This window comes from Indolivaga capnocytophagoides DSM 22835, assembly GCF_000426485.1.
GTDB classification, from domain to species: Bacteria; Bacteroidota; Bacteroidia; order Bacteroidales; family Dysgonomonadaceae; genus Dysgonomonas_A; species Dysgonomonas_A capnocytophagoides.
In genome coordinates this window covers 1-57,671 of sequence record NZ_AUFL01000020.1, presented here as the reverse complement: position 1 = coordinate 57,671, position 57,671 = coordinate 1, and the positions used below count along the sequence as shown (strand labels likewise).

The 57,671-nt window shown below is 35.7% G+C and carries 44 protein-coding genes, 1 tRNA gene and 1 riboswitch; of the genes, 33 read left to right on the top strand and 12 right to left on the bottom strand.

Features of this window, described 5'->3' with window-relative positions:
* Positions 1 to 8 precede the first annotated feature (8 nt).
* Positions 9 to 1,322 carry a sigma-54-dependent transcriptional regulator gene (locus tag K322_RS0111770; RefSeq protein ID WP_026627076.1) on the top strand — a complete coding sequence of 438 codons (1,314 nt, stop codon included), beginning with the start codon at positions 9 to 11 and terminating at the stop codon, positions 1,320 to 1,322.
* Here K322_RS0111770 and K322_RS0111765 read toward each other — a convergent pair.
* Complete coding sequence (locus K322_RS0111765) at positions 1,319 to 3,691, bottom strand: ATP-binding response regulator (RefSeq protein ID WP_026627075.1); 2,373 nt, start codon at positions 3,689 to 3,691, stop codon at positions 1,319 to 1,321. The genes K322_RS0111770 and K322_RS0111765 overlap by 4 nt on opposite strands.
* Positions 3,692 to 3,956: 265 nt before the next feature.
* Between K322_RS0111765 and K322_RS0111760 the strand changes: the two genes are divergently transcribed.
* The 5 genes from K322_RS0111760 (at position 3,957) to K322_RS20960 (ending at position 6,957) form a co-directional block, all read left to right on the top strand.
* Positions 3,957 to 4,292: a hypothetical protein gene (locus K322_RS0111760; protein WP_026627074.1), complete on the top strand. Its 336-nt coding sequence runs from the start codon at positions 3,957 to 3,959 to the stop codon at positions 4,290 to 4,292.
* Positions 4,293 to 4,518: 226 nt separating this feature from the next.
* Entirely contained in the window at positions 4,519 to 5,493 is a 975-nt protein-coding gene (locus K322_RS0111755) for a hypothetical protein (protein ID WP_221407009.1), read from the top strand.
* A 6-nt stretch (positions 5,494 to 5,499) separates the two neighbouring features.
* On the top strand, positions 5,500 to 6,141 hold the full coding sequence (locus K322_RS0111750) for a hypothetical protein (RefSeq protein WP_026627072.1): 642 nt from the start codon (positions 5,500 to 5,502) through the stop codon (positions 6,139 to 6,141).
* A 120-nt stretch (positions 6,142 to 6,261) separates the two neighbouring features.
* Positions 6,262 to 6,693: a DUF2147 domain-containing protein gene (locus K322_RS0111745; protein ID WP_026627071.1), complete on the top strand. Its 432-nt coding sequence runs from the start codon at positions 6,262 to 6,264 to the stop codon at positions 6,691 to 6,693.
* A gap of 90 nt (positions 6,694 to 6,783) precedes the next feature.
* Positions 6,784 to 6,957 carry a hypothetical protein gene (locus tag K322_RS20960; protein WP_166786330.1) on the top strand — a complete coding sequence of 58 codons (174 nt, stop codon included), beginning with the start codon at positions 6,784 to 6,786 and terminating at the stop codon, positions 6,955 to 6,957.
* 308 nt (positions 6,958 to 7,265) lie between these two features.
* Here the strand turns inward: K322_RS20960 and K322_RS0111735 are convergent, their stop codons facing one another.
* Positions 7,266 to 8,060 (bottom strand): formate/nitrite transporter family protein, encoded by a 795-nt coding sequence (locus K322_RS0111735; RefSeq protein WP_026627070.1) that lies wholly within the window; start codon positions 8,058 to 8,060, stop codon positions 7,266 to 7,268.
* A gap of 167 nt (positions 8,061 to 8,227) precedes the next feature.
* Positions 8,228 to 8,420: riboswitch (cobalamin riboswitch) on the bottom strand.
* A gap of 397 nt (positions 8,421 to 8,817) precedes the next feature.
* On the opposite strand from K322_RS0111735, the gene K322_RS0111730 reads away from it, so the two are divergent.
* Positions 8,818 to 9,801 carry a ketoacyl-ACP synthase III gene (locus K322_RS0111730; protein WP_026627069.1) on the top strand — a complete coding sequence of 328 codons (984 nt, stop codon included), beginning with the start codon at positions 8,818 to 8,820 and terminating at the stop codon, positions 9,799 to 9,801.
* Between the two features lie 103 nt (positions 9,802 to 9,904).
* Here the strand turns inward: K322_RS0111730 and K322_RS0111725 are convergent, their stop codons facing one another.
* Positions 9,905 to 10,249: a hypothetical protein gene (locus K322_RS0111725; RefSeq protein WP_026627068.1), complete on the bottom strand. Its 345-nt coding sequence runs from the start codon at positions 10,247 to 10,249 to the stop codon at positions 9,905 to 9,907.
* A gap of 251 nt (positions 10,250 to 10,500) precedes the next feature.
* On the opposite strand from K322_RS0111725, the gene K322_RS0111720 reads away from it, so the two are divergent.
* From K322_RS0111720 to K322_RS0111675, 10 genes are all read left to right on the top strand, one after another.
* Positions 10,501 to 11,826, top strand: coding sequence for a TolC family protein (locus K322_RS0111720; RefSeq protein WP_026627067.1), 1,326 nt, complete (start codon positions 10,501 to 10,503; stop codon positions 11,824 to 11,826).
* A 101-nt stretch (positions 11,827 to 11,927) separates the two neighbouring features.
* Entirely contained in the window at positions 11,928 to 13,178 is a 1,251-nt protein-coding gene (locus tag K322_RS0111715) for an efflux RND transporter periplasmic adaptor subunit (protein WP_026627066.1), read from the top strand.
* Between the two features lie 128 nt (positions 13,179 to 13,306).
* Positions 13,307 to 15,643: an ABC transporter permease gene (locus tag K322_RS0111710; RefSeq protein ID WP_026627065.1), complete on the top strand. Its 2,337-nt coding sequence runs from the start codon at positions 13,307 to 13,309 to the stop codon at positions 15,641 to 15,643.
* 11 nt (positions 15,644 to 15,654) lie between these two features.
* Positions 15,655 to 17,997, top strand: coding sequence for an ABC transporter permease (locus tag K322_RS0111705; protein ID WP_026627064.1), 2,343 nt, complete (start codon positions 15,655 to 15,657; stop codon positions 17,995 to 17,997).
* Positions 17,998 to 18,049: 52 nt separating this feature from the next.
* On the top strand, positions 18,050 to 18,730 hold the full coding sequence (locus K322_RS0111700) for an ABC transporter ATP-binding protein (protein WP_026627063.1): 681 nt from the start codon (positions 18,050 to 18,052) through the stop codon (positions 18,728 to 18,730).
* Between the two features lie 102 nt (positions 18,731 to 18,832).
* On the top strand, positions 18,833 to 21,184 hold the full coding sequence (locus K322_RS0111695) for an ABC transporter permease (protein ID WP_260203796.1): 2,352 nt from the start codon (positions 18,833 to 18,835) through the stop codon (positions 21,182 to 21,184).
* Between the two features lie 102 nt (positions 21,185 to 21,286).
* Positions 21,287 to 23,623 (top strand): ABC transporter permease, encoded by a 2,337-nt coding sequence (locus tag K322_RS0111690; RefSeq protein WP_026627061.1) that lies wholly within the window; start codon positions 21,287 to 21,289, stop codon positions 23,621 to 23,623.
* Position 23,624: 1 nt separating this feature from the next.
* Positions 23,625 to 26,009 carry an ABC transporter permease gene (locus tag K322_RS0111685; RefSeq protein WP_026627060.1) on the top strand — a complete coding sequence of 795 codons (2,385 nt, stop codon included), beginning with the start codon at positions 23,625 to 23,627 and terminating at the stop codon, positions 26,007 to 26,009.
* Positions 26,010 to 26,118: 109 nt separating this feature from the next.
* Entirely contained in the window at positions 26,119 to 28,137 is a 2,019-nt protein-coding gene (locus K322_RS0111680) for a DUF2264 domain-containing protein (protein ID WP_026627059.1), read from the top strand.
* A 61-nt stretch (positions 28,138 to 28,198) separates the two neighbouring features.
* Positions 28,199 to 29,674: a glycoside hydrolase family 30 protein gene (locus K322_RS0111675; RefSeq protein WP_026627058.1), complete on the top strand. Its 1,476-nt coding sequence runs from the start codon at positions 28,199 to 28,201 to the stop codon at positions 29,672 to 29,674.
* Between the two features lie 89 nt (positions 29,675 to 29,763).
* Here K322_RS0111675 and K322_RS0111670 read toward each other — a convergent pair whose 3' ends face one another.
* Together K322_RS0111670 and K322_RS0111665 are read right to left on the bottom strand one after the other, a co-directional pair.
* A complete protein-coding gene (locus tag K322_RS0111670) occupies positions 29,764 to 31,101 on the bottom strand; it encodes a sensor histidine kinase (RefSeq protein WP_026627057.1) in 1,338 nt (445 codons plus the stop codon).
* 2 nt (positions 31,102 to 31,103) lie between these two features.
* On the bottom strand, positions 31,104 to 32,471 hold the full coding sequence (locus K322_RS0111665; protein WP_026627056.1) for a sigma-54-dependent transcriptional regulator: 1,368 nt from the start codon (positions 32,469 to 32,471) through the stop codon (positions 31,104 to 31,106).
* Positions 32,472 to 32,648: 177 nt separating this feature from the next.
* On the opposite strand from K322_RS0111665, the gene K322_RS0111660 reads away from it, so the two are divergent.
* Positions 32,649 to 33,533, top strand: a complete 885-nt coding sequence (locus tag K322_RS0111660; protein WP_026627055.1) for a D-isomer specific 2-hydroxyacid dehydrogenase family protein — start codon at positions 32,649 to 32,651, stop codon at positions 33,531 to 33,533.
* Here the strand turns inward: K322_RS0111660 and K322_RS0111655 are convergent.
* Entirely contained in the window at positions 33,516 to 34,304 is a 789-nt protein-coding gene (locus K322_RS0111655; RefSeq protein ID WP_026627054.1) for an aspartate dehydrogenase domain-containing protein, read from the bottom strand. The genes K322_RS0111660 and K322_RS0111655 overlap by 18 nt on opposite strands.
* Before the next feature lie 238 nt (positions 34,305 to 34,542).
* Here K322_RS0111655 and K322_RS20855 point away from each other — a divergent pair, with 238 nt between their 5' ends.
* From K322_RS20855 to K322_RS0111590, 12 genes are all read left to right on the top strand, one after another.
* Entirely contained in the window at positions 34,543 to 34,860 is a 318-nt protein-coding gene (locus K322_RS20855) for a hypothetical protein (protein WP_157279440.1), read from the top strand.
* 200 nt (positions 34,861 to 35,060) lie between these two features.
* Complete coding sequence (locus K322_RS0111645; RefSeq protein ID WP_026627052.1) at positions 35,061 to 38,105, top strand: efflux RND transporter permease subunit; 3,045 nt, start codon at positions 35,061 to 35,063, stop codon at positions 38,103 to 38,105.
* Between the two features lies 1 nt (position 38,106).
* A complete protein-coding gene (locus K322_RS20955) occupies positions 38,107 to 39,372 on the top strand; it encodes a TolC family protein (RefSeq protein WP_087880863.1) in 1,266 nt (421 codons plus the stop codon).
* A complete protein-coding gene (locus K322_RS0111635) occupies positions 39,369 to 40,565 on the top strand; it encodes an efflux RND transporter periplasmic adaptor subunit (RefSeq protein ID WP_026627050.1) in 1,197 nt (398 codons plus the stop codon). Before K322_RS20955 ends, K322_RS0111635 begins: the two co-directional genes overlap by 4 nt.
* 308 nt (positions 40,566 to 40,873) lie before the next feature.
* Complete coding sequence (gene hisG, locus K322_RS0111630; protein ID WP_026627049.1) at positions 40,874 to 41,725, top strand: ATP phosphoribosyltransferase; 852 nt, start codon at positions 40,874 to 40,876, stop codon at positions 41,723 to 41,725.
* 94 nt (positions 41,726 to 41,819) lie between these two features.
* Positions 41,820 to 42,290, top strand: a complete 471-nt coding sequence (locus tag K322_RS0111625; protein ID WP_026627048.1) for a hypothetical protein — start codon at positions 41,820 to 41,822, stop codon at positions 42,288 to 42,290.
* Entirely contained in the window at positions 42,287 to 42,817 is a 531-nt protein-coding gene (locus tag K322_RS0111620; protein ID WP_026627047.1) for a GNAT family N-acetyltransferase, read from the top strand. The genes K322_RS0111625 and K322_RS0111620 overlap by 4 nt, the downstream gene beginning before the upstream one ends.
* Positions 42,817 to 44,094, top strand: coding sequence for a histidinol dehydrogenase (gene hisD, locus K322_RS0111615; RefSeq protein ID WP_026627046.1), 1,278 nt, complete (start codon positions 42,817 to 42,819; stop codon positions 44,092 to 44,094). The genes K322_RS0111620 and hisD overlap by 1 nt, the downstream gene beginning before the upstream one ends.
* Positions 44,091 to 45,011: a GNAT family N-acetyltransferase gene (locus K322_RS21215; RefSeq protein WP_260203795.1), complete on the top strand. Its 921-nt coding sequence runs from the start codon at positions 44,091 to 44,093 to the stop codon at positions 45,009 to 45,011. The genes hisD and K322_RS21215 overlap by 4 nt, the downstream gene beginning before the upstream one ends.
* Before the next feature lie 321 nt (positions 45,012 to 45,332).
* A complete protein-coding gene (gene hisC, locus K322_RS0111600) occupies positions 45,333 to 46,361 on the top strand; it encodes a histidinol-phosphate transaminase (RefSeq protein ID WP_026627045.1) in 1,029 nt (342 codons plus the stop codon).
* A gap of 3 nt (positions 46,362 to 46,364) precedes the next feature.
* Complete coding sequence (gene hisB / locus K322_RS0111595; RefSeq protein WP_026627044.1) at positions 46,365 to 47,480, top strand: bifunctional histidinol-phosphatase/imidazoleglycerol-phosphate dehydratase HisB; 1,116 nt, start codon at positions 46,365 to 46,367, stop codon at positions 47,478 to 47,480.
* A 66-nt stretch (positions 47,481 to 47,546) separates the two neighbouring features.
* Positions 47,547 to 47,617 (top strand) — tRNA-Cys (locus K322_RS0111590).
* An 88-nt stretch (positions 47,618 to 47,705) separates the two neighbouring features.
* Here K322_RS0111590 and K322_RS0111585 read toward each other — a convergent pair.
* The 6 genes from K322_RS0111585 to K322_RS0111560 form a co-directional block, all read right to left on the bottom strand.
* Complete coding sequence (locus K322_RS0111585) at positions 47,706 to 48,113, bottom strand: hypothetical protein (protein ID WP_035331976.1); 408 nt, start codon at positions 48,111 to 48,113, stop codon at positions 47,706 to 47,708.
* A 13-nt stretch (positions 48,114 to 48,126) separates the two neighbouring features.
* On the bottom strand, positions 48,127 to 49,146 hold the full coding sequence (locus K322_RS0111580; RefSeq protein ID WP_026627042.1) for a DUF2971 domain-containing protein: 1,020 nt from the start codon (positions 49,144 to 49,146) through the stop codon (positions 48,127 to 48,129).
* A 614-nt stretch (positions 49,147 to 49,760) separates the two neighbouring features.
* Positions 49,761 to 50,789, bottom strand: coding sequence for a hypothetical protein (locus K322_RS0111575; protein WP_026627041.1), 1,029 nt, complete (start codon positions 50,787 to 50,789; stop codon positions 49,761 to 49,763).
* Positions 50,786 to 51,133: a helix-turn-helix transcriptional regulator gene (locus K322_RS0111570; protein ID WP_026627040.1), complete on the bottom strand. Its 348-nt coding sequence runs from the start codon at positions 51,131 to 51,133 to the stop codon at positions 50,786 to 50,788. Before K322_RS0111570 ends, K322_RS0111575 begins: the two co-directional genes overlap by 4 nt.
* A 107-nt stretch (positions 51,134 to 51,240) precedes the next feature.
* Complete coding sequence (locus K322_RS0111565; protein ID WP_026627039.1) at positions 51,241 to 52,350, bottom strand: hypothetical protein; 1,110 nt, start codon at positions 52,348 to 52,350, stop codon at positions 51,241 to 51,243.
* Between the two features lie 300 nt (positions 52,351 to 52,650).
* Complete coding sequence (locus K322_RS0111560) at positions 52,651 to 53,826, bottom strand: site-specific integrase (RefSeq protein ID WP_026627038.1); 1,176 nt, start codon at positions 53,824 to 53,826, stop codon at positions 52,651 to 52,653.
* Positions 53,827 to 54,009: 183 nt separating this feature from the next.
* Here K322_RS0111560 and K322_RS0111555 point away from each other — a divergent pair, with 183 nt between their 5' ends.
* The 3 genes from K322_RS0111555 to K322_RS0111545 all read left to right on the top strand — a co-directional run bounded on the left by K322_RS0111555 (position 54,010) and on the right by K322_RS0111545 (position 57,618).
* Positions 54,010 to 55,188, top strand: a complete 1,179-nt coding sequence (locus K322_RS0111555; RefSeq protein WP_026627037.1) for a hypothetical protein — start codon at positions 54,010 to 54,012, stop codon at positions 55,186 to 55,188.
* A gap of 69 nt (positions 55,189 to 55,257) precedes the next feature.
* Positions 55,258 to 56,217: a hypothetical protein gene (locus tag K322_RS0111550; RefSeq protein WP_026627036.1), complete on the top strand. Its 960-nt coding sequence runs from the start codon at positions 55,258 to 55,260 to the stop codon at positions 56,215 to 56,217.
* 300 nt (positions 56,218 to 56,517) lie between these two features.
* Positions 56,518 to 57,618 carry a site-specific integrase gene (locus K322_RS0111545; RefSeq protein WP_035331974.1) on the top strand — a complete coding sequence of 367 codons (1,101 nt, stop codon included), beginning with the start codon at positions 56,518 to 56,520 and terminating at the stop codon, positions 57,616 to 57,618.
* Positions 57,619 to 57,671: the final 53 nt, after the last annotated feature.

The following is a 57,671-nucleotide window of genomic DNA, read 5'->3' as shown; positions in this document are numbered from 1 at the left end:
AATATCTAATGGGGTTCAAAGTTTTAATTGTAGAGGATGATAGTACGTTTGGCATAATTCTTAAAAAATGGTTTAGTAAGAATGGGTTCGATGTGCTAGTCTGTCCGACTATATATGAAGCGAAAAAAGAGCTTTCGTCAGCTGATTTTAAACTGATTATTACAGATTTAAAACTTCCTGATGGAGATGGTATAATGTTGCTGACCTGGATAAAAGAAAAGGGAATTAATGCTCCAGTGATTATCATTACAGGATACGGGGACGTTCAGAGTGCTGTGGCTGCAATAAAACTGGGAGCCTATGATTATATCGAAAAGCCCCTGAATCCCGAGATATTTAAATCTAAGATAGACGATGCTTTAAAGCAAAAAACTCCGACTTTACCTAAAAAAGACTTTACCACAACAAATATAGTATACGGAACAAGTGAACGGTCTAAGCAAATGTATGACCATATAAAACTGGTTGCACCAACACATCTTTCGGTATTGATAAGAGGCGAAAGTGGAACAGGTAAGGAATCTGCTGCAAAATTGATCCACGATCACAGCCGAAGAAAGAATGCTCCGTTTATAGCTGTCGATTGCGGTAGTTTATCAAAAGATTTGGCTCCAAGTGAATTATTCGGCCATCTAAAAGGGGCTTTCACATCTGCCATTGCTGATAAAAAAGGAGTTTTTGAGCAAGCAGAAGGAGGTACTGTTTTTTTAGATGAAGTTGGAAACTTATCTTACGATGTGCAAGTACAATTATTACGGGCAATACAAGAGCTGAAAGTTCGCCCTGTTGGATCGGCTACAGATATAAAAGTCGATGTGAGAATGATTGTTGCTACTAATGAAAATTTAGAGGCTGCGATTCTGGATGGACGTTTTCGTGAAGATTTGTATCACCGGTTAAATGAATTTACACTTCAAATCCCCCCTTTACGGGAACGAAGTGATGATATCTTACTTTTCGTAAATAGTTTTCTGGCCGATGCCAATAACGAATTAGAACGAAATGTAGAACGCTTCTCACCTGAAAGTATATCTATTCTGAAAGAGTATCATTGGCCGGGAAACTTACGTGAATTGAAGAATGTTATACGCCGGACAGTTCTCTTCACGAAAGGTACTGAAATTACACCTGATCTTTTGCCCGATTTTATGCGGGTTCCATTACAAATGGAAAAGGTATCATTAGACATTCCGGATGAACGGGAGCAAATAGAAAAAGCACTGAAAATAACTAAAGGTAATAAAAGCAAAGCTGCCATTTTGCTAAATATAGATCGTAAAACACTTTATAATAAGATGCACCAATATGGGATGAAGATCTAATTGGTTTTCAAATACATTTTTACCTGAGATATTATTTGTTCTGCGTATTCTATCACTTCCAGAACATCGTCTTCCCAATGAGCATATGACTTTATCTTCTGAAACCGTATTGAATCTATCTTCGTTAAAATATCAATTTTATCAGTTGCTCCGATTTGCTTAAACATCGTTAACATTTTATGTCCTGCAAACTGAGCTATTTCAAAGTTATCGTTAAAAACTGCGTTTCTAAGCTTTTCTATATTTTCGGTTGTAGAATCAATAAAGGATATCAAAACTTCATGCAGCGCATTCTTATCATCACTCAGCAAACTGTATAAGTTATCATAATTGAGGGGCAAGTTGTCTTTTCCTCCAAATAGATGTTTTAAATCATCTATTGATACCGGTTTTTTCAGATAGGAACTGAATCCTATTCTTTTTAGTTCTTGTTCCGAAATATCTTCTCGCGCTGTAATTATGGTCACCGGAATATCGGTTCCGCTTTGTAGAATATCCCGCAGAACATCTATACCCGTAAACTGTACCATTTCCATATCAGTAATCACGTTGTCATATTTATTAATGAATGGTATTATCGCCTCAAAATCTTTAATATTATTACAGCTGTCGGTTGTGTGTCCTAATTTGGATAACATATTACAGATAATCGTCAGATAAGGAATATCATCATCTATCACAAGTATATTAATAGGATGGAACTCCTTTTTGATCAGGGATTCTTGTGCCGGGATTATTATTTCTGTGCTGGTTCCTTTTCCCTGCTGGGAAGTAACTTTAATATTTCCTTTCAATAGATCAACTAAACCTTTTACTACAAATAATCCCAGACCTGACCCTTCGGATAAGTGAGAGTTTTCTTCAACTCTACTGAATGCTTTAAATATATTATCGGATTGGTCTTTAGTAAATCCTACGCCTGAATCCTGAATATTGCAGTATAATTTATTATTTGAATATTTAACTTCGAAACGAATTGATCCCTCAATAGTGTATTTTACTGAATTAGATAGAATATTTATTAGTATTTGCTTGATCTTTAGGGGATCGGAGTTTATTTCTAATGCCCTGTTTATATCGAAAGAATACAGTAATGCAAGATTCTTCTTTCGGGTAAGAGGTATGAACATTTCAACCGTTTCATTGCATAAGTCATACAGGTTAAAACTTCTGCTGGATATATTTGACTTACCTTGTTCTATACTCGAGAACTCCAGTAGATTATTAAGCAGACTAAGTATATGTTTTCCAGAGTCCTTTATTATACGTATCTCCTGTGATTGCAGTTCTTTTTCGGTCTCTTTAAGTTCGAGAACTCCAAGGATCGAATTAAGCGGGGTTTTTATATCATGAGAGACGGACAGTAATAATTTATGGCGGCTCTCCATAAGCTGCTTAATCTTTGTATTTGCCTGCTCGATATTCTTTCGGAGTTTGTAACCTTTATTGACATCACTTATAATGAGTAGAATAAAGATGAATATTAAGATTAGAGAAACAATACTGCTTACAATCGAGTAGGTATTATTCTGCCTGATTAGTTGCTCGCTTTGCTGTATTTCATCAAGTCTTTTCTGCACAGTCTGACTATATAATTCGATAAGTAAGGTTGTAATCTCCGATGATATAGCCTGATCTGAAACAACCAAACTATTCAGATTCTTTTCAATAGATATTATTCTCTGAACGTAATCTTCTTTTGCTTTTTCTGCGATTTCGCTGACTTCTGATACCATTTGAAGCGTATCGCTTTTGGGTATTGTAAGTGTATCTAATTTAGAGGTCGCAATTGTAGTGATCGTATCAGCTTCTTTTCCGGACGAAAACAATCCTGATAATTTTTTCCAGAATCCTTTTTTCTGGGCAGGATATATTATTGTATCCTGCATTGTTGATGTAACCAATACAGTGTCTCTCTTAATAACAGGATCTACATTTTCTAAAAAATCATTAATGGATTCTATCGGATTCTTATTACCGAATTGTTTGTTCAGATTTGCTACAACCTTACCTTTTTTTATTAAAAGAGCATTGATTTGTTGCAGTTTTTCATTTTGTGAAGGGTTTATATTTTTTAAAGAATCAATAAGTTGCTCCACTATAAGTATATTCTCTTTGAATCGATTATAATGTTTTGTTCTCTTTGTTGATATGTATAAGTTTACTTCAGACTGAGAAGTGTTTACTACCCTTATTAGCTTATTAGTATATGAAAGTTCCCTGTGGTACTGTTCTATGTTTTTTTTCTGATCATCTATATCATCTCTTAATCTATAGATGTAGATAATCATTCCTCCACAAATAATAGCGACTATTATATAGATTAATATGGCTTTTACCCGTATGTTTTTTTCGAGAGTTTCCGACATTATTATTCGTATTTCTTTTTTGAGTTGTATGATATAAGACAAACAAAGAAAACATTCATTTGGTTTTCTACAGTCACGACTGTGGAAAAATTCCACAACTCTACAACTGCAGAATAATAGACAATTGACATAAACAGTTTATTATAAAGCAATTGACAAACAACCATTATTTACATTTTCTTTTGGTATGACTATTGTGTATTCTTTTATGTGACAGAGTTTGTATACCATATTTTAGTTTGTAATAATTTAAAATTTAGAAACGATGAAAACAGTAAAAACAATGATGTTGGCCATTGCGATAGTTTGTGGAACATCAGCTTTTGGAAGTGTAAATAGTGTGTTAGGTGAGAATAATGCTGTTGTTGCTATTGGTCAGGCTACAGATGACGGATACACAGATGTGAAATTTGCAGATCTAAATGAAAAGGTGCAAACCACTATTAGGGGATATGTGGAGTCTTCTGACGTCACTGCTCTTGCATATAATGCAGAGAAGAAGTTGACGAAAGTGACTTTATCGTCAAAATCTGATCAAAGTACTAAGGTTGTTATCCTTGATGATGAAGGTAAGGAGTATGTAGAATCCTCTGCCGAATAAATAAATCTTTCATACATCAGACAACTTTAGAGGAGATAAGGAAATGCTGTGAAGTATTTCCTTATCTTTTTGTAGAGATAGCTTGAATCCTGCTATCTATCAGAACCTTTTTTATAAACTAATTGTTCAAGGTGTAAGTATTAATATTAGATCATTGAAATAGGAATAGCTCATATTAGCTACCTTTACCTTTGAATTTTAAAATCTTCATATATAAATTGAAATAATGAAAATTTTTAAATATTTCTGGATACTGCTTTTCTTCTATTTTATTTTTGTTCATCCAGCTATAATTTATTATGGTACAGATTTTCGCAATGTCAATTTAAGCAGAGTTGATCCGAAAGAATCATTCGTCTATCTGGCTCTAAGCGTTGCTCTGTGGTCTTTCATTTTTGGTTTTAGTTTTTATTTACTTATGAAATATTCTTTCATTAAACAAAAAAACATAAGTCAAATTATAAGAAACGGAGTGAGGCTGCCTGCCCGGATTATTGAAGTAAGACCTCTAAAATCGTTTAATAAAAAAATAGAGTTGAAGACAATCTCACTTGAATTTGATAATCTGGAAGGTGAAAGAGTCTGGCAAAAAATAGATATAAACGACTCCAGACCTCAAGAAAAGCGCTTTGAGATGGGAAAAACTCTGTATTTAAGAGTCGATGAAAATTTAAAAAGGTCACCGTTCTTTGTCCTCGAAGATATCCGAACAAAAATTAACCCTATTCCATATATTATTTGGATCGTTTTTCTTTCAGGTGTATTGTATTACTACGATTACTCTTATGATCTTGAAAATGCAGGTTATGGATGGCGTTTTCTTTCGTTTTCGCATCCTTTAATTAGTTCAGCAGGCTTTCTTATTTTCTTTTCAGGTATATTTTATCTAATATTCAGATTCTTGATTTTCAAAAAACTGAATATAGGAAAAGAATCTATCATTTTAAAATTCAGAGGTTTGAAAGCTTATGCAAAGATAATTCGGGCAGAACAGACCGGAACATATATAAATGAACAGCCTGAAATACAATTTGATATTGAATTTACAGATCATACAGGTAATATGCGTCGTACAAAGATTCGAAAAATAGTCTCTCTTGTAGACGTCGGCTCTGTTAAGCTTGAAACAGAAAAGGAAATATTTTATGATAAGAAAAACCCCGATTCTATTATGTTCGAAGAAGATATAAATTCTATTTAATATATAATGAAACAAAATACAATAACCTACATTTTATTGCTCGCTGCATCTATCGGCTTACTTTCGTGCCATAAACTTACGAGATCTATTCATGATACGTTGGATGGAAATTCAAAAGAAATAGCAGATAATAATAGTATTTCTCAAGTATCCGAAATATCCAGAAAGAATAAAGACCTGGACTTTATGGCTGACCGAGAATCACTCCAAGAAGCTGAAAATTTATTAAGAAACAGGCATGAGCTAAAAGGAAAAGAGATAAGGATATATCAGACTATTCACTTTTATACTGATTATCGTATCTCATTGAAGATTCAGAATCCGGATAATCCGAACTATGTTGACAGCTACTCTTATGATGATGGAATATGGAAAGATCCTGAGCCTGTTGTATTATCCAAATCCGATGACGTAACAGGTAATATTGTAAATCTGAGCCAAATCCCTTTTGTTAATGCAAATAATACATATAAGGCAATGGTTGCCAAGATGCAGGAGATAGGTAGCAAATCAACCAACCGGACTGTTTATGCAACTACTTATCGGAATAAAGTTACCTGGTATCCGAGAAGTTTATCGAATGAGCGTTCACGCTATTCTATCGAATTTAATGAAGACGGTACTTTACGATCTTTCGAACAAGACTGATACAAATTAGATTATTTAATTCCAATTACTGATTCTTTACTCAAAAAAGATGGTTATTGATATTTCTTATTGCTTTTTCATTACATTTGACCGATTTTAGTAATAAAAAAACATTCTAATATGAAAAAAAAGAAAATATTCATCTTTCTCGCTTCTTTGTTTTGTTTGATGACTGTTTCTGCACAAAGTGTTATCGGTAAATGGAAAACATTTGATGATAAAACTGGTGATGCCAAATCAGTCGTTGAAATTTACGAAAAAGACAGCAAAGTATATGGTAAAATAATAGAGATACTTAATCCTGAGAAAAAGAACGACAAATGCACCAAATGTTCTGGTCTGGATAAAGATAAACCTCTAAAGGGATTGACTATCATAAAAGGCTTAAAGAAAAATGGTAAAGAGTATTCTGATGGAGAAATACTTGATCCGTCTTCTGGTAAATTGTATAAATGTACTATTTCCCTTGAAAACAAGGATAAACTTAAAGTCCGGGGATATGTAGGTATCTCAGCTTTTGGACGATCCCAAATTTGGACCAGAATAGAATAAAAGAATCGGAAAGGGCTAAACTGTATCATTTAGCCCTTTTTCTTTAAATTATTGTATTTTTGTGCTTATAATAAAAAAATAGAAATAATTATGATGAAGCCCCGTCTTGGGATGACAGCCCGTACTGGAGAGAAATGTCCTAAAAGTGGTGTTTGGAAAGCTATGGGAACACCCGAAACTGTGACATTATCAGTCTCTAGAGGAAACAAAATGCCGATGCATGGAAACAAAAGTGTAAGTTGGAAATTGATTATAATGTTTTAACCTTAGTAGTATATTTCGTTTTCAGGGATTATGTTATTAATTGAGTTTATACAAAAAAAGAAAAGGTTGTCATCCCGACAACCAATCTTCATTGTTAACCTTAAATCTAATACCATGAAAAACACAGTACAAATATATAACAAAAATATGTTTTACAACATACTTATAAGAAAAATCAATAAATAAAAGATGTAAACTATAATCTTATATCAATAAATAAGATATTACTTTCTAAGGTAGACTGATCCTAAAATGGCATCTTCTCAGTAGATAAAAGATAATAAACCCCTATAATAATTGTGTTATCCTCATACCTTTTCAGGCCTTAAGTACAGATAAGTATATGCACAGCCGACAAATACAGCACCACCAATAAAATTACCTAAAGTAGCCGGAATAAGATTTTGAATAAAAAAATCGGTCCATGCAATATCAGCACCGGAATATATCGCAGCAGGAATAAAAAACATATTTGCAATAGAGTGCTCATATCCAAGAGTGACAAAAAGCATTACAGGAATCCATATCGCAATACATTTGCCTGTAATATCTTTTGCGGAATATCCCATGAACATACCCAGACACACCAGCCAATTTGCACCAATACCTTTTAGTAATATTTTTATAAAATCCTGATTGACTTTAGCTTCTGTATAATGAAATAAATAAGACTGCCAGGGCTCTTTATCCAGTAATCCTACTTCGAATGAAAGAAGAAACGCCACAATCTGCGTTCCTATAAAATTGAAGATATAAGACAACAACAAGTATTTGAAAAACACATGCAGTCTGATTTCTTTCCCTAGGTATTTATATGTAAACGCTGCGCAATTACTGGTAAATAGATCTGCACCTGTTATAGACACCATGATCAGACCAACAGGAAATAATGCTCCGGCAATAAATTTGACTAATCCGGGATTACCCGCCCCTATCCCCGGGATACCACCGGCAACCATAATTGAAAGCATACCGCCGAAAGCAATAAACGCCCCTCCCAATATTGCAATAGTAATAAAACGAGGTAATGATAAGCCTCGCTTATATGCGGCAGATGAAGCAAAATTGTGAGTTATCTCTTTCGGACTATAATAATTAGCCATAATGCTGTACGTTAATATATTTTATATTGTATATATGTTGTTTCATTTTTTCCTGTTCAATTTTAGACACATAACAAGCGATAGTTATAAAAAAAATATAACTGTCTATTAATATAGTCTTTAGTGATACAGATACGATAGCCTGATACTTTATTCACCCGAAAGCTTCAAACTTGGCTATTTTGGCAGGTCTTCTGACTTATTCTATCTCTAAAATCCTTCCCATAAGAACAGTGGCATTAGTACTTTCAGAGATACTAATAGAATTCACAGCAGCGGGTCTGTCAGGGATTTTCACCCAATTCCCTTTTCACCATTATCTATGAACATAGAAAATGACACCAAAATGCGATGCAAATGTAATAACTTTTACCAAAGTTGCTCTACATTGACTAATAATTTGTATAAACAGCTCTTCATTAAAGATATAATTCACTACTTATCGTGGATATATTATTGGGGGTTTCACTTTAAAACAGACAAGCATATATCACTATATACCAACCAATTATCACATAAAAATTCACAAACAAAGAGATATTTTTTGTTAAAAAATTATTTATTTTAGATAAAAGAAACATGAAATCGATAATAAATACACAAGCATACCAGTAAAAAATTATATTTGCATTTTTAATGACGGAGATTCTTCTTTTGTTAAAAGAGACATTAACTGATACAGCTGGTACTTAAATCAACACATAGAATTTTATTTTACTTAGTACCCTAACAAATCTTACAGTATAAAATTAAAGATATGAATGCAACTATAAATTCAATTGGAATTTATCATCCTGAAAAAGAAATAAGAAACTCATTCTTTGAAAAATATATACAAACCTCCGACCAATGGATCAGAGAAAGAACCGGTATCGAAAAACGTTACTTCGCCACAGATGATGAATACACCAGCGACATGTGTGTAAAAGCAGCTCAAAATCTTTCTCTAAATTATAACAAAGACCTTGCCGACATTGATTTTATTATTGTCGCAACCACAACTCCAGACCAACTAATACCCAGTGTAGCCAGTCAGGTGCAATCACGATTGAAAATAAAAAACGCAGGAACAATAGACATAGCCTCTGCTTGCGCAGGCTTTGTCAATGGTATAATCTTAGCAAAAGGGCTTATTGCTGCAAACACTCACAAAAAGGTATTGGTCATAGGTGCTGATATGTTGTCAAAGAAAATCGATATGGAAGACCGAACCACATGTGTTCTTTTCGGTGATGGAGCCGGAGCAGTATTGGTCGAAGCGTCAGAAGATAACCATCTGTTCGAGACTATTACGGGAACCAACGGCGATTATGGCAAAGACTTATACTTATCAAATCAAAACGCTCCCATAAACGGAATAGAAATTATAGCAAATGATAAATTCCATCAAAATGGACGTATTGTCTATAAATGGGCAGTACAAACTTTAACCGGCGGACTTAAAGAACTAAGCGAGAAAAATAATCTGACATTAGATCAAACAGACTATTATATTCCGCACAGTGCAAATTTCCGTATGCTAGAAGCTGTATTCAAAGAATTGAACGTTCCTATCGAAAAATGCCTTGATAGTGTAAGAAAATACGGAAACACTTCAGCTGGCTCTGTTCCTTTGGCTTGGTTTGAAGGTCTGAGAGAAGGAAAAGTTAAGAAGGGAGATAAACTGTCTCTTATTGGTTTTGGCGGTGGATTTACCTACGCAGGTATATATATTGAGAACAATATAGAACCGTTAAAATAAGGTAGAAGAAGCATATGCAACTTTACGATAAATGTCATAAGCTAAAAACTCCGGAGTATGTTACTTCGGAGTTTTTTTATAAAAGCTCAATGGACTTCCTTTTTTAATGATGTCTGTGAGGAGGCTGCACAATTATAGGCATACCAGCTTCTTCCTGATTCATTTCCACGAGTTTTCCATCTAAAAAATGGAAAAAATAGTATTCCGCCGGGACGGTTTTATCATTCTCCATACGTAATATTGTATAACGTATTATTTCAAGATTACCTTGATCTGTCTTAACCATCGAAACAACATCAAAATCATTTCCGACTTTACTTATAACTTCCTGCCTTGTCATATCCAGGTGTACCTGCTTTATGCCTGTTTGCAAAGAGCCACAAGAGATAAATAGAGTTAAAAGGAGTGCAGATAAAATAATACTTTTGAAGCTTTTACTTTTTATCATAATTAGTTTTATAGAAGTGTTACTTATAAGGTTCAGTCATTACATATATTGACTAGCAAAAATAGAACAAGTTTAATTTATATTCTACATAATAAATTGACATTTTCGGTTCAGTGTAAAGATACTTATCATTTCAGTGTAATAGTTTTTTACACCCCCTAAACCAGATCAAACCATAAAATTCTATTAATAAACAACTTACACCATTTGGCATAATTTTAGTTAAGTATATAGTAAAAGATAAATGTTGTATGAGAATTTTACTATCACTTTCCTTTTTCTGCTTAGCAACGATACTTTCGGCTCAGGACAAAGTTTGGAATCTGAATCAATGTATGCAATATGCAGTAGAGCATAGTACTAAAAGAGCAAAACAAAATGCTCAGAACAAAATATATAATCAGAATTATTCTGAGGCCATAGCCGGATTGCTGCCAAAGGTAAATGCAAATATCGGTACAACTTTCAGTTTCGGACGAGGTTTGGACTCAGAAACAAATACCTATGTAGACCGAAATTCTTTCAGTAACTCATATAATATATATGCTTCGGTTTTATTATTTGACGGTTTAACCCAGATATCAAAAATAAAAATGCAAAAGATAAACAGACTGATGGGTAAAGAACAGCTTCGACAGACCGAAGACATGCTGGCATTCGAAACAATGGAACTATTTTTCAATGTTTTGTATTATCAAGGAACAGTAAATCTGGCTCAACAACAACTTGAAGAAAGTCAGAGTTTTTTAAAGCAAGTAAACAGAATGGAAGAACTTGGATTAAAAGCCGCTCCGGATGTTCTCGAAATTAAAGCAAAAGCCGCTTCTGACAAATATAATGTGATAAAACAACAAAATCTTTTGGAAATAGAAACAATTAAACTAAAGGAAAAAATGAATTTTCCGATAGATTCAGTTTTAAGAATAGACACACTAACTAATATTGACTTTCTGCCTTTAACCGAGAGCGAAGACGCTTTGAGCATTTTTGGAAAGGCAATTAATTATTCTCCTAAAGTACAAACCTCAGAAAAAGCTTTTGAAGCACAGAAAGCTCAGTACAAATCCTCTAGAGGCAGTCTGTTCCCTTCTCTATACTTCGAGACAGGCTACTCTACAAGTTTTTCGAGATGGATGGACGGTAGTGACTATACTCCATTCAGAGATCAGATAAGAGACCGTCGAGGACATTACTTTGCATTCACACTCAGTATCCCTATTTTCGATGGTTTATCAAGTATCAGTACAGTAAAAAGGAGTAAGCAGAATATGATCATCGCCCAATATGAATACGAAGAAACCAAGCGTACTGTGTACAGTGAAATAGAACAGGCTGTAGCTGATATGAACGGACAAGCCGAAGAATACCAGCAAGCCCTTCAACAAGAGGACGCAATGGAAGCAGCCCATAAAGTAAATCAGAGAAAATATACCGAAGGGCTTATTAGCGCATTGGAACTAAATACCAGTGCTAACAGGTACTTAAATTCAAGGGTAGAAAAATTAAACGCCGGATTGAAATACAATCTGAAATCACGCTTGGTGAAATATTACAAAGGGGAACCTTTTATTCAATAACAAAAAGTCTCAGACCCTTTTATTGTTTTGGCTAGTATAATAGTCTGAGCCTCTCATAACTTGAAATGCATCATTAAATATTTTCATTTACTTATATATCAATGGATAGAATAATAGAAAAGAAAAAAGGAATACAAAAAAAGCATATTCCTTATATAATAGGAGGAGCAGTTGCGCTGCTTGTTATCCTTTGGCTGATTTTCGGGAACCACGCTTCAAAAATGAATGTTGAAACTAAGAAAATCAGCATTCAGGAAGTTATCAAAGGAGAGTTTAACGATTATGTCCGTGTCAACGGGCAGGTACAACCGATCAATACGATACAACTAAGTGCTGTAGAGGGTGGTATGGTCTCTGAAAAGCTGGTGGAAGAAGGCAGCAATGTACAACAAGGAGATATTATCGTAAGGCTGACAAATCCGATGTTAAATCTCAACATTCTGGATAGTGAAGCCCAATTAGCCGAAAAACAAAATTTTCTTAGAAACACTCAGGTATCTATGGAACAAGAACGTTTGAGTTTGAAGAAAGAGAAATTGCAGCTGGATCTTGATGTAGAGCGTAAAAAAAGGAAATACCTACAATACAAACAATTATATGCAGAAAATCTGACGTCTAAAGAAGAATATTTACAAGCTAAAGAAGATTATGAATATGCTGTTGACGGCCGTAAACTTGTTGTCGAACGCCAGAAACAGGATTCTATATACAGAGGTATACAAGTAAAGCAAATGGAAGAAAGCCTGCATAATATGCGTCAGAATCTTATATTGGTACGTCAAAGGGTCGATAACCTGAATATCAAGGCTCCAACAAACGGGCAGTTAGGCTTACTGGATGTGGAGATAGGACAGTCTGTTGCATCAGGTGGCAGAGTCGGACAAATAAGTGTTTTGTCTGATTACAAAATAGAAGCATCCATCGACGAACATTATATAGACAGAGTGAAGGCTGGATTGGAAGCGTCATTCGAACGCCAAGATAAGGATTTTGCACTGAGAGTTCGTAAAGTTTATCCCGAAGTGAGAGACAAACAGTTCAAAACAGATTTCGTTTTTGTCGGAGAACGCCCCGATAATATCCGCACCGGACAAACTTATTATATCAATTTGCAATTAGGACAACCCGTCGAAGCTATTATGATTCCCAGAGGTGCTTTTTACCAAACTACAGGAGGGCAATGGATATTTGTTGTAACTCCCGACGGAAAAAAAGCAATACGAAGAAAAGTCTCAATCGGCCGTCAAAATCCAACATATTATGAAGTTATCAGCGGATTAGATCCGGGCGAAAAGGTGATTACCTCATCATATGATACTTACGGAGAAGTGGAAGAACTAATCTTAGAATAACCCAATAAAAACAAGAGGTTTTAAGCCCCTAAGTAAAAGAAAGTATTTAATAATATACTTTTAGTTTATAACAGTCTTTGGTTGTTTACTTACCAAAATAATAAAGAGGTCTCAGACCTTAATATACAATGAATATACTTAAAACATACAAAAAGAACAGGTTGCTTGTGGGTATCAACCTTCTTGGGTTGGTTATAGGACTATCCGTTTCTATAATGCTCATTCTATTTATTGTCAATGAAATTAGTTACGACCAACATTTTAAGAATAAGGAACGAATTGTACGTTTGTATACTGTCATAAACGATAAAGGCTCTGTAACAAACAGCCCTATTACATTGCGTAAAGCCTATACCGAGTTACCATCTAATACACCCGAAGTAGAGGCAGCAGTACAGATTTTTGATTCCCGCTGCAATGAACTGTTATACAATAATAACTCTTATAGTGATCTCAAACAATATTATGTAGACTCTGAATTCTTCAAAGTATTCGATGTAAGTTTTATCGAAGGCTCTGCTCAGGATCCGTTTAATTCTCCTAAAAGCTTGATTATTACGAAAAAACTTTCTGATATGATCTTTTCGGGAACAGCCGAAGCAATTGGTAAAACAATTAATATCGGAGAGACCGATTTTATCGTTACGGGAGTTGTCAAAGAATTTCCTCAAAATACACATTTCAAGTTTGATGTATTGATGAATCTTAAAACAATGGATTATTTGGAATACTTGCAAGGGCTTGAATTTTATACTTATTATCTGATAAAAGAAAATATTCCATTTGAAAGAGCATCACAATCCATAGAAAAGCAATACACTAATATAACCATTCCCTGGAGTCAGCAATTTAATGTAAAAGCAACCGGAGGTGTTGAAAAAATTACCGATATATACATGCACTCCGATATATCTTCACCGGGTAAACAAAACAGCATAAAATTTATCCAACTTATAGCAGGAATTATTGCATTTATTCTTATTCTGGCAGTATCAAATTTTATCAACCTGTTTACGATACAAGGTGAAATGAGAATGCAGGAGATTGCGATACGCAAAACAAACGGTGCATATATAACTGATATTATCCGGCTATTTTTCTCCGAAGTGATACAAATCGTGTCCATCGGTTTTATTCTGGGAATCATACTCAGCATTATGCTTGTTCCTTATTTTTCAAATCTTATCGGTTATAACATCGATTTGAATCAACTATCCAACCCTGTATTCATCTGCTCGGTAATAATTCTCTATATATTTACGGTGATTCTTTCGGCAACTTATCCCGCATTTTATTTAAGTAAATTTTCACCATTGCAGATTTTCAGTGGTCAGATAAGTTTTTCAAAAAGAAAACTCACCCTTTGCATTATCATCTTCCAATCAGTTATAACAATTGTGCTGATGTCTGCCATATTTCTCATATACAAACAAACCAGCTACCTGAAAGAAATACCGCTATCTTATAATCCGGACAGAACCGTATGTATATCAACCACCAATAATATAGCAAAAAGCTATGAATCGGTAAAACAAGAGTTGCTAAAAAATACAGATATAGAACAAGTAAGTTGTGCTCAGCACATTATCGGTGGAGGATGGAGCGGGCAAGGAATCAGCACATACGAAAACAAGGATAAGCAAGAAATAATCAATGAATACAGAATAGCTCCGGGCATCTGTGAATTAATACAACTACAGCTTGAAGCCGGCAGTTTCTTTGAAGAAAATACACCTGACAGCGTATATGCTATAATTTTGAACGAATCTGCCATTAGAAAACTTGGTCTCGACAATTCTATTGTAGGTGATTATCTGAATTATAGCGATAGAAAATCGTTAGTTATGGGTATAGTCAAAGACTTTTATTACGGAAGCACTTCTGAGAAGATAGAGCCGTTAGCCCTCAAGCTGAATCGTTATCCAGAATACATTTATATCAAGCTTCGTAATAACAGAAATTCGCAGAGCTTAAAAACAATGAATTCGATATCGGAAACACTAAAAAAATTCGATCCTAATTTCTATATGAATACAAGCTGGCTAACCGATGTGTATACAAAGAAATTCGAAAAACTCGAAACTCAATTCAATCTGATATCTATCGGCTCACTGCTTTCTGTAATAATTGCGATACTGGGATTGACAGTAATACATCTTCATACAACTATGAGAAGAACACGGGAGATAGCTATCCGACGGATAAACGGTGCGACAACAGGAAATATATTCACTCTGTTATCCGGTAATATAATTATATGGATTGTAATAGCAGGCATTATCGCGGCTCCTATCTCGTTTTATTTTCTTAATTCCTGGCTGAGTAATTTCACAAATAAAGTATCTGTTGATATTTTCATATTTATTATACCCGTTCTCATCCAATGCGTCATTGCTATTGCGGCAACCTCAGGTATCAGCCTCAATATTATATCCAAAAATCCCGTAGACTCACTGAAAAGATAAAAAATAAACTTATGAAAGCAATATTTAAAAATTTTATTTTTATTCTGAAAAAATTCAAAACATCCAGCTTTTTGAATATACTGGGGCTATCTGTTGCTATGGCTGTATTTATCATTTGTATGATACAGGTATTCTCGGACTTCACATACAATCATAATTTTAAGAATATAAACAATACTTATCTTTTCACTCAGTACCGGACAATCTCACCCAATGATACCTATGCTCCCTGGATAAGTACTCCGAGAGCCAAAGAAATGTCCGAAAAATTTCCGGAAATAAGAAACTATTGTCTCTATATATCTAATGCCAATTCTAACTTCGATATTATACAAAAGAATGGCGAAAAAATATCCATAGAAGCAAATCTTATAAAAACGACAAAAGGGTTTATCGATATATTCTCGCCTCAAATAATCACAGGAAATCCGGCAGAGGTTTTCACCGGAGAAAAAACGAGTAAAGCAATGCTGACCGAAAGTATAGCTAAAACTCTTTTCGGGGATGAATCTGCAATCGGTAAATCGTTCTTTTTCCACAATTCGACAGAACCAATTACGGTTACAGCTATATGCAAAGACTTTCCTAAAAACTGCTTTGTTCCGAACGGAGTTTTCGTTTTATTACCTGATGATATACCTGAAAACTCAAACTATTTTGGGTATTTCGATATTGCTCCTGAAAATGTTGAGAAACTCGAAAAAAGACTAAACAGTGCCGAGTTTTACGGAGAAAATACAATGAAGCAATTCAAAGCTGATCCGGAGAATGCCTCTTCTGCCAGTCTTATCCCTTTAAACAGGATACATCTACATTTTCCGATGGTTGGCTCGGGGAATTTTAATTCAACGGTCTCACTCTTAGCTATTGGGATAGCTATATTAATAATGGCTTATATAAACTACATAAACTTTTCGATAGCGATAGCTCCGGCGAGGATCAAATCACTCAATATTCAAAAGATACTCGGAGCCAAGAATAAGACTTTAAGAAGTGTAATTATTTTCGAGGCCGTTTTGTTTTCGTTGATCGCTTACAGTCTCGCTCTTTTATGCGTTGAACTATTCAAGGATACAACCATTGTAAAATCATTATTTACAGATATAAGTGTCTCTTACAATAAGGTACTGCTTGTATGTACAGGCATCATAATTTTTTTTTGCGGGATACTGTTCGGTCTATATCCGGCATATTATGTTACCTCTTTTAGTCCAGCTATTGCAATCAAGAATTCTTTTGCAAGTTCAAAACGTAGTTTAAAGTTAAAGAATACGCTTATTTGCATACAGTTTATATCATCTGTAACATTAATAAGTATTGCGGCATTCATTTACATACAATACAATTATATCACAAATTATTCGTGGGGTATCCAAAAAGAAAACATTGTGTATATGCGGACTTATGGTTTGAAAACGGATATAGATACGTTCGGTAAAGAATTAATCCGTAATAAAGACATCTCTGATTACACTATAGCCGGGTTCTTGCCCGGAAGCGTGGGAATGGGATGGGATCGTGATTTCGAGGGCAAAATAATATCAGTAATGTCATGGCCTGTAGGACGCAATTTTCTTGAATTCTTCGGAGTACCGGTTGTACAAGGCCGTAATTTTACCGATACAGAAGAATCTGATATACCTTATATAATAGTCAATCAGGCATTCATGAATAAATACAGGTTTGAAGATATACTCGGCAAAAAGATATTTTGTTTCGATGGAGATGGCGAAATTATCGGAGTCGCAAAGAATGTCAATTTCGAATCACTGCATAACCCGATAAGACCTATGATCTTTGTCCGGCTGAACTCCGGATGGAATAATATCATCCTGCTAAAAATATCAGGTAATAATATCGATAATACCTTTAACTATATAAAACAATGCTGGAACAAATATAATGATGAAGTATTCGATTGTAAATTTCTTGATACCAGACTCGACAACCTGTATAAAAAAGAAAACAATCTGGCTCAGGTTATATTAATATGCAGCATCATAACTATAATGATCGCGATAATGGGTGTTTACGGGCTGATTGTATTTAACACAAAATACAGGTCTAAAGAAATAGCTATCAGAAAAGTAAACGGATCATCGGTATTTAGCATTGTTCTTTTACTAAACCGAAATATCTTCGGAATGCTTATCCTTGCTTTCTGCATAGCCACTCCCCTAGCCTACTATATAGTACAGCAGTGGTTAGATAGCTTTGCTTATAAAACACCTGTTTATTGGTGGGTGTTTGCGACAAGCGGAATACTTGTATTCCTGACAACAATAGCAACGACATGCTGGCAAAGTATAAAAGCCGCAAGAAAAAATCCTATAAATTACCTGAAAAGCGAGTAACATCTCAGAAAACTCTAAATATGTATTTACAAACAATTAAAATAGATCAATTATGCTAAAGATTAATAACTTAAAAAAAGTCTTCCGTACAGAGGAAATCGAAACTGTAGCACTCAACGATGTGTCCATGCACGTAACCGAAGGAGAATTTGTTGCTATCATGGGTCCTTCGGGATGCGGTAAATCGACACTTTTGAATATCCTCGGGCTATTAGATAATCCTACATCCGGAGAATATTATCTGGCTGATAAAGAAGTGGGACACCTGAAAGAAAAGGACCGTACGGAAACCCGAAAAGGCAATATCGGTTTTGTTTTCCAGAGTTTCAATCTAATAGAAGAGATGAATGTATACGAAAACGTTGAACTTCCTCTGATTTATATGAATGTGAAAGCATCGGAGCGTAAAGCGAGAGTAGAAGAAGCTCTCCGCAGAATGAATATAAGCCACCGTGCGAAGCATTTTCCCAATCAGTTATCAGGAGGTCAGCAACAACGTGTAGCCATAGCACGTGCAGTAGTTGCTAACCCTAAACTGATACTTGCCGATGAGCCGACAGGTAATCTGGATTCTAAAAACGGACAAGATGTAATGAATCTGCTCTCGGAACTAAATCAGGAAGGAACTACGATCATCATGGTGACTCACTCCCTACACGATTCGTCTTTTGCCCACAGGGTTATAAATTTATTTGACGGGCAAATTGTAACTGAGGTTGCCAACAAACTATAAGGTCACAGACCTCTTTATTACTTAGGTAAGTATACGTAAAAAAACAAATTACATCTTGATATTTGCCTCTATATAAAATCTTTTCATTAAAAAACCTGTGGTATGTTGAAGCAGTTTATCAGAAATTTTTCAAAACAGAAAACAGTCGGTATATTAAATATCTGCAGCCTTAGCCTGGGGATAATGGTATCTCTTATTATCGGGTTATGGACTGTCCAAAATCTTCAGTTTGATAACTTCCATAAGAATGGAGACCGTATATACCGCTCTATCCTCGACATTAAGTTTAATGATGTGGATAGACATCTGACTTCAACATTTAAACCTTTCGGAGAAGAAGCTATCGCCCAGTTACCAAATATCGAAGCGATGTGCAGGGTTGTTCACAACGAAGAATCCGAAATTTGGGTCGGTAACCAGGTATCCACTATTGGCAGAGTTCTAGTCGTAGATAATAACTTCTTCTCTTTTTTTACTTTTCCTCTTATCGAAGGTAATCCGGTAAATGTAATAGACACTCCCGATAAAGTAGTTATAAGTAAAACCACAGCTAATCTGCTTTTTCCGGGTAAAGACCCCATTGGGGAAACAATCAGATATAAGAATCAGGATTTCAAGGTGTCGGGTATGATGAAAGATTTTCCACGAAACTCTCATATACAGGCTGATATTGTTTTCCCGATGTTCGGGCATCTGGCTGAAAATAAATGGGGATGGTCTGATATATTCTGTACTTATTTTTTGCTTAGGGAAAACACCGATACCCTTCAATTAACCAAAGGCCTTACAACAATTATCCGCAACGGACTTGACTGGTTTAAACTAAACGAAGCTACAGTATCCCTGCAACCTCTCGAAGATATTCATTTGGGAGAAAAAGACAAATTTGAAAATGCTGTAACAGAAAGTAAATCTCTGATTATTGTATTTACCGCAACAGCATTTATAATTCTTATTCTTTCGTGCATCAATTTTGCAAACCTCTTTGTCTCCACTTCTTTTATAAGAGCCAGAAGTATAGGTATCAAAAAATCTCAAGGAGCTAATAAATCAAAACTTATTAAAGAGTTTTACACTGAAACTGCAGGTTACGTATTCATCGCAATATTTATCGGTATCATGCTCGCCCATCTGGTGCTCCCTGTTTTCAATCAGTTTACAACATCAAGTGTTGAGATTGATTTCAGCTCACCTCAACTCTATTTATATATAGTTCTGCTTTTTATTTTCACCACACTTCTTGCCGGATCTTTTCCTGCAATATATATGACTAAATTCAATATAATAGAAACGTTGTCGGGCAAATTCAGAGGAAAGCGGATATCATTACTACAAAAAACACTGATTGTAATACAGTTCACAGCATCAATCATACTATTGATGAGTGTTACTTTTATTTATAAACAAATAGATTTTCTGATTAATCACGATTTAGGATTTAATATAGAGCATATTATAACAGTCAACAGCAGGGACAAGTTTGGAAAGAACTTCAACTCATTCAGAAGTGAAATGATGCAGGAAACATCAATTACTGACATCACAATAAAGAATTCACTTCCTACAGACTGGGTACAGGGATGGACTTATTCTTTGCCAGAAAATCTCGAAAAACAATACAATGCAGAGGTATGCCGTATTGAGCCTAATTATTTCGATTTTTTCGGAATGAAAATAATTGAAGGAGAAAACCCTTTATATCTGGGAGCAGCCGACAGTCTCAATATTTGTGTTGTAAACGAAACTGCTGTAAAAATATTCGGCTTGACAGATCCTGTCGGTAAAATAATTCTCCCGAATGGACTCTCTAAAAGCCCAATAACTATAGCCGGAGTTGTAAAAGACGCACAAACCCGTTCTTTCCACTCACCTATTGATGCTCAGGTATATATCAGATTTACAGCTAAATCTAATAGCGGAGGAAAAGTTCTATTTTTTAAAATAAAAGGAGATCCAGAAAAAGCTCTAAAGAAGATTGAACAAAAATGGAAGGCAACAGTACCGCTTGTTCCCTTCGAGTATCATTATCTGGATAATATTTACAGAAACCTTTATAAATCGGATCTAAATTCGGGCAAAGTTTTACTGTTTGCCATGATCATCACTATTATTATAACTGTAGCCGGATTATTTGCCATGGCGTATTACTCGACACAAAGAAGAATAAAAGAAATAGGACTGCGCAAAGTAAATGGAGCTACAACATTGGATCTAATGAAATTACTAAACCGTGATTTTATTGTCTGGGTAATAATAGCTTTCATTATTGCATTGCCGATATCTTATTTTTCTTTACAAGAATGGCTGGATGACTATATCGTAAAAACCGACTTAGATTGGTGGGTATTCTCATTAATCGGCATCCTGATTATACTAATAGCGTTAGTAACGGTAAGTTACCAAACATGGAAAGTCGCAACAACCAACCCTGTTAAAGCACTGAAAAACGATTAAGGTTCCAAGCCTATTTATTACTTGGCATGTATAATAAATCGAGCTTATTATAACTTGAAGATATATGATTAATACTTTCTGTCACTAAAAAAACATCTGCATATGAAGCCTTTAAGCATAAAGTCCTATATAAAATTCTTATCACGAAACAAACTCTATAGTACAGTATCGATACTTGGTTTTGCAATATCACTGATGTTTGTGTTTCTGCTCTCTACTTATGTAATTCAGGAGCTCTCCGTTGATACTTTCCATAAGAACAAAGACCGTATTTTTCTTTTGGGACATGGACCGGAAAATGCTAATTATGCAAATCCTGTAGCTGATTTTGTGAAAGATAGATGTCCCGAAGTAGAAACATATACCAGGATAGTATCACGTGAGGTATTTATAAAAGACAAAAATGACAAGCAAAGGATCAAAGCACTTTTTGCAGATAAGGATTTCTTCAAAATGTTCTCTTTTAAACTGATACAGGGAAGCCCTTCAACAGTATTACAAACCGAAAGGACTGTTGTAATCACTCCTTCGCTGGCAAAAAGGATATTTGACAATGCTGATCCGATCGGTAAATATATCTATCTGAACGACAGTATTCCTTTAGAAGTAACCGGAATCATGGAAAAATTCCCCTCAAACACTCAATTTCCGGAAAATGAAATGGTAGTTAACTATCACATGATTAAAGAATATTGGGGTAAAGATGTTATGGAGAATTGGGGAAATAGTTCTTTCTGTGTTTACTTTCTCGAGAAAGAAGGTACAAATCTCTCTGCTAAAGCACCTATGCTACTAGATCTTTTCAAAAAAGATTACTGGTTATTCAAACAAAATTTCTGCTCAAGTGTCGAATTTATCCCATTAACTGATATCTATTTTAGCGGTATAGGTGCAGGAGCTGCAGGAATAAGGGGAAATAGTAAAACCGTTGTTTCCGTATATTTTGCAATAACCATACTCATATTATTGGTTGCCATACTAAACTATATCAATCTATCTGTTTCACAAGCGTCCAAGAGAGGAAAAGAGGCTGCATTAAAAAAGCTGTTAGGCTGCTCTCAAGCGGATATTATCAGGCAATTTGTCTTCGAGTCTATTGTTATGACATTTATAGCATTCGTCATCGGATTATTCTTTGCATTTGTCGCTGAACCTTTCTTTGATGAAGTCTTGAATACTAAATTAAACCTTACAGCCCAATTTACCGTTGCATACATTGTCATATTGATAATAGGAATTATTCTAATAGGAACTATCTCCGGAATTATTCCAGCTATAACTATTGCCCGATTCGACCCGATAGAAGTAGTTAAAGGAATGTATTCTCATAAAATAAAGACAGTATATTCTAAAGTACTCATCACTTTTCAGTATACGGTAGCGTTTACGTTATTGGTTTGCTGTCTTTTTATACTAAAACAGACTTATTTTATGATGAATTACGATATGGGCTTCAATCATTCCTCAATATTCATTATGGATAATATTGTTTTGGATAAACAAATTCCCGCTCTAAAAAACAAGCTACTATCTGTACCGGGTGTGGATGCTGCATCTTTTTCAGCAGGAACACCATTAGACGCAGGCAATAACTGGTCGTTTGAAAAAGATGGAGAATCTCATAGTTTCCAAGTATTCAGTATAGACAGCAGTTTCTTCGATGTGTATAATATACATGTAGAATACAATGGCTTCTCGGCTCCTGATAGCACATATATCCTTATCAACAAAATAGGCTTTGATAAGATACGTCCAGATAAGAAAACAATGAGATTAACCGGTATTTTCAATAATGATTTACAGCTATGCGGTATAATTGACAACTTTAATTTCAGACCGTTACACTCTGATGTGGGACCTATGCTATTTTGTAAACTAGGAAATAAATATATGGGAAATGCATGGACTATCAGTGCTAAAATTAATAAATCCGAGAATCCAGGAAAAGTAGCTGATAATCTAAAAAAAGCATATAGCGAATTTACAGGGAATAATGGATTCGAATCCCGATTTGCAGACTCTATGTTAAATCAGTGGTATGAAAAGGAACAAAAGACGTCTAAATTATTAGTTGCCTTTACCATACTTACTATTATCATTTTAGTAATGGGAATACTCGCTATGTCTTTATACTATGTACAACAGAAAGAAAAAGAAATAGGCGTACGGAAAGTAAACGGAGCAACCGAATTGAGTATTATAAAAATGCTGAACATGGACTTTATAAAGTGGATTGTTCTGGCTTTTATTATAGCTGTTCCCCTCTCCTATTATATTATGCAGAAATGGCTCGAAAACTATGCTTATAAAACAGATCTCAGCTGGTGGATATTTGTTTTTTCAGGATTATTTATTCTAGCTATATCAGCCATATCCATTACGATGCAAAGCTGGAAGGCTGCAACGGCAAACCCTATAAAAACTTTGAAAAACGAGTAATATGGTAAACTGGAGTGTTATACAACGGCGGATACTGAGAAACAAGGGACTCCGTCTCGTCAATTTGATGGGTATCTCTCTCATCTTCGGATGTATGGTGCTATCATACATATACATCAAAAGAGAAACCAGTTTCGATAGATTTAATAAAGATGCGGACCGAATAGCCCGATTGAGTGTACAGATTAATGACGAAGCCATAGACGGGCGTATTATCCGCGATTCGTATGACGAGATACTACGTCAGTCGGCCGAAGTCGAAGATATAGTTAAACTGGTAAATGTCAATGCCGGAGTACTTATTTACAACGAGAAATCTGTTATCATTAATAATTTTATATTCGCCAGTCCTAATTTCTTAAAAGTATTTAGCTACCCGTTGCTAGAAGGAGAAAGAAACACCGTCTTGTCTGAACCGGGAAGTGTAATAATCAGCGAAAAATTAGCCAAACAAATCGGATCTCTATCCGACGTTATAGGCAAAAGTATTGAAATTGAGAGCCGGCGGACAAATTCAAATAAGTACACTATAAAAGGAATATTTAAAGACTTTCCTTTCAATTCTCATTTACAGACCGACCTTATTATACATAAAGATGAGAAGAATGAGATCGATTGGAACTATACATATCTTTTATTAAGAAAAAACACGGAGGTAAATACCCTGCAAAACACGCTGAATGAACAGCTTGCAAAACTCAACAAAGATAAGAAATACAAAGAACAACTAATATTTACCCCTCTTACTAATATACATTTACATAGCAGGGTATTACGAGAACTTAGCACCAATGGTAATATTTATTATCTGTATATCATAGCAGGGGCTAACTTGTTTTTGTTTATCATCGTAATGTTTAATCTATGGCTCAATTCGAGCCTCATTATTTCTGCAAATAAAAGGTATTATCAATTACTCAGGCTAAATGGAGCTCCTTTTTCCGTTATATTTAAAGAAGAAACATTCATTGCATTTATGCTGTGCACATTAGCTGTAATAGTTGGCGGGGTGGGGATTTATCTTATAGCTCCGCATTTGGGGTTCGATTTAAATTATCTATCCATTTCGGAATATCTTATTTGTATTTGTGTGCTATTTTTATTTGTTGTTTCGGTTTCTATTATCCCTCTTTTATCATATAAGATATCTGCATCGGGAGATCATTTTGCATCAAAAAGGAAATCATCGGCTTCGATCAGATCTTTATTTACAATACAATTTGCATTGGTTATTTTTGCTTTGGTATGGGGAATCACCATCAACCGTCAAATGTCTGTAATCCGTCAGCAACAAGTAACACCAGATACCGACAAAATAATAACTCTGAAAGAACAACCGGAATTGGTTCAATCCCGCTATGAACTACTCAGATCAGAACTGCTAAAACATTCCGAAATAGAAGCAGTAACTGCATCTATGCAACTTCCCGGATCGGCTGTAAGAGATGCAATAAGTGTAAAAACGGATTCTCTTGCTGACGATGTAAACATCCCTGTGCTTATTGTAGGTGAAGGATTCTTTCCATTTTTCGGTATTCCTCTGGCAGAAGGAACATTATATCCACCTAATAAATACAATTATATTGAACAACAGAAAATGCTGTTCGATATGTTCGACGGAAAGGAATACGATAAAACAATTACCGAAAACTATATAATAAATAAAGAAGCTATTACTGCACTAGGCTTTAAATCAGCGGAAGATGCCATCGGAAAAAGTCTGACCATGCAACATGGTTCCATTAATTATATCGACCACGGAACGATCTGCGGAGTTATAGATCATTTCAACTACACCACCAGTTTCGAAACCCCGTCTCCTCTTATAATCATACAGAGAGCATTTTTCTTAAACAGTATCATGATACGGACAGAAGAACATGAGACTGAAAAAGGTTTACAGGTTCTCCAATCTGTATGGAAAGAAATTATCCCCGAATATCCTCTTGCTTACAATTACTTAGATGATCTTTATAAAGATGTTTACAGAAACGAACTGAATGGAGAGGTTATTATATATATCTTCACTGCTTTGTGTTTACTGATTGCAAACCTGAGTTTGATCACATTTGTTGCATTCATTATCAAACAGAGGAAAAAAGAAATAAGCATCCGAAAAATCAATGGGGCCACTGCCTTTGATATTATAAAAATGATCAACCTCGATTTTGTGAAATATATAGTATTTGCATTTATACTTGTTGTACCTGTATCATATTATACATTACAGATGTGGCTGAAAAATTTTGCATACCAAACCTCCGTTAACGGATGGATATTTGTCGCTGCAGGAGCAACAGTGATGATTATATCCATATCATCAATCACTATTCAATCCTTAAAAGCCGCCAACAGCAATCCGATGAAGTCTTTAAAAAGTGAATAGTTGGGCTTTTGACTTAATATTAGACCTTATTTAGCTATTTGTCCCCCTATGATAAGGGGACATTAGCTATTTTTGTTTCATGTTATACTTTTTCAAAATCTAACCAAACATGAACAAAAAGCTATTAAGAATCTTTTTTGTGTTTGCTTGTATCGCATTGCCGATACTACAATTACATGCAACTTCGGATAAAGGAAACACATTTACTATAGATCAACCGGATCTTAAACAAAGCCCCTATACGGGAATGACCAGAAAACACTGGATAGACGCAGGTCGTTATTTACTGAATGGAGCATTTAGCTATGTTCATTCGTTAGATGATCCTATGATCTTTCCGAAACAGCCCGGTGTCAGTTATCCCCGCAGAGAAGATCAGGTTCCCACCGAAAAGCTCGAAGGGTTGTGCCGTACATTATTTATAGCGGCTCCTCTACTTAAAGAAAACCCTGAACTGGAATTGAACGGAATCAAAGTCGGAGATTATTATCGCCATCAGCTTCTGAAATTAATAGATCCGAAAAGCGACACATATATAAAACACCGTGCGCCGAATGGCGGGCCTCATCAGAATCTGGTCGAATTCGGAGCTTTATCGATATCCTTGTTCACAATCCCCGATATCCTATGGAATCCATTGACAAAAGAACAGAAAGACGAATTGGCCGCAACCATGCTAAGTTATGGAGACGGTCCTACAGTTCCTTCGAACTGGAAATTCTTCAACATCTTTGTTCTGAGTTTCTTTAAAGCTCAAGGTTATACAGTCAACGAAAAACTATTGGTTGAATACCTTGATAAGTCCCTTGAACATTACCGCGGAGACGGATGGTACAACGATAATCCGGCATTCGACTATTACAGCATGTGGGCATTCCAGATGTATGGTCCTGTATGGTCTCATGTTTTCGGAGAGAAGTATTATCCTGAATATGCAAAAAAATTCGAAGCAAACTTCAGGGATATGGCAAGCAATTATCCATATATGTTTAATGAAGACGGCAAGATGATTATGTGGGGACGAAGCATTGCTTATCGCTTTGGATCGATAGTACCTTTTCCTTTAACAGGATTCCTTAATGATCCGAATATCAATTACGGATGGCTGCGAAGGATTGCATCAAGCACGTTGCTTCAATTTCTGCAGCATCCCGATTTTCTGAAGGACAATGTACCTACTCTCGGATTTTATGGAGCCTTCGAACCCGCAGTACAAGGATATAGCTGTAGAGGCAGTGCTTACTGGTGCGGTAAGGCTTTTCTTGGCTTGCTGCTTCCTGCAGATAATATTTTCTGGACAGCAACGGAAGATAAAGGTCCATGGGGAAGCGAACTCACGAAAGGTAATGTGTATAATAAGTTTCAATCCGGATCTGATATTCTTATAACCGACTACCCCAATAGCGGAGCTTCCGAAATACGGGCATGGTGTAACGTTCCTTATATCCCGGCTTGGGAAAAATTCAGGGCAAGCGAAAATTACAATAAGTTAGCCTATAACAGCGAATTTCCATGGATGGCAGACAGTTTAGCTAATGGAGTATCGATGAATTATGCGACCAAAAACAAAGATAATGTCTGGGAAGTCCTGAGAATGTATACATTCTCGAAATATGACAATGGTATCTACTACCGTAATGCTGTTCTGGAAACCAATCAGGATATAAAATATCATCTGGCAGATATTCCTCTTCCCAATGGAATTCTGCGAGTAGATAAAATAAGCAGCCCTGTATCTACTGATATTCGTCTGGGACATTATTCCCTTCCTCAATTGGGGAACCCAATAAAAGAGCAAATCTTTGATATTAATGGCAATAAAGCATATATAATCAATAATGAGAAATACAGTCAGGCTATGATCTCATTGTCAGGCTGGTCTGGTCTCGAATTTATAAAAGGGGAAGGTGTTCATCCCGAAAGCGACTACTGTACTGTAATTAACAGCACAGACAGACTACCGCAAGGAGATAAAATTTACATTACATTACAGCTCTGGAAAAAGGGAAATAAAGATTTTACAAAAGAAGAACTATCTCCCGTGAAAAATTTACATATCAGTAATGATAGAAACACTGTAGAGCTTATACTAAATAACGGTACAACAAAAACAATCAGATATAACTAAAATCAGGATCTTTAGTATATTTACATATCTTTTATCTAACCTATTAAAACTAATATGTAATATGAAAAAACATTTGCTATACATTTTGTATATTAGCTTGATTTTTAGCATTCAGGCTCAAAATTTCACTTGGATCAGTAGTAAGGAAACAGATTATTGGCTACAGCGAAGCATACAATTACAAAGTAAAACTAAAACAAATCCTGATATAGAAGTAGTCAATGATCAGGATGGTATTCTTATATTCAAAGCTTGGGGTACCTGCTTTAACGAACTCGGCTGGGACGCTTTGAACATACTCGGAAAAGAAGAAAAGGAAACCATAATCAAACAACTTTTCTCTCCTGAGGGAGACCTCAAATTTACAATGGGAAGATTTTCAATGAATGCAAATGATTATGCCCGAGACTGGTATAGCTGTGATGAAGTTACGGGAGATTTTCACCTGAAATACTTTAATATAGACAGGGACAAAATCACTCTTATCCCCTTTATTAAATTAGCTCAGCAATACAATCCGAATATAACATTTTGGATATCCCCATGGTCACCTCCATCATGGATGAAAGTAAACCAATACTATTCGGTTCGCAGCAGTGAGAAGTATAATAAGATGTCACCGCTATCAGATATTATTCTTTTTGAAGATAATAAAGATATAAACAATGATGTTTTTCCTAAACAACTCACTGTAAACGATTACTTTATACAAGAACCTCGTTATTTACAAGCCTATGCTGATTATTTCTGCAAATTTATCACAGCATACAAGCATGAAGGTATTCCCATTAGTATGGTGATGTATCAAAACGAGGCATATAGTTACACTAATTATCCGGGTTGTGCATGGACTCCCGAAGGTACAATACGTTTCAATACCGAATATTTAGCCCCAACACTAGAGAAACAGCATCCTGAAGTTTCTCTTTTCTTAGGAACAATCAATACCAACCGGCTTGAGCTTATCGATCAGATACTTTCCGATCCCCGAATGCCACATTCCATAAAAGGAATTGGTTTTCAATGGGAAGGCCGTCAGATATTACCTCACATCCGAAAAAAATACCCTCAGTATAAATATGTACAGACCGAAAGTGAATGTGGATGGGGCAGTTTTGATTGGAAAGCAGCTGAACACACCTTCAATATTATGAATGACTATCTTAGCAATGGATGTGAAGAATACACATTCTGGAATGCTATTTTAAGTGACGATGGAGAAAATGGATGGGGTTGGAAGCAAAATTCGCTTATACGAATAGATTCTAAGAAAAAATCTGTAACATATACTCCTGAGTACTATGCTGTAAAACATTACGCACATTTCATTTCGCCCGGGTCAAAACTTTTATCATATAAGAATGCTGGAAGCGAGAATAAACCAATACTGGTATTTCGTGGTGTAAAAGGAGAGTATATAATTGTAGCTGGCAATTTTCAGGATTACCCTCAACGAATTGTAATTAAACTTGGTGCAAAGTTTTTAGATGTACAAATAGAAGCTCATTCATTGAATACCTTTATATCTAAATCCTAAAATTGGTTTCAAGTAGACACAAATTAAACCGTATCATATAAAAGCAACCTCTGTTCAAAAAATAAAGGTTGCTTTTTTATTTTATATTCTTAATTCGGAAACACTAGAGTAAAGGTCGTATATCCTTCGGGAGAAAGCGAATGGATCAGTTTCCCTCCATGCAAACGCATTATATAGCGCGATATACTAAGGCCAATTCCTGAACCGGATTCTTTGGTTGTAAAGAATGGAATAAATATACTTGATAACTCTTCCTTAGGTATCGGTTTTCCTGTATTACTGATATCTATATAGGTAAATTTGTTCTGTACGCTGTATTTAATAAATATTTTTCCATGCTCAGAAGGATCGATAGCCTGTATAGCATTCTTTATAATATTCACAACAACCTGTGTTATTAGATTTTCATCACCGCTAATGATACTGTTCTCGTCTTTTGCTATAATTTGTACTTCAATATTTCTATCCTCCATCAAGTGCTCGTGCAAATGCACTAGTTTGTTGATAAGCGGGCGCAATTCGAAAGCTTTGATAACAGGCTGAGGTACACCTGTAAAACGGCGATAAGATTCCACGAAAGCCAATAAACCCTTAGCAGTAATATGTATCGTATCGAAGGCTTCCACCGTATTATTCTTCATTGAAGAATCCATTGTATCCAAATCTTTATCATTCAACAAAGTAAGCATAGTTTCACTTAAAGAAGTAATAGGTGCAATCGAATTCATTATCTCATGAGTCATTACCCGGATCAAACGAATCCACGACTCCATTTCCTTAGCTTCCAACTCATTACCTATATTATTAAGAGTTATTACTTTGATCAGGTCGTCATTTACTTTTATCTGTGACACCTGCAAGCTTACCAGCACTTCTTCCCGTTCATTTATTACCGATATCTGCCCTTTTTCACCTGCTTTAATATTGTGAAATAACAATGGATAATCTTCGTTTATAGAACTAAGCTGGTTAAGATGTGTAAAAACAGGCAACCCCAACAATTGAAGAGCAGAATGATTGACAGTCCTCACATTGCCTCTTTCGGTTACAATAACAATACCTGTAGATACATTTTCGATAATGAGGCTGAGGAATTTTTCATTCTGAATAACTTCTTTCCTTGCATTGGTGAGTATATCCTTAATACGATTCATCATTGTATTAAGATCTCTTTCCCGAGCCGACATTTTAGATTCAGTAAAATGAAAAGAGTAATCTCCATTATCCAACGCATTAAGCAGGAACAAAATATTCTGATTAAATTTTTTATAATGGAAAGTCAGCAGATATAAACTGGCAAATACCCCTAGAGCCGGAATAAGGCTGTAGACGTATTGCTCTTTGATGATACACAATGTCAGTAATGACGCAGACAGTATCAGCAGTATGATAAAGAGTACAAGCCTGTAATGGATAGATTTAAACATAGTTACAGTCCGTATTTTTTAATCTTACTATACAAAGTAGGGCGTGTTATACCCAATTCAGAAGCTACAGCAGACATATTTCCACCATTCCGTTTCAAAGAAGAACTAATAAGCAACTGTTCAGCCTCATCAAGACTCATATTTTCTATTCCGGCAGTTTTACCTCCGCTATGGTCTTTCATATAAAAGTCTGATGGCTGCAATTCGTTCCCATCTGCAAGGATCACAGCTTTTTCTATCGCATGCTGCAATTCCCTTATATTTCCGGGCCACGAATAATCTTCCAGTTTACGAATCGTATCTTTTGATAATGTCAATGAGCTTTTCCCGTATTTGGATGCATATTTTTTCAGAAAGAAATCAGCAAGCAAGGCAATATCCTCTTTACGATCCCTCAATGGTGGAATTTCTATCTGAATGGTATTGATACGATATAACAGGTCTTCGCGGAACACACCGCTCTGAACCGATTCATGCAGGTTACTGTTGGTTGCACAAATCAGACGTATATTAACAGGAACAGGATCATTGCTCCCCACCCTGATTACATGTCGAGACTGCAAAGCCACCAAAAGCTTTGCCTGTAAAGGATAACTCAAATTTCCGATTTCATCCAAGAATAAAGTTCCATTATCTGCTGCCTCAAATTTTCCGGCACGATCAGCCTTGGCATCGGTAAATGCACCTTTGACATGCCCGAATAACTCACTTTCGAAAAGAGATTCGGTCACAGCTCCCATATCCACACAAACCAAAGGTTCTTCCTTTCGGGAAGAAAAACGGTGAATCTCACGTGCTACAACCTCTTTTCCAGTTCCGTTTTCACCAGTAATCAAGATATTTGCATCTGTTTTGGCTACTTTTTGCACTAATTGCAAAAGCTCTCTCATTGCGGATGATTTTCCCCAGCAGAGATTTTCTTCTTTATTTAACTCACGGCTCAGAACTCCTTGTTTTTCTTTCAGCCGTTTTACTTCTTTCTGAGATTTGCGCAAAGTATAAGCAGCCTGTAAGGTAGCGATCAGTTTTGCATTATCCCAGGGCTTCACTACAAAGTCGCTTGCTCCTTCTTTCAAAGCCTTCACAGCCAAATCTATATCGGCATAAGCAGTAAATAAGACAACAGGAATATCCTTGTCGAATTTCTTGACTTCGCTCAGCCAGTACAAACCCTCATTACCGGAATTGATACCTGCCGAAAAATTCATATCCAGCAATACAATATCGGGTTTAGAATCTCTAAGACTAGCTAACAATTGATTAGGAGTTGTTAACAAGGTAACTTTTGCAAAATAACTTTCGAGTAAAATTCTTAATGCACTCAACACGTTTCTATTGTCATCAACTACCAGAATATGCCCTGACTTCATAAAATAAAGAATATTAGAAAAAGTTTCATTTGGCTATAAAAATAAAGAATAATAATGTAAAATGAACCATTTACAGCTCACTATATTAACAAAAGCTCATTATCCGACACCGATTTTGAGAACACAAAGCATTTTATTAACTTTAAGATTTCATCTCTTATAAAATCAGATACTCTCATGTTTCAAAAACTAGTTGCAATAGAGCCTGTCAGCTTGATACCTTCGGCCGAACAAGCATTAAACAAATATGCCAAAGAAGTAATTCTGTTTCAGGATATTCCTTCAGATGACAACGAGATTGCCCAACGCATAGGAAATGCAGATGCCGTACTGCTCAGTTATACCTCACGAATCACCCGATCGGCTCTCGAACAATGTCCCAATGTTAAATACATAGGCATGTGCTGCTCGCTGTATTCTCCGGAAAGTGCTAATGTAGACATCAATTATGCCCAAACACGGGGAATAACCGTAACCGGTATAAGGGACTATGGCGATGAAGGAGTAGTTGAATACGCTATCAGCGAACTGGTTCGTTGCCTTCATGGATTCGGTCAATCCCCATGGGATAATATGCCCCGCGAACTAACCGGACTGAAAGCAGGTATTATCGGATTAGGAAAATCGGGCGGAATGATAGCCGATGCCCTGAAATTTTTCGGCGCAGATGTTTCTTATTTTGCAAGGAGTGAAAAGTCAGAAGCTAAAGAAAAAGGATACCGATTCTTACCATTGAAAAACCTTCTTGCCGAAAATGAAGTGGTATTCTGCTGCCTCAATAAGAATACGATGTTACTTCATGAGGAAGAATTCAAACATCTGGGCAATAAAAAGATACTATTCAATACGGGATTATCTCCGGCTTGGGATGAGCAGCCTTTCCTTCGGTGGCTCGATGGAGATAACCTCTGTTTCTGCGATACGGCAGGGGCTTTGGGAGGTAATCATCTGCTCTCCCACCCTCATGTTCGTTGTATGCAAGTATCTACTGGCCGTACCCGTCAGGCGTTTGACCGCCTGAGCGAAAAGGTACTAGCCAATTTATCAGAATACAATGGGTGAAACAATATTGATGAGCGTACTGACAACCGACCATCCTGCGATTTCGGGTGTAGCACTGTAAACATCAACTACAGCATGCACCTGATCGTTTTTAATCTCTACCCGTTGGGTATCTCCTACGAACCCCGGAGTAGTTTGCATCGAAACCTGCATATTATCAGGCCCTACCGATGCCAGCGATGCGGCAACAGATACGTTAAGTCCGGTAGGAAATATTTTGATGGCCTCGGTGGCCGTTCCCGAAAAGACAATTCGCTTTTCGTTTTCAAGTGAAGGGTCATAAACAGAAGCCCGCCTTATTGCACCCGGATTCTTCTCATTGAAAAACCGGGCTAATGCATTTCCCATGAGAGTAGCAGTTCGTAAGACATCAAATCCTCCCGTTGCTCCTGATGCGATATAGATGCGTGTGCCATTGGCTTTTCCTGCATTTATCACTTTCTGATATAAATCGGCATCAGCCAAAGCCCCAATAGATAACGTCACGATAGATGTTCCATTCTCAAGAGCAGGTAATGCCAACTCTTTCATTGCTGCAGGGGATGCCGTTTCCACAAGATAATCGGGTTTTAAAGCCAATAATTCAGAAAGAGAAGAGCAACCATAACACGACTTTCCGTGCTGTTCCATTTTATCTACAATCAGTTTCGTTTTAGACTCTGTCCGTGAATATACCCCTATCAATTCATATTCCGGTAATAAACCATTCAATAGAGCATCGACTACAATATGAGCTAGCCGACCGCATCCCACAATTACTAATTTTTTCATAATAACAAAAGGAAGTATTTAAAGCAACATTGTTTGATTAAGGCCTGAGACCTTAATCAAAGATAGTCCTTTTGCCTAAAATTTACAACTTTAGCAAATATGCAACCTTGTTGCATATTTTTTTTCTTATTTTTGCATCAAACCTGTTAAATAAGGTCTCATACCTGTTTATTACCTTAGGTAGGTAAAACGACTAAAGTCCGGTATAAACTAAAAGTATTTCATCAAATACGTTTTTATGAAAGTTCTGGTATTCATTTTCGGATTATTCATCTTATTCCTCTCGGTAGTTCCATGCTACTGCGAAGAATTAGGAACTGATCCGTGCCGGACAGAGCAGTCAATTCACCAACATGATGATCAGCAGCACAATGGTCAGGGAGATGCAGCATGCACCCCGTTTTGTCATTGTTCGAACTTTCACCACCCCAACTTTTTCGTAGACGATCACTTCTCCGATGAACTTGTATTCTCAGAAATACCTCAATACTCACTTTACTCAGAAAATGCTCCATTATCTGTAATATACGATTTTTGGCAGCCTCCGAAACTATAATCAGTTAACAGTCGGCAATAATCTATAAGCAATGATCAATTATCAATAACCTGATAATTGTCATATTGTTGTGTTGATTTCATTGCATTACTTTCTCATTATTTAATAGCTAACTGAATATCCATTATGTTTCAAAGACTAATTAAATTCTCAATAGAGAACAAATTAGTTGTAGGAGTGTGTACTCTCGCCCTTATTATATGGGGAGCTACTCACTTTCTCAACTACCATTTGACTCTACTCCCGATATTACCAATAATCAGGTACAGGTAATTACACAAGCACCATCTCTTGGTGCTCAGGAAATAGAACAATTTATAACCAACCCCATAGAGCTGGCTCTGGCTAATATACCGAAAGTTGAAGAACGCCGGAGTATCAGCAGCAGCGGACTGTCTGTTATTACGCTCGTTTTCAAAGAAGATGCCGATATATACTGGGCACGGCAACAAATAAGCCAGCAGTTGAAGGAAGCCGAAGAGGTTATTCCCAAAGGAACAGGAAAAATAAACCTTGCCCCAATTTCTACGGGTCTGGGTGAAATATACCACTATACAATACGAGCCAAGGAAGGATACGAAAACAAATACACTCTAGCCGATATACGTACTATACAAGACTGGATTGTACGGAAGCAACTCTCGGGTACAGAAGGTGTTGCCGAAGTAAACGGATGGGGCGGATTTGTGAAACAATACGAAGTAGCAATAGACGCCGACCGCCTAAATGCAGCGGGGCTTACAATTGCTGAACTTTATAAATCTCTGGAGGACAACAACGAAAATACCGGAGGGAGTTACATTGAACAATACAGTAATCAGTATTTTATACGGGGAATAGGCCTTGTAACCTCTCTCGAAGATATAGAAAAAATTCCGGTAAAAACGGTTAACGGCAACCCCATACTTATCCGCGATGTAGCCAAAGTACAATACGGAACGGCTACCCGATACGGAGCGGTTACCCGTAATGGCGAAGGAGAAGTAGTTGCCGGAATAACATTGATGCTGAAAGGAGAGAACTTTCAGGAAGTAATCAAAAATGTAAAGGAACGTATTTCGCAGATCGAAAAAAGTCTGCCCGAAGGAATTATTATCGAACCCTATATAGATCGCACCCAATTAGTTGACAGGGTGACACATACGATTACTAAAAACCTCATAGAAGGAGGGCTTATAGTCATCTTTATACTAGTTTTGTTTTTAGGGAACTTCAGGGCAGGGCTGGTTGTGGCATCGGTTATTCCTCTGTCGATGCTGTTCGCCTTCGGGATGATGCGGTTATTCAGCGTCAGTGGTAATCTCATGAGCCTAGGAGCTATCGACTTCGGGTTGATTGTCGATGGGGCTGTTATCATTGTAGAAGCAGTCTGTCATCATATACAAATCAGTAAACAGCGATATGCAGGCGGTATGCTTACCCAGAAAGAGATGGACGGCGAAGTATTCGAATCGGCATCGAAAATAAGGAACAGTGCTGCTTTTGGCGAGATTATCATTATGATTGTTTACATACCTCTCTTTACTTTAGTCGGTATCGAAGGAAAGATGTTCAAGCCGATGGCGATGACTGTATTTTTTGCGATACTCGGAGCTTTTATTCTTTCACTAACATACGTCCCAATGGCTAGTGCCTTGTTTCTGAGCAAAAAAGCAGAGCATAAACGCAATATATCGGACAGGATAATGGATAAACTTAATAACATTTATCTGCCCGTTATCACAAAAAGCCTCAACCATAGTAAAACATTAATAGTTAGTATGGTCATTCTGTTTGCAGTCAGCGTATTTATGTTCAACAGGATGGGTGGCGAATTTATCCCCAATCTGGAAGAAGGGGACTTTGCAGCCGAAGTAAGTATGGCGCAGGGAACATCACTTTCGCAGATGATCAAAAGTACTACTCAGGCAGAAAAAATACTGAAAGATAAATTTTCCGAAGTGAAACAGATTGTGACCCGTATAGGTAGTTCAGAAATTCCGACCGACCCGATGCCCATCGAACGTGCCGATATGATGATCGCACTGATACCCAAAAAAGAATGGAAATCGGCTAAAACTAAAGACGAATTGATGGAAAAGATGGAAGAAGCGGTCAGTGTAATACCGGGACTGGGATTTGAAATGACACAGCCTATCCAGATGAGAAGCAATGAGTTGATGACAGGGATAAAACAAGATGTAGCTATTAAGATATACGGGAATGATCTGAATATACTGACATCCTCCGCCAATAAGGTTGCGAGTCTGATAAAGAATGTTGATGGAGTATCAGATCCGTTTGTCGAGAAAGTAAATGGACTACCTCAGATACAGGTTGTTTATAACCGCGATCAGCTGGCAAAATACGGTATATCGATAAAAGATGCCAATACGGTTCTCAAAACAGCTCTTGCGGGAAGCGAAGCCGGATTCGTTTACGAAGGCAGCAACCGGTTTGACCTTGTTCTGCGAATGGATAAAGATTTGAGGAATGATGTGAACTCCATCCGAAACCTGTATCTGCCCATAAATTCGGGCGGTAATATTCCATTCTCCCAAATTGCCGATATCGACTATAAAGACGCTCCCGGGCAAATCAGCCGTGAAGACGGCGAACGCCGTATCTATATCGGATTCAATGTGAGAGGAAGAGATGTCCAAAGTACCGTTCACGAAATAGAATCGCTCTTAGACAAAGAGTTCAAACTTCCTTCGGGATACTACTATACTTATGGCGGTCAGTTTAAAAATCTCGAAGAAGCCAAATCACGTTTGGGAGTTGCTGTACCTTTGGCGTTACTGCTGATCTTATTCCTTCTGTATGCGACACTCAAAAGCGTACGTGAATCACTGTTTGTATTTACCGCCATCCCGCTATCAGCTATCGGAGGAATATGGGCTTTATGGTTGAGAGACCTGCCTTTCAGTATTTCGGCCGGAGTAGGATTTATTGCCCTCTTTGGTGTAGCCGTACTCAACGGGATAGTGCTTATCGGGCAATTCAACGCTTTCGAGAAAGAAGGTATAACGGATGTAAAAGAACGGATTATCAAAGGATGTATGCTGCGCCTTCGTCCGGTAATTATGACTGCTCTTGTAGCATCTCTCGGATTTCTGCCAATGGCCTTATCAACAAGCGATGGTGCGGAAGTACAACGCCCTCTGGCAACGGTTGTAATCGGCGGACTATTGACGGCTACTATTCTTACATTAGTGGTATTGCCTTCGATATATAAAACGTTTATTTCTGAAAAAAAATCATAGTATGAAACAAATTCCGAAAAAATATAAAATACTGTCATTAACCCTATTTTTGTCGGCATTAACAGGATTAATGACTGCACAAACCTCAATTAAGTCTCTGGATGAGTGCATTCAGTATGCTTTATCTAATAATCTGATGCTGAAATCGGGAAAAGTATCTATCGAAAAAGCCAAAGATATGCAAGGCACTGCCTTTAATATCGAAAAAACAGGCATATCAATCTCTCAGGATCCGACTTCGGGTGGAAGTCCCGATAATAGTATTTCGATCAGTCAGAGCTTTGAATTCCCAACTATATACGGAGCAAGGAAAAATCTGCTGAAAGCAGAAACTAATCTCGAAAAGAATAATTATGAGGTAACTAAAAACGAATTGATAAAAGAAGTGACTTCTACCTATTACACGCTGGTCTTTGCAAAAAAGAATATCAATATACTTTTGGAGCAGGACAGTATTTACAGCAAATTTCTGTTTCTAGCCAATGCAAAATTCAAAGCGGGAGAGTCAGGACGATTGGAACAAATGAATGCTCAACGGGTTTATAATGAGAATAAAATAGAATTGCAAAAAGCTCAAAAAACATATAACAGTATTCAGTTGAGCCTTCAACGATGGCTTAATTGCGATGAATGGATAGAACCTCGGGAAGACGATTTATCAATATTAAATGGCGATCCGGTTCTAAATGAATTCAACGGGCTTAATACTCCGTACAATAAAGTACTGGAAAGCAAAAGGGAAATCAGCGAAAAAAACCTGAGTATTGCTAAGCAGGGATTCCTTCCGAACTTTAATTTTTCTCTGAGTAATCAGATGGTGATCAAAGGATTTAATCCTTATGATGTAGATCGTTCAAGATACGACAAAGGCAATTTTATGGGCTTCGAAGTAGGCGTTAGTGTTCCTCTCTTCTTTTGGGAACAAAAATCAAAGACCAAAGCAGCCAGACGTGAAGTAGAAATAGCACGGATCGAACAGGAAGATGCCTTACTGTCTATGCAAAAGCAGTACCGCACATTTCTGAATGACTACTATAAAGCAAAAGATGCTCTCGATTATTATCGTACAGCAGGAATACAACAGGCAGACGATATTTCTCGTATTTCTCAGATTTCGTATGAAAAAGGAGAGATCAATTATATAGAATATATTCAAAACCTCAAATCGGCAGTTGAAATTCAGCTTCAATTTGCTAATGCTGTAAATGATTATAATCAGGCTGTCATTTTATTAAACTACTTACAAGGAAAAACAAATTCATTATGAAAACAATCTATATATCACTATTTGCTCTGGCTTTGACTCTGTTCGTATCATGCGGACAAAAAGCGGAGGATAAAAAAGAAACATCAGTTCAAGCAGAACAAGAGCAGGAGCAGGATCATGACGAAGGAGTCGAAGTTACGGAAGCTCAATTAAATACCGTTGGTATAAAACTCGGCAAAATAGAAAAGCGTGAGCTGGCAAATATCATCCGGGTAAATGGGGAAATGAATCTCGCCCCGCAAAAGAAAGCCGAAGTAACTAGCCTTATCGGAGGTATTATCCGTCAGATACTAGTCAACGAGGGTAGTAATGTAAGTAAAGGGCAAACTGTTGCCTATCTGGAAAATACTGCGATAGTTGAACTTCAAAAAAATTATCTGACCAGCAAAAAAGAAGCTTTTGTAGCCGAGCAGGAATATAACCGCCAGAAAGAGCTTGCCGAACAGGGAGCAGGCGTTCAGAAAGTGTTGCAGCAGGCTTCCGCCAATTACGAAATATCGAAGGCTCAACTTACAGGACTCGAAAAGCAGCTTTTACAGCTATCTATCAGTCCATCGCAAGTGTCAGCCGGAAATATGGTGACCCGTATTCCCGTAAAGTCTCCGATTGCGGGCACTGTCAATAAGATAAATATAAGTACAGGCAGTTATGTCGATATACAAGCATCACTGATGAATATCAGCGACAATTCGCAAATGCACTGTGATGTAAAAGTTTTCGAGAAGGATATAAACAAAGTAAAACTGGGACAAGAAGTAGACCTCAGCTTAACCAATCAACCCGGAACATCTCTGAAAGGTGTAGTGTACGAAATCAACAAATCATTTGAAGACGATACAAAAGCGATAAAAGTTCATCTCGAAATTAAAGATCGGAACAACATGCATCTTGTCCCGGGAATGTATGTTACAGGACTTATCAACATAGGAAAAGAAAAAACAGAAGCAGTCCCCAACGATGCGATAATTAGTAATGAAGGCAAAAAATACATACTCGTACTGCAAAATGAAGAAAACGGAACCGAAGGCAAAATATTCCATTTTAAGCAGGAAGAAGTCATTACGGGAACCAGCGAACTAGGCTATACACAGATAACTCCGGTAAAGAAAATCGAGGAAGATGCGACCATTGTCATTTCTAATGCTTTTTATATAGCATCTATGACAGCCGACCACGGAGAGCACGCCCATTAAGGTCACAGACCTTTTTATCACTTGGGTAAGCAAAATAACCCGAGTTTCTTATATGTCAAAAGTAGAAACGTGCCTTTTTTCAAAAAGAAACAAATATCAGTCTTGTTTTTTACATTTTGTTTCCTATATTTGCAAAAACGAATCATTATTCAGTATTTGAGATTATGATAAAAAAAATGCATCACCATCATCTATGTTTTTCTTCCTTTGGTAAGTGAAGACTTAGTTGTGATGCAATTTTCAGAATATAAGTTACGAGAGGCTTACCGCATGGTAAGCCTTTTTTTATGTATTACAAAACAAAATTTATGCTACGAATCGCTATTCAATCCAAAGGGAGACTCTTTGAAGAAACTATGGAACTGCTTGGGGAAGCAGGCATTAAGCTTAATAACAAAAAAAGAACACTGTTAGTGCCGGCCACGGGCTTTAATGTAGAGATACTATTTCTCCGTGACGATGATATACCTCAGGCTGTGGCAACAGGGGTTGCCGATGTAGGTATTGTGGGAGAAAACGAATATGTAGAAAAACATGAAGATGCTACAGTTGTTAAACGATTGGGGTTCAGTAAATGCAGACTTTCGTTGGCAATACCAAAAGATGAGGCTTACAATGACCTAAAATGGTTTGAAGGAAAGAAAATTGCAACCTCATATCCATATATTTTAGAGAATTTTCTCGCAGAAAATTCCATAGATTCAGAAATTCATGTAATTTCGGGGTCTGTAGAGATTGCTCCAAGTATCGGACTGGCTGATGCGATATTCGATATTGTCAGTTCGGGAAGTACATTGGTAAGCAACCGCTTAAAAGAAGTTTCTGTCGTAATGGACTCTGAGGCTTTGCTTATTAGTAATAAAAAGCTGACAGACGACAAAATTCAAATATTGGATGAATTGATATTTCGTATCAACTCGGTACAAAAAGCCGAAGGTAAGAAATACATATTACTGAATGCACCCAATGACAAACTGAACGAAATTATAAAGTTACTGCCGGGAATGAAAAGCCCCACAGTATTGCCATTAGCCGAAACAGGATGGAGTTCGATCCATTCGGTCATTGCAGAAAAAGAATTTTGGGAAATAATAGGAAAACTGAAAGCATTAGGGGCTGAAGGTATTCTGGTTATTCCGATTGAAAAGATGATATTATAGGGTCTCAATCCTTTTTATTATCTTGGCAAAGGATAATGCCGTAAGATCAGTTTTTACCGTTATCCGGATTGAATGTTAATAACACCTTATAAGTATGTATAGTGTACAAAGCTACTTCAGATCGTTATATCTGACACACGGAATAATAGTTCTTGCATTAGGCGCATTTCTTGCTTTTTCGAAATGGGAAGTTGTACCCTATCGGGAAGACGAATTTGATATTCCTTTTCTGGTATCGGATGTGATTATTATTATTCTGGGACTGATCTATGCTTTGATATATCTTCGGAAAAAATGCAAATCAGCTAAACACAAACGTGGACTACAGGAAAAACTCTTTATTTACAGAAAAGGGCTGCTGGTATCGTGGTTTGTTATGGCTGTTATGACTTTATTTTCGACTGCCGCGTACATTATGACCGGTGATGAAAAGTTTGTGTATATCTCGTTATTCTGTGTATTGGTTTTATTATTAAACCGGGCCTCTGTTTCGAGAACGATTAAAAATCTGGACTTGTGCGAGGAAGACGCTAAAGTCCTGAAAAATCCATATTCTGCCCTATGATAATAGAAATCACGGAAAACATCCGGTTAAAAAAAATTTCCATAGACGCTGTACCACTCATATTTAAAGCGTTGGATACAGAACGCAAACAACTGAGAACCTGGCTTCCTTTTGTAGACAGTACTCTAAAGGAAGACGATACTCGGGAATTTGTGCAAAGTGCAGTGGAAGAAGACAAACCTCAGTTCTGTATATTTTACAAAAAGGAGTTTGCCGGGCTTGTTGGGTTTAATAATATAGACATGCTGAATAAAAAGGCAGAAGTCGGCTATTGGCTCTCTACCCGATTTGAAGGTAAAGGCATCATGACCCGATCGGTTAAAGAATTACTGATGTATGGTTTTACCGAACTCGATCTAAACAAAATAGTAATAAAAGCTGCAACAGAAAACCAACGTAGCCGGAAAGTTGCTCAACGTCTCGACTTTACGCTCGAAGGTATAGAAAGAGACGGGGAACTTCTTTGTGACAATCAATTTACAGACTTGGCCATATATGGCTTATTAAAAAAAGAATTTACAATCTAATGCAAGTTATAAGATATCCGAAAAGGGAAGAATGGGAAAAGTTGATTCAACGACCTACATTCGATACATCTTCTCTGAATGATACCGTTTCGGCAATCCTGTCCGACATTAAACAAAATGGAGACAAGGCCGTAATACAGTATGAAGAAAAGTTTGACAAGGTAAAACTATCCTCTTTGAAAGTTGAGATTTCGGAGATTGCCGAGTCTGAAAAAAAATTATCCGAAGAATTAAAAACAGCTATAACAACCGCTTGCCGGAATATCGAGAAGTTTCATCAGTCACAGGTATTCGAATCCAGAAAGATAGAAACGACCGAAGGTGTTATCTGCTGGCAAAAGTCGGTAGGAATAGAAAAAGTGGGGCTTTACATCCCCGGAGGAAGTGCACCCCTGTTTTCGACAGTTCTGATGTTGGCTGTTCCCGCTAAAATAGCAGGCTGTAAAGAAATAGTGTTATGTACCCCACCCGATAAAGACGGCAATATAAATCCCGCAATACTCTATGCCGCTAAGACTGCAGGTGTAAATCAGATTTATAAAGCCGGAGGTGTACAGGCTATCGGTGCAATGGCATACGGAACAGAGTCAATACCGAAAGTATATAAAATATTCGGTCCCGGTAATCAGTATGTAATGGCAGCCAAACAATTGGTAAGTCTCAAAGATGTTGCAATAGACATGCCCGCAGGACCATCGGAAGTACAAGTAATAGCCGATCAGACAGCCAATCCGGCATTTATAGCTGCCGATCTACTCTCTCAAGCAGAACATGGGCCTGATAGTCAGGTTATACTAACGACTACCGATGAAAAACTGATCGATAATGTATTGACTGAAATAGAGAAACAACTTGCCGAACTACCCCGTAAAGAGATTGCAGAAAAAGCGTTAGTACACAGCAAAGCCATCTTGTTACAAAATACGGACGAGATTATAGATCTCACCAATGAATATGCACCCGAGCATCTGATCATAGAAACAGAAGGTTATATAAACATTGCAGATAAGATAATCAATGCCGGATCTGTATTTTTAGGGAACTATACCCCCGAAAGTGCCGGTGATTACGCCTCAGGTACGAATCACACCCTGCCAACTAACGGATATGCCAAAGCCTACAGCGGAGTCAATCTCGATAGTTTTATAAAGAAAATAACTTTTCAGGAGATCAGCCGTGAGGGTATACAAAATTTAGGAAACACAATTGAAATAATGGCTGAAAACGAACTGCTTTTCGCTCACAAAAATGCTATAACATTAAGACTTAAAGAATGAGCTGCTATACTATTGAATACGGATCCAAAGCTTACAAGCAAACTGTAGATCTAAGGTATGAAGTTTTACGTAAACCCTTGGGATTGAGATTCTCTACTGAAGATCTGATGAATGACCAAAATGATATTTTATGTGTTTGCGATGTGGATGGTATTATTGCCGGTACTTGCATATTATCTAAAGTAGATAATACAACTCTTAGATTAAGACAAATGGCTGTCGATTATCATTTTCAGGGAAGTGGCATAGGACGCAAATTAATTTTATTTGCAGAACAAAAAGCGAAGGAACTAGGGTATTCAAAGATAGCAATACATGCGAGAAAAGTCGTTGCTGAATTTTATTTTAAATTGAAATATAAACAACTTGGCGAAGAATTTATCGAAATAGGTATTCCACATTACTCACTCGAAAAAACAATAAATACTGATAATAATCTTATGAATACTAATTGGAACAGCGAGCAGCAACATATTCTTGATACTGTTGCAAAATATATAGATATCAATGTAGTACCATTCGGAAAACCTCAGAATACGGTATTGGATATAGAAAAACGAGATCCGATGTACGGAGGAAACGGAATAGTGTATATGCTTTCGGTTTTCGAGAAAGGAGCTTTAGTAAATAACAGGATCGGTGTTTATATGGTATTACTCAATAAAGGTGACCAAGCCGGATTTCATGAACATGGATCTAAAAAAGAACAGGAATTATATGTAATCATCAATGGTGAAGGAAGTTATACTGAGAGAGTCGGCGAGAATAACGAAACCCGCACTCTGAACTTGAAAAAGGGTAATATAACCTCAATACAAGGAGACAATAATTACCATTCCATAACCAATACAGGCAATGAGCCTTTGATCGTTTTTGTTGTAACTACTTACGAAAAAACAGTTAAGAGTATTCTGTAATTTTATCTATAAGTGTATAAATAGATGATGCACTGAATGATCAGAAAAAATGGTTATTGATAAATAAATATGAGTAAAAAGGGTAGTAACCTTTGTAACCTTTTTAGAAATTCTACAGGGGTGAATAATTATTCGTCCGGTATTAACAGGTAAAAGATTTTTCATTACTCGAGATTTGTAATCCCAAAGAACGGCGTTTATAATAAAACAGTACCCCCCCAAAATGTACATAAAGTGTGGAACCTTTGTTACCTTTTCGAAATAAAATATTGATAACTGATTCTGTAACCTTTTTCAGAAAAAAAAATAATTTACTTAAATATGGACTTAAACAGATTGGTTCGTAAAAATATACAAAGCTTGAAAGCTTATTCCTCGGCTCGGGATGAATTCAAAGGAGAAGCATCAGTTTATCTTGATGCGAATGAAAATCCATTGAACGGGCCTTACAACCGTTATCCGGATCCTCTTCAATGGAAACTTAAAGAACGTGTTTCCAAAATCAAAGGCGTTGAGGTCGATAAAATATTCTTCGGTAATGGCAGTGACGAGCCTATCGATATTGTGTACAGGGTATTCTGCGAACCGGGTAAAGACAACGTGGTTGCAATAGATCCTAGTTACGGAATGTATAAAGTATGTGCAGACATCAATAATGTTGAATACCGTCAGGTTTTACTTAATGACGATTACAGCCTCAATGCCGATCTTCTGCTAAAAAAAGTAGATGAGCAGACTAAATTAATTTTCCTATGTTCGCCAAATAATCCTTCGGCTAATATACTTGATAAATCTGAGGTACTGAAGGTTGTTACTTCATTTAAGGGTATTGTAATAATCGACGAAGCTTATATCGATTTCTCGATAAAAAACAGCTGGTTACCCGATTTAGACACTTATCCGAACCTGATTGTTCTTCAAACCTTTTCTAAAGCATGGGGACTGGCTGCAATCCGGCTGGGTATGGCTTTTGCTTCTGTTGAGATTATCAGCTATTTTAATAAGGTGAAATATCCTTATAATATCAATATTCTTACACAAAACTTTGTTTTGGAAGAACTGAACAAAACATCGCTAAAAGAAGAATGGGTAAAAACGCTGATAGCTCAAAGAGAATGGTTGAATAATAACTTAGGACAAGTCTCTTTTGTGGAAAAAATATATCCATCGGATGCTAATTTTATTTTAGTGAAAGTTAAAGATGCGAATAAAACATACAACTCTTTAGTTGAAAAAGGAATTATTGTCCGCAACCGCAATTCTATTTCATTATGCCGGGATTGTTTAAGAATAACCGTAGGAACGGAATCTGAAAACAAAATCCTGATTGAATCTTTAAAATCTTTATAATTGATGTCAAAACGAGCTTTATTTATAGACAGGGACGGAACAATCGTAATTGAACCGCCTATCGATTACCAATTGGATAGTTTAGAGAAACTTGAATTTTATCCTAAGGTTATACGTAACTTATACTTTATTCAAAAGAATCTCGATTTCGAATTTGTAATGGTCACCAATCAGGATGGTTTGGGTACATCCTCTTTTCCTGAAGATACATTCTGGCCTGCACACAACAAGATGCTGAAAACCCTCGAAGGCGAAGGTGTTACCTTTGATGATATACTGATAGACCGAAGCTTTCCCGAAGATAATGCTCCAACACGTAAACCCCGAACAGGAATGCTTGGTAAATATACAGGCGGAGATTATGACCTCAACCGTTCATTTGTCATAGGAGACAGGCTTACGGATGTGGAATTAGCTAAGAATTTAGGAGCTAAGGCTATTTTTCTACGTGAAGATATTGACGTTCCTTCCGAATTAAAACCATTTTGTGCGTTGCAAACTTCAGATTGGGATGTTGTCAGTGAATATCTTTTCGCAGGAGAACGTCGTGCCGAAGTGAAACGGACTACAAAAGAAACTGATATCTTTGTTTCTTTAAATCTGGATGGTAAAGGCGTTTGTGATATTCATACAGGGCTGGGCTTTTTCGACCATATGCTCGAACAAATCGGCAAACATGCCAATGTTGATCTTACAATCAGAGTCAACGGAGACTTAAACGTTGATGAACATCATACGATAGAAGATACCGCTATAGCATTAGGCGAAGCCATCAGTCTGGCTCTAGGTGATAAAAGGGGGATTGAACGTTATGGATACTGTCTTCCTATGGACGATTGCTTGTGTTCCGTAGCTATTGACTTCGGTGGACGTCCATGGCTAGTTTGGGAAGCTGACTTCAAAAGAGAAAAAGTTGGAGATATGCCTACTGAAATGTTTTTACATTTCTTCAAATCATTAAGCGACTCAGCGAAAATGAATCTGAATATAAAAGCAGAAGGAGCAAATGAACATCATAAGATAGAAGGTATCTTTAAAGCCTTAGCCAGAGCGATTAAGATGGCTAAAAAACGGGATATTTTCAATTACGAGCTGCCGAGTACAAAAGGCATCATTTGAATTTTCTTTAGGAATCATTGTTAAATAAAGAAATTCTTATATCTTTGCAGTCGCTAAGAAGGAAATGGTTCCTTGGCCGAGTGGCTAGGCGCCGGTCTGCAAAACCGTTTACGGCGGTTCGAATCCGCCAGGAACCTCAAGTAAAGCTCCGAAATCGTTTATTAATAACAGTTTCGGAGCTTTCTTATTTTTAGGGGTACGGAGAAAGGTACGGAACTGCAAATATTATTTGAATATCGCAGTAATAGTATATATGGCAGAAAGTAATAAAGATATAATCGAAATCACAATAGCAATCGTACTACGTTTGGCATTTTTCAAATTCTGAATACGAAGTTCTTTTTCAATATTTTTATCAAACCGTTCATTTTTATACCCTCCATTTTGAATAAACTTAATTCCTAAATCCGTTATTTCAGGAAATTCGTTTTTTAAGTCAATAAATCTATCTGAAAGCAACCTTCTTCCTAGAAATTCAGTTTCCCAAAGTTCATGACCTTCCTTTTTAAAAAGAGCATTACAAATAAATTGCATGGTCAATTTTTCATCATCTATTCCATTATTTTCGATTCTCGTTCGAACACGAGATAATAATCCATGCAGAATAGCATCTAATTTCTCGTCATGAGTCATCTTTATCTCGTTTTTAATTACAATCAATTTTTATAAGCTCTCCATTTATTCCCAATTTAAAGAAAAAAGCTTTGGTTGGCGGAATCCCAGAATTCGTATAAGTAAATATTTTAAATATAGGTTCTCCTGAATCCATACCAATAGTAGCGATATAAATCTCATTGATTAGAGGCTCATATTTTACTCTCTCAATTGCTTCGATAAGTTTATCCTTATAAGCATATGCTTCTTTTCCCAAAAAATCTTCCGTTATGAGAAGGTCTTCAATATTATAGGATAAATTATTTACAATATATTTAGGAGAATCAATATATTTATCCAATATTTCCTTCGGTCTAAATTTATAAGAGTATTCTATTAAGTCCATTTTATAATATTTCAAGTTTCGACCTCTTAACTCACTCATTATAAAATCAATTTCTTCATCCTGCATTCTATACCCAAAATATATTCCAGTAACTGCTCTATAATCAATATCGAATAATCCTTTTCCCTCTATAATTAAACGATATTCTTTTTCATGCTCCCAAGACAATGATTTAGAACCTAAATATATCTTTAAAGTATCATTAATATCTCCACCTTGAAGTATTGATATACCTGCCTTAGAAATTTTCTTCACATAATCAACATCAAAGTCAAATATAAATTGGAAATACCTATTATGATTTAAGGATTCCTTCAGTAAATCAATATCATATTCTATAGCAAATCCAGTATGACCACTTCCGTAATAAGCCCATAATAGCTCATTATCAATATTATTGCTTAATGAATAAATTCCTATTTGAGAAAATTTGTCAATAAGCCCATTATATTGCTCTTTCACTTTTTCTGAGTATTTATTAAAAAAACTCAACATTGAAGTTATAGAACTATCGTTATAAAATCCCTCCGTTGGATCATTTAATTCAACTTTAGTCGGGAGGTAGATTTGATTATTGGTAAGAGTATTAATATCTCTTTCAAAAATAGATTGCCCTTCTTTATCAAATACTCCTATACCCCCTCTATATTTATATGCCTTCTTCATTTTACTATTATTATGACGAATTTATATCTTTATTTTCGATTTACAGCATTTTTATTCCGAAAGCGGACTCGAATAAGCCCACGAGGACGAAAAGCGAAATTTCGGCATAAAAACGATTCGGGCGAAAATTTGGTACAAAATATACTTCGTAAAATCTCTCTTCTAAGGCTTCGCTTCACTCTGCCTTAGAAATATACCTCAACCTTCAATAGATTAGATGCTCTATAAAGCCAGTTTCACATTTTAGTACTCTTATTATCGTTTACTGAGATTAAAGTTCAACGAAGAGCAAACAATATATTGCACTCTCAATTTATAAGTCTCTGCGTTTAGATGATCACAGAATTTATATATTATCTGAGTAAGGCTTTGCTATTCAACTCCGATTATAGAAACTTATCTTTGCGCTTCTCTGCGCTTCTTAGTTTATTACGTTATTTATTCTACAAATATACCCAATTCGCAATAACACCCAATTAAATAAGGGTTATTCTGTACATTCTCCTTTTCGCTTTATTTATATATCAGCAAAGAGGCTTTATTATTACAATCCCCTAATATATACAGGGTATAATTATTACAAGGTATTCATATACTGTATATATATAGTATAATTATTCTCTATTAATATCGTCTTCGCTTTTGAAAAGTATTTTTGCTAAAGCATCAACATTGAGATTTTCTTCTTTCTTACCGATTCTCCTCAAATTTTTAAGAATGTCAACTTTGAATTTATTCGCATTATATTTCCGAAGGTTGCTAAACTTGGCTATGACCGCCAATGCTTCATTTAGCAAACGACTTCTTGCATTTCCTGTTCCTCTTTTAAGGCAATTGGCTTCAAATGATACAAAACCGTCAATTTCCAATACTCTTGCTAATATATATTCTCTCGGTGTCATATCCTTGCTTATTACCAATCTATTTAGCAAAATAACCCGACTTATTTCTTTTACCCAAAAACTGTACAATCCAAGATAATTATCCAAAATATCCCCGATGGTTTTCATCTGAACCATATCTTTATTCTCAAAAGACTGCTTATCGAACATATCAAATTCCATTCTGAAAAAGTTATAATTCCTATCAGATAAGGCTTTGAATGCTTTCTTTTTTGCTTCTTGATCGTATTTGCCTTTTTTCTTATTCTTATCTAAAAGCTCCTGCGTTTTATCATACATTTTCAATTCAAGGTCTTCTCCTTTGAACCCAACCGTCTCACAAGAGAAGTTATATCTTTTGAAGGTAGAGTATTTTACAACCATAGGAACAAGTTGCTCTACAGGAATACGAGGTCTGATAATCAAGCCTATTTCACATTGAGTAAAAGTCGCTTTACAGAGATCCTTCATATCTATATCAAGAATCTTTGCTATTTCCGAGAAGGCTTTATTTGCCGTTCTTTCAGTCAAGTCTAAAAGGGTGAATCCGCCAAGATACCATTTCCGAATACTATTTTCAATTTTCAGTATTCCATCCTCTGCATTATGCTTTATCAATAAGTACACATCTTTATCTCTCCCTTCATGATTATACAGCTTGTAAACTTCACTTTTATATGACTTGCCTATTGGTTCAAGTTTCTTGTTTCCTGATAGATTTCCCTTGAACTTTCGGAGCGTTATTTTAATATTATCAATCATAATCCATGCTTTTTATGCTTCTCCATAAATTCTACAACATCTTTCTTATTGAACATTACGCTTCGTCTGCCTTCAACTTTAACATAAGGGAAGCCGTCATACATTCTCATTCGGTACAAAGTAGAAGGCGAAAACTCAAACATACTACAAACGTCTTTTGAAGAAAGTAAGTCGGAGGACTTTCGCTCTTTCTTTTTTTCCTTCTTGGCTTCTTTGAGCATCAGTTCCGATATTTGACTTTGAATATCAAATAATTTATCCTGCATAACCAGAATACCTTTCATGTAAGCCTTTTGCCTTCGGAGAAGTTTTTGAATGTTACTGATCTCATCTATTTGCTTCATAAATCAAACATTTTATCGGTCAAATATAGTCAATATTTAAGATATAAATAAAAAAAGACTGCATTTTTCAGCAATCTTATTTCGTTTATATTTTAAAAGACAAGAAATTATTTAGACTCAAATTCAAAGGTATAAGACAACTGCCCTCTTTCTTGCTCTTTGCCTTCTATTAAGTATTTTATTTCATTTGCGAGTATTTCAGCTTTGACCGAATACGTACCTTTTTCAATCGCTTTAAAATAAGGATTATTATACAAAAGTCCTTCTATGTCATAATAGATTGCTTCTGCATCATTCTTTGACACTCTATTTAATTGAATTCTCAACTCCACATCATTGATAATCTTCCATCTTTCGCTTTTCTTATCCTTTTTAACCTTAAATTGAATTGAATTTTTAAGTCTCCTTGCTTCTTGCTCAAATCTGATAGTAGCCTTTGAGTTGACTTTAACAGTCGTATTCAATTGCTTAAACGTGATTGAAGCAGGATTCTGAATAATTGCGTTATTAATCAGATAATCAAACAACAATTTTTGAGTAGAATTAAAAGTCTCAGAATCCACTGGAGACGCAAGACTTAAAACTCCGTCTTTAGAAATAACACAATTGAAGGAACAATCTATCAAAGTTCCCCAATCTATTAATTGTTCGATTTTCCAAAAATCAATGGTTCGAGCCAAATCAGCAGCATCAATCGTAATTTCGGGCAAAACAGTTAAAGCATGAAAGCCAAAATACTCTCCATGAGTAGCCAAGTCAAATATATCTTTCTCCTTTGACAACTCAGCTTTTCTTTTCACTATCTCTTTTTTCTCTCTTATTTTGTCTTGCTTTTCGCTATCTTTTGCCCAAATTGATTCTGCTATATCCGTTTCCTTAATCGTAAATCCAGCATCTTTCAAAGCAAAATAAGACATTTCAACTCCATAATTATAATAGAGCGTAAGTATGAAATTTTCGGCACAATCCAAATGCTTTTCTAACTCACGAATTAGTCTGCTCGCTCGGTCTCTCCTATTTTGAACTTGTTCTGGATTAGCCATAGCAAAAAGGGACAATGCTCTTTGGTTATATTGGCAATAATAACCAATTTTCCGAGCCATTACAGAGGTTACATCGTAGTTCGTTTTTTTACTTTGGGAATAAACGTTCTGAAAGTAAGAACAAATAAGCAACATTCCGAGAATTGCCATAAACTTGGGAAACAGAATCTTCATCTATTTTGAAATTATTACCTAACAGGCAACCGTGAAAGGCTGTTTATTAAAGAAGAAGTGGGCTGCCGTCCACGCCTATCGGGTATCGCCAAACACCCATATATACATGTACAAACAACCCACCCTATATCGGAGAGCTATTCATACCTTGTATATATTTTCAAAATTTGGCGATTTCGATAGGCAAGGTACTTCTTACTATTTCTAATAAGTCCGTTCCTAAGAACATTGCAAAGATAAAATATATCTTCAGATTCTAAAGAACGCAATAACTCATTTTATAGGATGGGTACTTTTATCTTATCCAAAGGTTTTTATATCTTTGACTGATTCTTTAGCTATTGATAAATCATATTTCAAATATCTTTCAGTCATTGTTACTGATTTATGCCCTAAATATTTCTGAATCTTGTATATATCAACTCCATCAAGAACTAAAAGCGTTGCGAAGGTATGTCTTGAGGAATGGTAGGTGATATGCTTTTCAATACCAGCTATTTGCGTGAGTTTTATAAGGGTTTTATTTACAGTCGGCTCTTTGAAGCCATAGAACACATTCTTTTTACTCCCAATGAGTCTTTTGCTATCTGACAATTCTAAGGCTACAGCACGAGCCATAGTAAACAAAGGGGTTATTACTTCGGATTTTGTCTTTATCATAGTTTTTTTGATAAGGTTATTCTCAAAGTCAATATGATTCCATTTTAAATCAATAACATCGGAAAAACGAAGTCCACAATAACAAGCAAATAAGTACATCTGCAATACTTTATACATCGTAGAATCATGACTCAATTTAGCTCTAAGTTTTCTTAACTGATCCAATTCTGCACGTTCAAGATAAACTTCTTTCGTATTTGCTTGGGGTATTTTAAACCATAAATAAGGATTTTTGACAGGAATATCATGCTTTACCATATCAAGAATGACAGTACGGAAATTTTTATGCTTGGGATTTCGTCCTCCTCCCGAATTACCATTGACTTCTCGCATATGGTCATCAAACTCTTCGATGAAAGACAAAGAAATATCTGATATTTTGAAGTCATCTTTAAATTCTTTCAATATATTATGGGTTGTCATATATACCCGAATAGTTTCAGGGTTTAATCCTTCCTTTCGTTTACGCTCAACAAAATCAAGATAGTAAGTATAGAACGATTGATTTTCGGGTTTTACTTTTCGCTTTCCAGAATAGAACTCTTTAACTAAATCCATGGTCAATTCCTGCCCGTCTGCCAATGCTCTATTTATCTGAAGGTCTAAGTCCGCTATCTTCTTATTTAGTTGGATTAGTAATGCCTTATCTTTTGGCTCACGTTTTTTTGCATCCCATCTATCTATTTCTACCTCAAGATTAGTAGGCAGTTTGGTATCTTTGTTTCCTACTCGGATTCTTAAATTTATAGGATATTTACCGTTTCTTTTTACAGGTTTTTCATCTCTAAGACATTTATTGATTGAATATTCTGCCATAATACCTATTTGATTTACAGTTTCATGTACTAAAGTAGTGGCTTTGTCAATAAGGGCAAAATTTCTACCAATATTTTCTATCTTTGCTCAATAAACACAAATTAGATTCTACTTTTACATATAATCGAAATTAACGTTTTAAAACTGAACAAATAAAAATATTGGGATTAACATTTTTTTATTATGATTGCTTATTATAAAAAATCAATAATTAGGTTGCTGAATAAAATTCACGACATAAGAAACAATCCTTTTGAAAATCAATTAGATTGGAAAAATATACAAGAAGAAATAATCAAAAAAATATTTTATTTTGAAAAAGTAATTATTAAAAATAAAGATGAAATAAAAAAGATAAATATTAAGAGAAAGTCTCCTATACAGAGACTTTCAAAAGAGGAATCTATAATAGAAAAAGAAAAAATAAAGAATCTTGATTATCAAATTAATGAATATCGTTGGTTGATAAAGATTTATAAAGAAATAGGTGATGCTATAGCTTTCACTTTTTGGCACAAATTAGATATTAAACCTCAAGTTTTTAAACAAAGTCCAGGGTTCTTATCGGGTAAAGTTGGCTTTAAACAAGAAAAGAAAATATTTAATTATGCCTATAAAAAAGGAATAATTGCAATACTCCATGATATTACTTCCGTTTTGAGATACGCAGATATATCTTTAGCAACAAAAGAAGGGGTTATACCAATAGAGGTAAAGACAAGTAATAACAAGAACGAAAGAGTTATCAGACAAAATGAGAATGCAAATAAAGTCTTTGATTATCTTGAAAAGGACAAAGTTGAAGGATTGTATAATCTTGGTACAATGTATAGAATGGAGATTTCTTCTCCAGAACTAAATTTTATTATACCCCTAAATGAATTAATAGAACAGTCTAAAATGACTGGATATGCAACTAAAATAGTTGAAAAAGGTGTTCTATATGGGGTATTTCATAATGAAGGAGGATTGGAATTATTAAATCAAATACCATTTAAGCAGCCTCAATTAACTATACTAAATAATTATAAGTTCGCAGAAAATGGATATTATCCATTTTCGTTAAGTATAACAAATGGGGAGAACTATATTAATTTTATTGAAGGAGCTTTCATTATTGCTATAATTATTGATATGGACATTGTATTTGAAGTTGCCAATGAATATGGATATTCCGTAGAACCATCTAAGCAAGACGGGTTTATTTTCAATTTTAAAAATGTAAATTCATCTGAAAATATAAAAGAATTTTCAATATCTTTTCATTATTTATATAGAGGGTTCTTTGAGTTTATTTCGTTCAAATGGTTGTTGGAAGATGCTTTCAAGAAACCGTTTGATAGTAATTTACTTGAAAAATAATATTAATTCTAAAGGATATAAGTAAATTTTTTTTTGAATAGTTATTTAGATCTTAATACTGATTTATTTATGAGAAATGGAGCAATAGATTTAGAAGCGTATAATTCTAAGCCGTCTTTTAATAGGATGAGAACTCTTTTTTACTTCTACGATAAGTTATATACATATAATTTTTATGAGTTTGAAAGAGACCAATTACAGAATGAGTGGGGAAGTAAGAGGCATTATAACAATATAAAATTATTAGTAGACCAAGGACTTATTGAACCAATAAATCGGGATTCGTTAAATCGGGATTTAGTCAATGATGATAGATTGCAAAAATTTATTAATGCTCTTGAAGAAGGAGAGAATAATTATACAGAAAAATATAATGAATTACGGAAACTAGCCTCATTATTTTTAACTACAGAAGAAGGAAATATAATTCCAAAACAATCAGAAGTTGATGTCGACTATCATGTTTTTGATTTAATGAATTCACATAGATATCTTATTTCAATAAGAGAGCGATTATACAGTATTCTATTAGAGACTAACTTACAACAAATTATTCATCCAACTTTATCTATGAATAGTTTTAACGCCTTAAATTTCACAGATAGAAAATCACTTATACACATAGTTCTATTGAATAATATTCCAGTACCTGATGAATCTGTCCCTCTAATTGATATTATTCAGTACAAAAATGAAGACTCTAATAAGTTACACTATAAAAGATTATTGGCTTGGATAAATAAATTATCAAAGGAAGATTTTAATGAAGTTGAAATTATAGAAGAGATTGAGTGGTTAATTGAAGAATATAAAAAAGAATTGAAATTAACAGGAATGAAAAGGAGATTAATTAACCTCGAATTTGCAATTAAAGGATTACCAAATATACTCGAAAAGCTACTAAAACTGAAGTTTTCAGAATTGCTTGATCCATATATAAAAATGAGACAAGAAAAAATATCTTTATTTCAAGATGAAACTCAAGCAAAAGGAAATGAGTTAGCTTTTATTGTAAATTTACAAAAATAGAGGTACGGCTACGGGTACGGAAAATCTGCAATAAAATGACTTTTATTGAATGATGGAATTAATTGACTTTTATTTATTTTGATATATTTCAAATAAATATCACTCAAACAAAGTCACCTGAAATCAAAATGAGGTTCGCCAGGAACCTCTGGAACAGTTGAAGGAATAGAAATAAAAACTCTATTCCTTCTGTTTTCCAAGCACTTACATCCTCTGTGGTGGAAGGATGAAAAGGATAAATTTCATAGTTTTCAGCTATTTGTTTTACAAATGTTTTACAGTAAAACAAGTAAAAATAGTATGAAAGCAACCGTCAAAATTGAGTTACGAAGAGACTACGTAACCAAAGAAGGAAAACAAATGGTCTGTTTGCGTTACACTGCTTACAGACGTTCTTCACTTATCAGCCTGAATATTTCTGTTTTACCCAAGCATTGGAATGGTAAGTCCTATACAGTTCGTAGCTGTGTTCCATTCTCCGACACATTAAACAGGATTATTTTTGATTTTAATCAAAAGGCAAACAATATTGTATTAGAGAATTTCTTTAAGCCTTTACCTCTTCCCCATTTCAAAGCTAAGCTATTGGATAAGAATTATGGTAATGCCGACTTCTATGTGTTTATAGAAAAAGAGATAGAATTGCTAAAGGCTTCTCGTGCATCGGGAACGATAGCCAACTATTACAAGTTAATCAATACGATGAAAGAATGGAAATCTACCCTTTCATTTGATGAGATAACTTTGGATTATGTACAACGTTTCCACAATCATGAAATAGAGGTTGGCAACCAATTATCTACCATATATAAGAAACACGCTAATTTCAAGTTTCTTGTAGGGTTGGCTGTAGATAAAGAAATGATAGCTAAGAATCCGTATGAGAAATTTGAGATAAAGAAGAGTATTAAGGCTCAGAACTCGGATGTACTAACCGAAGACGAATTGCAGAAATTACAGACCATCTATAATAGTGGTAAATACAAAGACGGCAAACAAGAGGTGCTGCGAGAGTTCCTTTTCAGCTGTTATACATCATTATCCTATGCCGAATTTTCAGAAGTGACTTACGAGAATCTAAAGCATATTAAATTAAAGTCTAAAGAAACGTTCCTATTACTCTGTAATGAAAGGACAAAGACAAGTATCATGTACAAAATACCTATTATATCTCCAACTGTTATAAATCTATTGGGCAATGGAGAGAGTTTTCAGAAGATATTTGCTCCATTATCCAATCAGCCGACTAACCGATACCTCAAAGAAATAATGAAAGACTTGGGGATAGACAAGACAATGACATTCCACCGAGCAAGGCATAGCTTCCGAACTATTGCTGCAAAACGGGGTATTAGAGACGGTGGAAAATCCAGTGAGCGTTGCCCCCTCGTGCCAGTCTAAATTGCCCCCATGTACCAAAATATGTTTGACCCTTTTCGCCAAAATAAAAATGT

What these genes read in the sequence shown, in the direction of transcription:
- K322_RS0111770 (WP_026627076.1), top strand. Translation starts at nt 9, where the DNA reads ATGGGGTTCAAAGTTTTAATTGTAGAGGATGATAGTACGTTTGGCATA.
- K322_RS0111765 (WP_026627075.1), bottom strand. Translation starts at nt 3,691, where the DNA reads ATGTCGGAAACTCTCGAAAAAAACATACGGGTAAAAGCCATATTAATC.
- K322_RS0111760 (WP_026627074.1), top strand. Translation starts at nt 3,957, where the DNA reads ATGAAAACAGTAAAAACAATGATGTTGGCCATTGCGATAGTTTGTGGA.
- K322_RS0111755 (WP_221407009.1), top strand. Translation starts at nt 4,519, where the DNA reads ATGAAAATTTTTAAATATTTCTGGATACTGCTTTTCTTCTATTTTATT.
- K322_RS0111750 (WP_026627072.1), top strand. Translation starts at nt 5,500, where the DNA reads ATGAAACAAAATACAATAACCTACATTTTATTGCTCGCTGCATCTATC.
- K322_RS0111745 (WP_026627071.1), top strand. Translation starts at nt 6,262, where the DNA reads ATGAAAAAAAAGAAAATATTCATCTTTCTCGCTTCTTTGTTTTGTTTG.
- K322_RS20960 (WP_166786330.1), top strand. Translation starts at nt 6,784, where the DNA reads ATGATGAAGCCCCGTCTTGGGATGACAGCCCGTACTGGAGAGAAATGT.
- K322_RS0111735 (WP_026627070.1), bottom strand. Translation starts at nt 8,060, where the DNA reads ATGGCTAATTATTATAGTCCGAAAGAGATAACTCACAATTTTGCTTCA.
- K322_RS0111730 (WP_026627069.1), top strand. Translation starts at nt 8,818, where the DNA reads ATGAATGCAACTATAAATTCAATTGGAATTTATCATCCTGAAAAAGAA.
- K322_RS0111725 (WP_026627068.1), bottom strand. Translation starts at nt 10,249, where the DNA reads ATGATAAAAAGTAAAAGCTTCAAAAGTATTATTTTATCTGCACTCCTT.
- K322_RS0111720 (WP_026627067.1), top strand. Translation starts at nt 10,501, where the DNA reads ATGAGAATTTTACTATCACTTTCCTTTTTCTGCTTAGCAACGATACTT.
- K322_RS0111715 (WP_026627066.1), top strand. Translation starts at nt 11,928, where the DNA reads ATGGATAGAATAATAGAAAAGAAAAAAGGAATACAAAAAAAGCATATT.
- K322_RS0111710 (WP_026627065.1), top strand. Translation starts at nt 13,307, where the DNA reads ATGAATATACTTAAAACATACAAAAAGAACAGGTTGCTTGTGGGTATC.
- K322_RS0111705 (WP_026627064.1), top strand. Translation starts at nt 15,655, where the DNA reads ATGAAAGCAATATTTAAAAATTTTATTTTTATTCTGAAAAAATTCAAA.
- K322_RS0111700 (WP_026627063.1), top strand. Translation starts at nt 18,050, where the DNA reads ATGCTAAAGATTAATAACTTAAAAAAAGTCTTCCGTACAGAGGAAATC.
- K322_RS0111695 (WP_260203796.1), top strand. Translation starts at nt 18,833, where the DNA reads ATGTTGAAGCAGTTTATCAGAAATTTTTCAAAACAGAAAACAGTCGGT.
- K322_RS0111690 (WP_026627061.1), top strand. Translation starts at nt 21,287, where the DNA reads ATGAAGCCTTTAAGCATAAAGTCCTATATAAAATTCTTATCACGAAAC.
- K322_RS0111685 (WP_026627060.1), top strand. Translation starts at nt 23,625, where the DNA reads ATGGTAAACTGGAGTGTTATACAACGGCGGATACTGAGAAACAAGGGA.
- K322_RS0111680 (WP_026627059.1), top strand. Translation starts at nt 26,119, where the DNA reads ATGAACAAAAAGCTATTAAGAATCTTTTTTGTGTTTGCTTGTATCGCA.
- K322_RS0111675 (WP_026627058.1), top strand. Translation starts at nt 28,199, where the DNA reads ATGAAAAAACATTTGCTATACATTTTGTATATTAGCTTGATTTTTAGC.
- K322_RS0111670 (WP_026627057.1), bottom strand. Translation starts at nt 31,101, where the DNA reads ATGTTTAAATCTATCCATTACAGGCTTGTACTCTTTATCATACTGCTG.
- K322_RS0111665 (WP_026627056.1), bottom strand. Translation starts at nt 32,471, where the DNA reads ATGAAGTCAGGGCATATTCTGGTAGTTGATGACAATAGAAACGTGTTG.
- K322_RS0111660 (WP_026627055.1), top strand. Translation starts at nt 32,649, where the DNA reads ATGTTTCAAAAACTAGTTGCAATAGAGCCTGTCAGCTTGATACCTTCG.
- K322_RS0111655 (WP_026627054.1), bottom strand. Translation starts at nt 34,304, where the DNA reads ATGAAAAAATTAGTAATTGTGGGATGCGGTCGGCTAGCTCATATTGTA.
- K322_RS20855 (WP_157279440.1), top strand. Translation starts at nt 34,543, where the DNA reads ATGAAAGTTCTGGTATTCATTTTCGGATTATTCATCTTATTCCTCTCG.
- K322_RS0111645 (WP_026627052.1), top strand. Translation starts at nt 35,061, where the DNA reads ATGGGGAGCTACTCACTTTCTCAACTACCATTTGACTCTACTCCCGAT.
- K322_RS20955 (WP_087880863.1), top strand. Translation starts at nt 38,107, where the DNA reads ATGAAACAAATTCCGAAAAAATATAAAATACTGTCATTAACCCTATTT.
- K322_RS0111635 (WP_026627050.1), top strand. Translation starts at nt 39,369, where the DNA reads ATGAAAACAATCTATATATCACTATTTGCTCTGGCTTTGACTCTGTTC.
- hisG (WP_026627049.1), top strand. Translation starts at nt 40,874, where the DNA reads ATGCTACGAATCGCTATTCAATCCAAAGGGAGACTCTTTGAAGAAACT.
- K322_RS0111625 (WP_026627048.1), top strand. Translation starts at nt 41,820, where the DNA reads ATGTATAGTGTACAAAGCTACTTCAGATCGTTATATCTGACACACGGA.
- K322_RS0111620 (WP_026627047.1), top strand. Translation starts at nt 42,287, where the DNA reads ATGATAATAGAAATCACGGAAAACATCCGGTTAAAAAAAATTTCCATA.
- hisD (WP_026627046.1), top strand. Translation starts at nt 42,817, where the DNA reads ATGCAAGTTATAAGATATCCGAAAAGGGAAGAATGGGAAAAGTTGATT.
- K322_RS21215 (WP_260203795.1), top strand. Translation starts at nt 44,091, where the DNA reads ATGAGCTGCTATACTATTGAATACGGATCCAAAGCTTACAAGCAAACT.
- hisC (WP_026627045.1), top strand. Translation starts at nt 45,333, where the DNA reads ATGGACTTAAACAGATTGGTTCGTAAAAATATACAAAGCTTGAAAGCT.
- hisB (WP_026627044.1), top strand. Translation starts at nt 46,365, where the DNA reads ATGTCAAAACGAGCTTTATTTATAGACAGGGACGGAACAATCGTAATT.
- K322_RS0111585 (WP_035331976.1), bottom strand. Translation starts at nt 48,113, where the DNA reads ATGACTCATGACGAGAAATTAGATGCTATTCTGCATGGATTATTATCT.
- K322_RS0111580 (WP_026627042.1), bottom strand. Translation starts at nt 49,146, where the DNA reads ATGAAGAAGGCATATAAATATAGAGGGGGTATAGGAGTATTTGATAAA.
- K322_RS0111575 (WP_026627041.1), bottom strand. Translation starts at nt 50,789, where the DNA reads ATGATTGATAATATTAAAATAACGCTCCGAAAGTTCAAGGGAAATCTA.
- K322_RS0111570 (WP_026627040.1), bottom strand. Translation starts at nt 51,133, where the DNA reads ATGAAGCAAATAGATGAGATCAGTAACATTCAAAAACTTCTCCGAAGG.
- K322_RS0111565 (WP_026627039.1), bottom strand. Translation starts at nt 52,350, where the DNA reads ATGAAGATTCTGTTTCCCAAGTTTATGGCAATTCTCGGAATGTTGCTT.
- K322_RS0111560 (WP_026627038.1), bottom strand. Translation starts at nt 53,826, where the DNA reads ATGGCAGAATATTCAATCAATAAATGTCTTAGAGATGAAAAACCTGTA.
- K322_RS0111555 (WP_026627037.1), top strand. Translation starts at nt 54,010, where the DNA reads ATGATTGCTTATTATAAAAAATCAATAATTAGGTTGCTGAATAAAATT.
- K322_RS0111550 (WP_026627036.1), top strand. Translation starts at nt 55,258, where the DNA reads ATGAGAAATGGAGCAATAGATTTAGAAGCGTATAATTCTAAGCCGTCT.
- K322_RS0111545 (WP_035331974.1), top strand. Translation starts at nt 56,518, where the DNA reads ATGAAAGCAACCGTCAAAATTGAGTTACGAAGAGACTACGTAACCAAA.